Origin of the sequence: Microvirga sp. 2MCAF35, assembly GCF_052115545.1 — a bacterium.
Classification (GTDB): Bacteria; Pseudomonadota; Alphaproteobacteria; order Rhizobiales; family Beijerinckiaceae; genus Microvirga.
Genome location: NZ_JBFRGW010000030.1, coordinates 1 through 55,073 on the forward strand (window position 1 = coordinate 1; position 55,073 = coordinate 55,073).

At 61.9% G+C, this 55,073-nt stretch carries 47 protein-coding genes and 2 pseudogenes; 26 read left to right on the top strand and 23 right to left on the bottom strand.

What is annotated here, in order from left to right; genetic code table 11:
* From AB4097_RS15245 to AB4097_RS15255, 3 genes are all read left to right on the top strand, one after another.
* On the top strand, positions 1–504 hold a 504-nt coding region (locus tag AB4097_RS15245; RefSeq protein WP_442041000.1), incomplete at its 5' end, for a UDP binding domain-containing protein.
* Between the two features lie 97 nt (positions 505–601).
* Positions 602–838: an Lrp/AsnC ligand binding domain-containing protein gene (locus AB4097_RS15250; protein ID WP_009494007.1), complete on the top strand. Its 237-nt coding sequence runs from the start codon at positions 602–604 to the stop codon at positions 836–838.
* Between the two features lie 251 nt (positions 839–1,089).
* Entirely contained in the window at positions 1,090–1,755 is a 666-nt protein-coding gene (locus AB4097_RS15255; RefSeq protein WP_442041002.1) for a DUF924 family protein, read from the top strand.
* 108 nt (positions 1,756–1,863) lie between these two features.
* Here AB4097_RS15255 and AB4097_RS15260 read toward each other — a convergent pair whose 3' ends face one another.
* The 3 genes from AB4097_RS15260 to AB4097_RS15270 form a co-directional block, all read right to left on the bottom strand.
* On the bottom strand, positions 1,864–2,940 hold the full coding sequence (locus AB4097_RS15260) for a transglycosylase SLT domain-containing protein (RefSeq protein WP_442041004.1): 1,077 nt from the start codon (positions 2,938–2,940) through the stop codon (positions 1,864–1,866).
* 174 nt (positions 2,941–3,114) lie between these two features.
* Positions 3,115–3,561, bottom strand: coding sequence for a Crp/Fnr family transcriptional regulator (locus tag AB4097_RS15265; RefSeq protein ID WP_152712473.1), 447 nt, complete (start codon positions 3,559–3,561; stop codon positions 3,115–3,117).
* Positions 3,558–6,278: an ABC transporter transmembrane domain-containing protein gene (locus tag AB4097_RS15270; RefSeq protein WP_442041007.1), complete on the bottom strand. Its 2,721-nt coding sequence runs from the start codon at positions 6,276–6,278 to the stop codon at positions 3,558–3,560. Before AB4097_RS15270 ends, AB4097_RS15265 begins: the two co-directional genes overlap by 4 nt.
* A gap of 146 nt (positions 6,279–6,424) precedes the next feature.
* On the opposite strand from AB4097_RS15270, the gene AB4097_RS15275 reads away from it, so the two are divergent.
* The 9 genes from AB4097_RS15275 to AB4097_RS15315 all read left to right on the top strand — a co-directional run bounded on the left by AB4097_RS15275 (position 6,425) and on the right by AB4097_RS15315 (position 19,061).
* On the top strand, positions 6,425–7,708 hold the full coding sequence (locus AB4097_RS15275; protein ID WP_442041009.1) for a glycosyltransferase family protein: 1,284 nt from the start codon (positions 6,425–6,427) through the stop codon (positions 7,706–7,708).
* 8 nt (positions 7,709–7,716) lie between these two features.
* Complete coding sequence (locus tag AB4097_RS15280; RefSeq protein WP_442041011.1) at positions 7,717–8,988, top strand: glycosyltransferase family 4 protein; 1,272 nt, start codon at positions 7,717–7,719, stop codon at positions 8,986–8,988.
* Positions 8,985–10,103: a glycosyltransferase family 4 protein gene (locus tag AB4097_RS15285; RefSeq protein ID WP_442041013.1), complete on the top strand. Its 1,119-nt coding sequence runs from the start codon at positions 8,985–8,987 to the stop codon at positions 10,101–10,103. Before AB4097_RS15280 ends, AB4097_RS15285 begins: the two co-directional genes overlap by 4 nt.
* Positions 10,104–10,112: 9 nt before the next feature.
* Complete coding sequence (locus AB4097_RS15290; RefSeq protein WP_442041015.1) at positions 10,113–12,053, top strand: glycosyltransferase; 1,941 nt, start codon at positions 10,113–10,115, stop codon at positions 12,051–12,053.
* A 32-nt stretch (positions 12,054–12,085) separates the two neighbouring features.
* A complete protein-coding gene (locus tag AB4097_RS15295) occupies positions 12,086–13,951 on the top strand; it encodes an ABC transporter ATP-binding protein (RefSeq protein ID WP_442041017.1) in 1,866 nt (621 codons plus the stop codon).
* Positions 13,951–15,864, top strand: a complete 1,914-nt coding sequence (locus AB4097_RS15300) for an ABC transporter substrate-binding protein (RefSeq protein WP_442041019.1) — start codon at positions 13,951–13,953, stop codon at positions 15,862–15,864. Before AB4097_RS15295 ends, AB4097_RS15300 begins: the two co-directional genes overlap by 1 nt.
* Positions 15,861–16,880 carry an ABC transporter permease gene (locus AB4097_RS15305; protein ID WP_442041021.1) on the top strand — a complete coding sequence of 340 codons (1,020 nt, stop codon included), beginning with the start codon at positions 15,861–15,863 and terminating at the stop codon, positions 16,878–16,880. The genes AB4097_RS15300 and AB4097_RS15305 overlap by 4 nt, the downstream gene beginning before the upstream one ends.
* Positions 16,877–18,040, top strand: coding sequence for an ABC transporter permease (locus AB4097_RS15310; RefSeq protein WP_442041023.1), 1,164 nt, complete (start codon positions 16,877–16,879; stop codon positions 18,038–18,040). The genes AB4097_RS15305 and AB4097_RS15310 overlap by 4 nt, the downstream gene beginning before the upstream one ends.
* Before the next feature lie 73 nt (positions 18,041–18,113).
* On the top strand, positions 18,114–19,061 hold the full coding sequence (locus AB4097_RS15315; protein WP_442041025.1) for an acetamidase/formamidase family protein: 948 nt from the start codon (positions 18,114–18,116) through the stop codon (positions 19,059–19,061).
* Here AB4097_RS15315 and AB4097_RS15320 read toward each other — a convergent pair.
* The gene (locus tag AB4097_RS15320) at positions 19,058–20,311 is read right to left on the bottom strand and encodes a DUF763 domain-containing protein (RefSeq protein ID WP_442041027.1); all 1,254 of its coding nucleotides are present in this window, start codon (positions 20,309–20,311) and stop codon (positions 19,058–19,060) included. The two genes, AB4097_RS15315 and AB4097_RS15320, sit on opposite strands and share 4 nt — an antisense overlap.
* Before the next feature lie 166 nt (positions 20,312–20,477).
* Entirely contained in the window at positions 20,478–21,971 is a 1,494-nt protein-coding gene (locus tag AB4097_RS15325; RefSeq protein ID WP_442041029.1) for a DEAD/DEAH box helicase, read from the bottom strand.
* Positions 21,972–22,301: 330 nt separating this feature from the next.
* Between AB4097_RS15325 and AB4097_RS15330 the strand changes: the two genes are divergently transcribed.
* From AB4097_RS15330 to glpK, 4 genes are read left to right on the top strand one after another with little or no spacing between them, the layout of a single operon-like run.
* The gene (locus AB4097_RS15330; RefSeq protein WP_442041031.1) at positions 22,302–22,937 is read left to right on the top strand and encodes an HAD-IA family hydrolase; all 636 of its coding nucleotides are present in this window, start codon (positions 22,302–22,304) and stop codon (positions 22,935–22,937) included.
* A gap of 42 nt (positions 22,938–22,979) precedes the next feature.
* Positions 22,980–24,215, top strand: a complete 1,236-nt coding sequence (locus AB4097_RS15335) for an MFS transporter (RefSeq protein ID WP_442041033.1) — start codon at positions 22,980–22,982, stop codon at positions 24,213–24,215.
* A 54-nt stretch (positions 24,216–24,269) separates the two neighbouring features.
* Positions 24,270–25,790 (top strand): glycerol-3-phosphate dehydrogenase, encoded by a 1,521-nt coding sequence (locus tag AB4097_RS15340; protein ID WP_442041035.1) that lies wholly within the window; start codon positions 24,270–24,272, stop codon positions 25,788–25,790.
* Between the two features lie 14 nt (positions 25,791–25,804).
* Complete coding sequence (glpK, locus tag AB4097_RS15345; protein WP_442041037.1) at positions 25,805–27,301, top strand: glycerol kinase GlpK; 1,497 nt, start codon at positions 25,805–25,807, stop codon at positions 27,299–27,301.
* Between the two features lie 131 nt (positions 27,302–27,432).
* Here the strand turns inward: glpK and AB4097_RS15350 are convergent, their stop codons facing one another.
* Positions 27,433–27,858 (bottom strand): HIT family protein, encoded by a 426-nt coding sequence (locus tag AB4097_RS15350; protein ID WP_442041039.1) that lies wholly within the window; start codon positions 27,856–27,858, stop codon positions 27,433–27,435.
* A 414-nt stretch (positions 27,859–28,272) separates the two neighbouring features.
* Here AB4097_RS15350 and AB4097_RS15355 point away from each other — a divergent pair, with 414 nt between their 5' ends.
* The gene (locus AB4097_RS15355) at positions 28,273–28,464 is read left to right on the top strand and encodes a general stress protein (RefSeq protein ID WP_009494027.1); all 192 of its coding nucleotides are present in this window, start codon (positions 28,273–28,275) and stop codon (positions 28,462–28,464) included.
* Between the two features lie 83 nt (positions 28,465–28,547).
* On the opposite strand, the gene AB4097_RS15360 is transcribed toward AB4097_RS15355, so the two are convergent.
* The 6 genes from AB4097_RS15360 to AB4097_RS15385 all read right to left on the bottom strand — a co-directional run bounded on the left by AB4097_RS15360 (position 28,548) and on the right by AB4097_RS15385 (position 33,458).
* Complete coding sequence (locus AB4097_RS15360; RefSeq protein WP_442041042.1) at positions 28,548–29,450, bottom strand: DMT family transporter; 903 nt, start codon at positions 29,448–29,450, stop codon at positions 28,548–28,550.
* A gap of 140 nt (positions 29,451–29,590) precedes the next feature.
* Positions 29,591–30,139, bottom strand: coding sequence for a hypothetical protein (locus AB4097_RS15365; RefSeq protein WP_442041044.1), 549 nt, complete (start codon positions 30,137–30,139; stop codon positions 29,591–29,593).
* 11 nt (positions 30,140–30,150) lie between these two features.
* Entirely contained in the window at positions 30,151–30,387 is a 237-nt protein-coding gene (locus AB4097_RS15370; RefSeq protein WP_442041046.1) for a hypothetical protein, read from the bottom strand.
* A 292-nt stretch (positions 30,388–30,679) separates the two neighbouring features.
* Complete coding sequence (locus AB4097_RS15375) at positions 30,680–31,444, bottom strand: PRC-barrel domain-containing protein (RefSeq protein ID WP_442041048.1); 765 nt, start codon at positions 31,442–31,444, stop codon at positions 30,680–30,682.
* A gap of 389 nt (positions 31,445–31,833) precedes the next feature.
* Entirely contained in the window at positions 31,834–32,349 is a 516-nt protein-coding gene (locus AB4097_RS15380) for a hypothetical protein (RefSeq protein ID WP_442041050.1), read from the bottom strand.
* Positions 32,350–32,651: 302 nt separating this feature from the next.
* Positions 32,652–33,458, bottom strand: coding sequence for a response regulator (locus tag AB4097_RS15385; RefSeq protein ID WP_114947131.1), 807 nt, complete (start codon positions 33,456–33,458; stop codon positions 32,652–32,654).
* A gap of 183 nt (positions 33,459–33,641) precedes the next feature.
* On the opposite strand from AB4097_RS15385, the gene AB4097_RS15390 reads away from it, so the two are divergent.
* Together AB4097_RS15390 and AB4097_RS15395 are read left to right on the top strand one after the other, a co-directional pair.
* A complete protein-coding gene (locus tag AB4097_RS15390; RefSeq protein WP_442041052.1) occupies positions 33,642–33,866 on the top strand; it encodes a NepR family anti-sigma factor in 225 nt (74 codons plus the stop codon).
* The gene (locus AB4097_RS15395) at positions 33,863–34,408 is read left to right on the top strand and encodes a sigma-70 family RNA polymerase sigma factor (RefSeq protein ID WP_173948524.1); all 546 of its coding nucleotides are present in this window, start codon (positions 33,863–33,865) and stop codon (positions 34,406–34,408) included. The genes AB4097_RS15390 and AB4097_RS15395 overlap by 4 nt, the downstream gene beginning before the upstream one ends.
* A gap of 85 nt (positions 34,409–34,493) precedes the next feature.
* Here AB4097_RS15395 and AB4097_RS15400 read toward each other — a convergent pair whose 3' ends face one another.
* Positions 34,494–34,667 carry a DUF1328 domain-containing protein gene (locus tag AB4097_RS15400; protein WP_009494036.1) on the bottom strand — a complete coding sequence of 58 codons (174 nt, stop codon included), beginning with the start codon at positions 34,665–34,667 and terminating at the stop codon, positions 34,494–34,496.
* Positions 34,668–34,861: 194 nt separating this feature from the next.
* Between AB4097_RS15400 and AB4097_RS15405 the strand changes: the two genes are divergently transcribed.
* Entirely contained in the window at positions 34,862–35,065 is a 204-nt protein-coding gene (locus AB4097_RS15405) for a hypothetical protein (protein ID WP_442041055.1), read from the top strand.
* A gap of 56 nt (positions 35,066–35,121) precedes the next feature.
* On the opposite strand, the gene AB4097_RS15410 is transcribed toward AB4097_RS15405, so the two are convergent.
* Together AB4097_RS15410 and AB4097_RS15415 are read right to left on the bottom strand one after the other, a co-directional pair.
* Positions 35,122–35,982, bottom strand: a complete 861-nt coding sequence (locus AB4097_RS15410) for an SDR family oxidoreductase (RefSeq protein WP_442041057.1) — start codon at positions 35,980–35,982, stop codon at positions 35,122–35,124.
* A 132-nt stretch (positions 35,983–36,114) separates the two neighbouring features.
* The gene (locus tag AB4097_RS15415) at positions 36,115–37,446 is read right to left on the bottom strand and encodes a solute carrier family 23 protein (RefSeq protein WP_442041059.1); all 1,332 of its coding nucleotides are present in this window, start codon (positions 37,444–37,446) and stop codon (positions 36,115–36,117) included.
* Between the two features lie 162 nt (positions 37,447–37,608).
* Between AB4097_RS15415 and AB4097_RS15420 the strand changes: the two genes are divergently transcribed.
* Positions 37,609–38,628: an alpha/beta hydrolase gene (locus AB4097_RS15420; RefSeq protein ID WP_442041061.1), complete on the top strand. Its 1,020-nt coding sequence runs from the start codon at positions 37,609–37,611 to the stop codon at positions 38,626–38,628.
* A 9-nt stretch (positions 38,629–38,637) separates the two neighbouring features.
* Here the strand turns inward: AB4097_RS15420 and AB4097_RS15425 are convergent, their stop codons facing one another.
* Positions 38,638–39,585 (bottom strand): NAD(P)/FAD-dependent oxidoreductase, encoded by a 948-nt coding sequence (locus tag AB4097_RS15425; protein WP_442041063.1) that lies wholly within the window; start codon positions 39,583–39,585, stop codon positions 38,638–38,640.
* A 264-nt stretch (positions 39,586–39,849) separates the two neighbouring features.
* On the opposite strand from AB4097_RS15425, the gene AB4097_RS15430 reads away from it, so the two are divergent.
* Entirely contained in the window at positions 39,850–41,211 is a 1,362-nt protein-coding gene (locus AB4097_RS15430) for a nucleotide sugar dehydrogenase (RefSeq protein WP_442041065.1), read from the top strand.
* Positions 41,212–41,360: 149 nt separating this feature from the next.
* Here the strand turns inward: AB4097_RS15430 and rfbA are convergent, their stop codons facing one another.
* The 4 genes from rfbA to AB4097_RS15450 form a co-directional block, all read right to left on the bottom strand.
* Complete coding sequence (gene rfbA, locus AB4097_RS15435; RefSeq protein WP_442041067.1) at positions 41,361–42,230, bottom strand: glucose-1-phosphate thymidylyltransferase RfbA; 870 nt, start codon at positions 42,228–42,230, stop codon at positions 41,361–41,363.
* Between the two features lie 135 nt (positions 42,231–42,365).
* On the bottom strand, positions 42,366–42,923 hold the full coding sequence (gene rfbC, locus AB4097_RS15440) for a dTDP-4-dehydrorhamnose 3,5-epimerase (protein ID WP_442041069.1): 558 nt from the start codon (positions 42,921–42,923) through the stop codon (positions 42,366–42,368).
* A gap of 57 nt (positions 42,924–42,980) precedes the next feature.
* Positions 42,981–44,039, bottom strand: a complete 1,059-nt coding sequence (gene rfbB, locus AB4097_RS15445) for a dTDP-glucose 4,6-dehydratase (RefSeq protein ID WP_442041071.1) — start codon at positions 44,037–44,039, stop codon at positions 42,981–42,983.
* 395 nt (positions 44,040–44,434) lie between these two features.
* A complete protein-coding gene (locus AB4097_RS15450; RefSeq protein ID WP_442041073.1) occupies positions 44,435–45,856 on the bottom strand; it encodes a mannose-1-phosphate guanylyltransferase/mannose-6-phosphate isomerase in 1,422 nt (473 codons plus the stop codon).
* A 221-nt stretch (positions 45,857–46,077) separates the two neighbouring features.
* Here AB4097_RS15450 and AB4097_RS15455 point away from each other — a divergent pair, with 221 nt between their 5' ends.
* The gene (locus AB4097_RS15455) at positions 46,078–47,280 is read left to right on the top strand and encodes a glycosyltransferase family 4 protein (RefSeq protein ID WP_442041075.1); all 1,203 of its coding nucleotides are present in this window, start codon (positions 46,078–46,080) and stop codon (positions 47,278–47,280) included.
* Positions 47,281–47,314: 34 nt separating this feature from the next.
* On the opposite strand, the gene AB4097_RS15460 is transcribed toward AB4097_RS15455, so the two are convergent.
* Both AB4097_RS15460 and AB4097_RS15465 read right to left on the bottom strand, forming a co-directional pair.
* Positions 47,315–47,686, bottom strand: coding sequence for a hypothetical protein (locus AB4097_RS15460; protein ID WP_442041077.1), 372 nt, complete (start codon positions 47,684–47,686; stop codon positions 47,315–47,317).
* Positions 47,687–47,743: 57 nt separating this feature from the next.
* Positions 47,744–50,122, bottom strand: coding sequence for a glycosyltransferase (locus tag AB4097_RS15465; protein ID WP_442041079.1), 2,379 nt, complete (start codon positions 50,120–50,122; stop codon positions 47,744–47,746).
* A gap of 1,357 nt (positions 50,123–51,479) precedes the next feature.
* Between AB4097_RS15465 and AB4097_RS15470 the strand changes: the two genes are divergently transcribed.
* A complete protein-coding gene (locus AB4097_RS15470; protein ID WP_442041081.1) occupies positions 51,480–52,685 on the top strand; it encodes an FkbM family methyltransferase in 1,206 nt (401 codons plus the stop codon).
* Between the two features lie 339 nt (positions 52,686–53,024).
* On the top strand, positions 53,025–53,522 hold the full coding sequence (locus AB4097_RS15475; RefSeq protein ID WP_442041083.1) for a DapH/DapD/GlmU-related protein: 498 nt from the start codon (positions 53,025–53,027) through the stop codon (positions 53,520–53,522).
* Here the strand turns inward: AB4097_RS15475 and AB4097_RS15480 are convergent.
* Positions 53,489–54,293 (bottom strand): annotated as a pseudogene (locus AB4097_RS15480) (IS5 family transposase). The gene AB4097_RS15475 and the pseudogene AB4097_RS15480 sit on opposite strands and share 34 nt — an antisense overlap.
* A 152-nt stretch (positions 54,294–54,445) precedes the next feature.
* On the opposite strand from AB4097_RS15480, the pseudogene AB4097_RS15485 reads away from it, so the two are divergent.
* Positions 54,446–54,818, top strand: a pseudogene (locus AB4097_RS15485) (IS5 family transposase); the annotation flags it as partial.
* Between the last annotated feature and the right edge of the window lie 255 nt (positions 54,819–55,073).

Below are 55,073 nucleotides of genomic sequence, written 5' to 3' on the forward strand. Positions count from 1 at the left end.
ACGCTGGCCCTGATCAAGACCGCGCAGGATCACGCGGCGCCGATGCGCATCGTCGAGACCGTGGCGGCGGTCAACAGCCAGCGCAAGCGCGCCATGGGCCGCAAGGTGATCGCCGCCTGCGGCGGCTCGGTGCGCGGCAAGACGGTGGCGGTGCTCGGGCTGACCTTCAAGCCCAACACCGACGACATGCGCGATGCGCCCTCCATCGACGTGATCACCGCGCTGCAGGATGCCGGCGCCACGGTCAAAGCCTACGATCCGGAGGGCATGGCGGCCGCCCGGGCGGTGCTGAGCGACGTGACCTACGCCCGCGACGCCTATGACTGCGCCCGCGGGGCGGACGCGCTGGTGCTGGTGACCGAGTGGGACACGTTCCGGGCGCTCGACCTCGTGCGCCTGAAGGCCGCGCTCGCCGCCCCCGTGGTGGTCGACCTGCGCAACGTCTACCGCCCCGAGGAAATGCAACGCCACGGCTTCACCTATGTGAGCGTCGGACGGGGATGACGCTCCACAGGACCCGGCCGCGGAGGTTCTCACCGGCCCGATCCCATGCCATATCTCCCTGACATTCGAATTTCAGACGACGCCCTCGGAGCTTCCCATGCAGACCTTCTTCGTCGAGATCAAATGCAAGCTCGGCAAGACCTACGCCGTTGCGAACGCGCTTGCCGACCGGGAGATCGCATCCGAGATCTACTCGACGGCCGGCAATTACGACATCCTCGCCAAGTTCCATGTGGATGACGGGGTCGATATCGGCCATTTCATCGCGGAAAACGTGCAGGTGATCCCTGAGATCGCCGATACGCACACGATCATCACGTTCAAGGCGTTCTGAGCCCTACCGAACTTTTTAGAAGTCCGGCTCACGACTTGGCGCATCCCACAGCCCTCATCCTGAGGAGCCGCTGCCAGCGGCGTCTCGAAGGATCAGGGCGCCCCCGTGCACTCTTGATGATCCTTCGAGACGGTGCTTCGCACCTCCTCAGGATGAGGTCAGAGTTTGACGAACCCACCTTTCAGGTGCTCCCAAGCACAGCAACCGCAATCCAAGCCGGGATAACATCGAACACCTTCAGGGAGGAGCGGATGTCATCTCAGCAGGATTGGCGCAGAGTCTACGATTTCTGGTTCCCGGTCGACCTGTCGTGTTCCGACATCGGGGCACACTGGCAGATGATGGCCTGGTGGATGCGCGGCGGAGCCAATGCGGAGCTGCACCGGTTCGCCCCCCTGGTCCATGAGGCCAAGGCCGGCCGTCTCGACCACTGGCTTGACGCGCCGTTGGGACGGCTCTCCCTGATCATCGTCCTGGACCAGTTCCCACGCGGCCTGTTTGCCGGAACGCCGGAAGCCTATTCCTCCGATCCGGTTACCTTGAGGATCGCCGAGGAGGGCTTCGGCAACGGACATTACGATGCCCTCACAAGCCTCTACCAGAAATTCTTCTACTTCCTTCCCCTCGCCCATGCGGAAGGGCCGGATCATCTGGACCGGATGAAGCGTATCGTCGCCATCTCGGAACAGGCGATCGAGGACGCGCCGGACGACATCAAACCCGTGTGGCAGTTTTCCCTCAAGCAGGCCCGGGACAATCTCGCCATCATCTCCCGGTTCGGCCGCTTCCCGCACCGGAATCCGGTTCTCGGACGCGCCTCCACGCCGCAGGAGCTCAGCTATCTGGCCAAGGGCGACTTCGTCCACATGCGCTCGCTTCCGGCCTCGGCCTCGTCGGCGATCAGCGCGATCGGGTGACGTGGGGCCAGAGCATCGGACCCAAAAGTGGATTTGCACTTTTGGGTCCGATGCTCCACCACCTTGAAAATCGCATCGTTCGGGTCCGCACGATGCGCTAGGCAGCCCTTACTGAACGACCGCGTTCGCCTCGGATGTCCGTTCCTCGCTCTGCCGGGCCACCTCGGCGAGATAGGGGCCAATTCCCTCGTAGCGGTCGAGGCGGCGGACGATCTTCGAATCGATCTTGTTGTAAAGCTCGGCCACGCTCACCGGGCGGCGCTTGCGCCCCTTGCCATCCATGAACAGCCCGGCATTGGCCTTCGCCGCCTTGGGGAAGAGCTTCGAGGCTTTCATGTTCGGATCCTGGTCGAGGACCTCGAGGAAGCGGACGGCGCTGGAGGCTCCCAGGAAGTGCGCGAGATAGAGCTCCGCCTCGGCCAGCTCCCGCTCGCCCTGGGCCTGGAGGGCGCGCTCCACGTCCTTGATCAGCTCTCCGGCCATGAGAGCGGAGAAGTAGGGGTCCGTGCGCAGGTTCATGATCCAGCCCCGGTCCTTGTCGCTGACCGCCGGATCGCCGTCCACGGTCCTGATGGCCTCCGCCGCGGCGGTGAAGCCGTAATCGGCGGCATGCAGCTGCACGATTTCGAGCCAGGTGCGGTCGATGAACTGGAACAGGCCCTGGGCGGAAGAGGTCGGCGCCTTGGCCTCGGGCGAGAGGCTCGATTCCACGTCGGCCAGGGTCATCATGTAGACCGGATCGACGCCGGTCACATGGGCGGCCTTGAGGATGGAATGCACGAGCCAGCGGGGAACGTTGCGGCCATTGAAGGGGATCAGCTCATCCGGATCGCCTGCGGCCTCCTCCTGCATCTCGGGTTTCGCCGCGTGCGGCTTCCTGAAGGAGAATGCGCCGTCGAGAATGGCCTTGAAGAGGCTTGGGTCCTTCATCAGCTTCGGGGTGAAATCCATCGAAGCGGTGATGAGGGAGCCGGTGGTGACGGGCTGCGGGACCGAGGCAGCGACCGGTCTTGCCATAAGAGCGCTCGGCAGGGTGGCCACGGCCGCCGGTCCGGCGGCGAGGCCCTGAAGGCCCAGAATCAGGCCCGTGGTCAAGGTCAGGTTAAGGAAACGGCGACGTCCGGGCTTGCGCACATCCGCAACAGGCTGCGGAACCGCGCACAGCAGCGTTCTCGCGTTACTCATCATCCACTTATCCCGCAACAGCCCGACCTGACGGTGGGCCTTCCCTTGTGTCGTTCTGAGACAAGGGTTGACGGGTAGATGTGACGAGAATCGGTCAGCTTGACCATTCGAGGTAGGGTTTTGCTAACCTTAAGCAGGGTTTTCCCCGAAAAATCTCAGGGCCTGCCTGGAAATTCAGGATGAGGATTGTGCGACAAGCTGCGCATTGGTCCGCTCGAGGCGCTTCGCCAGCTCCCGCATGATCGCCAGGGACATCTGAGGAAACTGGGCAAGAAGCTCGAGAAAGACCCTCTTGTCGATTCGCAGGGCCGTCGTCGGCTCGGCCGCCATGATCGTGGCGGAGCGCGGCGTGTCCGAGAGAATGCCCATCTCGCCGACGAGAGCGTTGCTTCCCAGCTCGGCCACCTGGATGTCTCCGCCCGGCGTGTTGAGGAGAACGTTCGCCCGACCGTCCAGGATCACATAGGCGGCGTCGGACGGATCCCCTTGTGAGAAGAAGCGCTGCCCGCCGGAGAACTGAACCCGCTCGCTGGTGAAGGCGAGCAGCTTCAGACGGGCGGGATCCACGTCCCGAAACATCGGCACCTGCCGCAAGGACTGAACCTCTGTTTCAAGGGTCATGCCACCTCTCCTGCTACTCTCTGGGCGGCGTCCGGCTCGGGTCTGGCGGACCTGAGAACCGGAGCGGCCGTCTTTTCTGTGATGATTTGTCCGTCACGGAAGCGCAACTGAACATCGAAAGAGCCTGCCTGTCGATCATTTGGAAGGACCATGAACAGGCTTTGTTGATCGAGAAACTCCAGCAGCAACTCGAGCAGCTGCTGGCTGTGCGCCTCGTCGAAGGGCGCAAGCGCCCCGTCGATGACGAGAATGTCAGGGCGCTTCACGAGGCAGCGCACGAGATTGACGCTCGCGCGCTCCTGGGGTGACAGGAGCCGCCCCGCCGTGCCGACCTGATAATCGAGGCCGATCCGCTCGATGTCTTCCAGCAGGTCGAGTTCCCGAACCACCGTCGCGACGGCTTCCGTCACGCGCGCGCGGGCGTTGGCGACCTGGTAGCTGACGCGTCCGAACAGAAGGTTGTCCCTCACCGGTGCCGCGGCGCAGAACCGGTTGGGGTCGAGAAACTCCACGCCCTCCGATTCGGACTTCGCGAGAACCTCCCGAACGAGGCCGCGGGCCTCGACGATCCGGGCCATCATCCCGTCGTCCAGCAGACCGAGGCGGTGCCGGGCTTCGATATAGGCGAGCGGCAGGGCCAGAAGCCTCGTCCGCTCCTCGGGGCGCAGATTGTCCTCACCCCGCGCGTGCCGGCGCAGGATGGCTGCGAAGTCCGACAGCTCCTCGGCTCCGATGAAGGAAAACTGTTCGAACAGCGAATGACCGGGGGGCAGTCCCTCGAAGATTTCGGTCATGGTCTCGGCGATCTGCAGGCCCATGCGGACGAGATCGTCGGTCAGCCCGGCGCGATCGATGGCACTGCGGAACTGGCGATTTTCGGCCAGATTGCGCCCCTTGAACTCGTCAGAGATCGGTACCCCGAAGAGAAGATTCTCGGCAATGGTGGCCTGGCTGTTGTAGCGCTCCGGGTCGAAGGGCTCGACGAGGTCGTCCATGCCCCTAGACCGGAACGTTTCGCGCAGACGATGCCGGGCTTCGACGACGCGTTCGGCGAGAGCCACGTGGCGCTCAGGGTCGATTCGCCCCGCCAGGCCGAACAGGTAGATCGTGTCGCCCATGCCGATCCGGTCCAGCAGATCGAGGAGAATGCGGTCGAGATCGTTCTCGTCCCTCGCGCCGACCCGCTCGTAATCCACCCATTGGTCGGCAATGCTCTCGACGGGATTTCCCGTTCTGAGCGCCTCGGCGATCCGGTGATCCATCTCCCGCTTTTCCTCCTCGATCCTGCCCAACGGTTTCGAGCGAAGGCCATAGATCAGGTTCTCGCGGATGCTGCCGGGGAAGAGGATGGGATCGACGCCCGCATAGGCGATCCGGCGCCCGACCACGGGAACGGGGAGCTGCATCAGGTCGCGTTCGCCAAGTCGGACCTGACCGCTGAATTCCGAGGTGCGCCGGCCGATGATGCGCGCGAGCATGCCGGCCGCGGCGCCGCCGTTGGAGATCAGGGCGACGCTCGCGGGCAGATCGACCGCGAAGGCGCCACCCTCGATGATCATATCCCCGTGAATGCCGACGACGCGGATGTCCTCGGCCACCAGGGGGCCTGCCAGGGGCATGTCCTCGTCCGCCGCCTCGCGGGCATCGTGCAGGGGCAAGAGCCGCTCGTCGGCGAAATGCTGGGTGACCTGATCGTATTTCACCTGGACGTCGAGACGCTGCTGGTCCCAGTCGATCAATTCCTTCAAGGGCGGCGGCAGTTCCCGATACGCCCCGATCACGGCCACGAGCTGACCGATGTCGAGCGTGCCGCGCAGGGCGAAATAGCCGCCGACGGCGTAGAAGAAGAACGGCGTCAGCTGCGCCAGGAAGTTGTTGAGCGATTTGACGAAGAACTTCCGGTTATAGATCTTGAGCCGGACCGAGAAGAGGTTGAACAGCCGATGGCCGATCTCGGCTCGTTCCCAGTTGTAGGCGTTGTGGACGTGAACGACCTCGATGCCGTCCTGGACCTCCGCGATGCGCCCTGCCAACTGCCTTGATTCCAGCTGCCGTTGCTTTCCCAGGCGCAGCAGCTCCCGCCGCAACCGCGGAATGACCGTAAACTGCACGGCGATCACCGCCAGCGCGATCAGGCCGAGCCAGACGTTCTGGATCATGATGAAGACGAGCGCCGTGATGGCCTGCATCCCGAGGAAAATCGGCGTGATGAAGGCATCCCCGATGAAGCCGCCGATGGGTTCGACCTCATCCTTGATGATCGTTGCCGTCTCGGAGGACTTCACGTTGCGTAAGGCGTCCGGCGTGAACCGGAGCACCATGGAAAACAGGTCGAAGCGCATGCGCCGCAACATCCGCTCGCCGAGGATCCCCTTGGCGACGTTGATCCAGTACTTGAACGCCCCGTTGACGACCACGAAGAACAGGAACAGGGTCGAGAGGCCGAAGAGCAGGCCCAACCGGCCCACCTGAAAGCCTTGGAAGATCTCCAAGGTGCCGCCCCCCAGCCATTTCGGCCATTCATAGCTGAGATGGAGGAAAGGGGCCGTAGCATTGCCGTCCCTGAAGGCTTCGCCCTGGATGGCCTGGTTCACGATCTGGCGAGGCAGATCGAGAGACATGAAATAAAATGGCAGGGACGCGAGCACGACCGCGCAGACGATCAGCTGGTCGCGTCTTGAATGTGTCCAAATGTACCTAAAGAGGCTCTTTTCCATTGCCGTAAGGTCACCGCTTCTGTACGCCTGGATGAACCTCTTTCCGATCTCGGGCAACGCCTTATTTGATCGACAGGGACCTTAGAAGGTAGAGAGGGCGGATCGGTCGTCAATCGGCCCGGTCGCCTGACCGAGGGGGCAGCCGCATGGCAGACCTGGCAATGGATTTTGATCAGGACGCAGGTTCTGCATCGGCGCCGTCCGAGAACGGCCGTGGAACACGCGTCCTCATCTACAGCCACGACACCTTTGGCCTCGGCCATCTGCGCCGATCGAGGGCGCTTGCCAACGCCATCGTGCAGGACCGGCCGGACACCTCGATCGTCATCATCTCCGGCTCGCCCGTCATCGGCAATTTCGAGTTCGACAGCGGCGTCGACTACATCCGCATCCCGGGTGTCACGAAGCTGCCGGACGGGGATTACCGCAGCCTCAACCTCAATATCGAGCTGGACGAGGCCGTGGGCCTGCGTCAGGCCCTCATCCTTCAGGCGGCCAAGGCGTTCCGGCCGGACGTATTCATCGTCGACAAGGAGCCCACGGGGTTCCGCGGCGAGGTCGTGCCGGCCCTCGACTATCTCAAGGCCGCCGGCTGCCGCCTCGTCCTCGGTATTCGCGACGTGATGGACGAGCCTGCTCTTCTCGTGCCAGAGTGGGAGCGAAAAGGGGCCAAGGATGCCCTGATCCGCTACTACGACGAGATCTGGGTCTACGGCCTCAAGGACATCTATCAGCCTCTCAAGGCCCTGGCCCTGCCCGCCTACGTGGAAGAGCGCATCACCTATACCGGCTATCTGCGCCGGGACGTGCCGCCGACGCCGTCCCTGACCCGATATCCCAAGATCACGAAGCAGCCCTTCATCCTGGTGACCACGGGCGGCGGCGGCGACGGCGATGACCTGATCGACTGGGTGATCTCGGCCTATGAAGCCGATGCGACGCTCGAACAGCCCGCCCTCATCCTCTTCGGCCCCTTCATCGACCGGGACAAGCGCCGCTCCTTCGTGGAGCGCATCGCCCGGCAGCCGAAGCTCGACGTGATGTCCTTCGACAACAAGATCGAATGGCTCATGAAGAAGGCCGACGCCATCGTGGCCATGGGCGGGTACAACACCTTCTGCGAGGCCCTGTCCTTCGACAAGCGCACACTGATCGTTCCGCGAACGAAGCCCCGCCTCGAGCAATATATCCGCGCGGTCGAGGGCGAGCGGCTGGGCCTGGTGAGCATGCTGAGCGACTATAAGGAGCCCCGCACGCCCGAGCGCATGGCCGCCGCATTGCGTTCCCTTTCGGCACAGCCGCGCCCGTCCGAGGTGATCGTTCCCGGCCTTCTCGACGGCCTCGACAGGGTCCAGGATCGGCTGAAGGCGCTTACAACCACAGCCTCCAGGGCACCGTTTGCCATCGCGTATCATCAGGCGGCCGAGTAACCGACCACATGCTTCCCTCCAAGACAGCCCGACGCATCGCCATCGTGGTGAAAGGCTACCCGCGCCTCTCCGAAACCTTCATCGCCCAGGAAATCCTGGCCCTCGAGCAACGCGGTCTCGCGCTCGAGATCTGGTCCCTCCGACACCCGACCGAATGGGCCGTGCACCCCATGCACAAGGCGATCAAGGCGCGGGTCGCCTATCTGCCGGAATATCTTTACGAGGAGCCCTTGCGCGTCCTGCGCGGCGTCTTCTGGAGCCTGGGCCAGAAGGGCTTCGGGCCGACGATCCGGGCCTTCTGGCGCGATCTCAAGCGCGATTTCACCGCGAACCGGGTGCGCCGCCTCGGCCAGGCCTTCGTCATGGCGCGCGAGATGCCGGAGGACTTACGGCACCTGCATGTTCATTACCTGCACACGCCCGCATCCGTCGTGCGCTACGCCGCCTTGCTGACGGGGCGGAGCTGGACCTTCTCGGCCCACGCCAAGGACATCTGGACGACGCCCGACTGGGAAAAGCGCGAGAAGATGGCGGAAGCGCTCTGGGGTGTGACCTGCACGGCGCATGGGGCGGGAAACCTTCAGTCCCTGTCGCTGCCCGACAAGGTGTCGCTCGTCTATCACGGTCTCGATCTCTCCCGCTTTCCGGCGGCTCCCGAAAGCCGCATTGCGAGGGACGGCTCGAATCCGCTCGATCCGGTCAGGATCGTGTCCGTCGGGCGCGCCGTGGCGAAGAAGGGTTTCGGCGACCTGATCCAGGCGCTGGCCGCGTTGCCTCAGGACCTCCATTGGCGCTTCGCCCATGTGGGCGGCGGCGAACTGCTCAACAGCCTGAAGAAGCAGGTGCAGGAGGCCGGAATCGCCGACAGGGTGGCGTTTCTCGGCTCCAAGGCGCAGCCCGACATCGTCGCGCTCCTGCGCGAGGCGGACATCTTCGTCCTGCCCTCGAAAGAAGCGAAATCGGGCGACCGGGACGGCCTGCCCAACGTGATCATGGAAGCGGCCAGCCAGGGGCTCGCCATCGTGGCGACGGACTTTGCCGGCATCCCGGAATTCATCCGCAACGACGTGGAAGGCGAGCTCGTGCCGCCGGGCGATTGGGAGGCCTTGTCCAACGCGCTCAATCTCTTGGCCCGCGACCCGGCGCGCCGAGACGCGCTTGGAGCCGCCGCCTTCGCGCGCCTGCGGCGCGACTTCTCCATGGAGGGCGGGATCGATATTCTGGAGAACCGTCTCCGGGCCGTGACGGACAACGCCAGGAAAGAACCGGAGCGGGTGTGACGATCTCGAGGCCTGTTGCGTTCTATGCTCCGTTGAAGAGCCCGAACCATCCGCTGCCTTCGGGCGACCGCACCATGGCACGTCTGCTGATGAAAGCCCTCGGCCGGGCCGGCTATTCGCCTCGTCTCGCCAGCGAGGTGCGAACCCTCGACAAGACGGGCAACCGGCAATTCCAGGAAAGGCTCCGACAGGAATCGCTGAAGGAGGCCGAAAGCCTCGTCGCGCATTACAAGGCACGGCCCGAGGACAGGCGTCCCCGCCTGTGGTTCACCTATCATGTCTATTACAAGGCGCCTGACTGGATCGGCCCGCGCGTCGCCGAAGCACTCGGCATCCCCTACGTCATTGCGGAAGGATCGCGGGCGTCCAAGCGCGCACAAGGCCCCTGGGCGCTCGGACATGAAGGCGCGCAAGCGGCTCTCGACCGGGCCGACGTGATCTTCGGCATGACGGCCCACGATCGGGAAGCCCTGGAGGCTGCAAGGCCGGCTCATCAGATCCTGGTGGACCTGCCGCCGTTCCTGGATTTGGCGGAATGGCCCGTACCGGACGCTCGCCACGTGCGTGCGACCGAACCGCACCTTCTCACGGTGGCGATGATGCGGGAGGGCGACAAACTTGCCTCCTATCGCATTCTGGCTGCCGCCCTGGAACGCCTCCAGCACCTGCCCTGGACGCTCGATATCGTGGGAGACGGCGAGGCGCGGGAAGAAATCGCGCGGCTGTTCTCCCCCATGGCGCAACGGGTGCGGTTCCACGGACAGGTCGAGAGCAAGGCCGATCTGACGGTCCTCTATGAGGCGGCCGATATCTTCGTCTGGCCGGCTGTGAACGAGGCTTACGGCATGGTGCTTCTGGAGGCACAGGCCCTCGGCTGCGCGGTGGTTGCGGGCGCCTATGGCGGCGTTGCCAGCGTGGTGCGCGACGGCGAGACCGGACGGCTGACGCCACCGGGCGACATCGCGGCTTTCGCCGATGCGTTGAGCGATCTCCTTCAGGACCGAGAACGGCTCAAGGAGCTCGGCGCCAACGCATCCCGCTTCGTCGAACAGGAACGCGACCTCGATCATGCCGCGTTGCGCTTACGCAATGCGCTGCAAGGATTAACGAGGTAGAGTGTCGAAATGAGCTCACACGTTCTGATCGCCGTCACGCATCTTTTGGGAGCGGGCCACCTCACCAGGGCTGCTGCTCTGGCGCGGGCTTTCGCGAGAAAAGGGCATGCGACGACGCTCGTCTCGGGCGGCACCCCGGCGCGCCTGGCCGATCTGGAGAACGTCACCTTCGTTCAGCTCCCGCCCCTCCGGACCGCCGGCACGGATTTCAGGACGCTGCTCGACGAGGATTTCAGGCCCGTCGACGAAGCCTATCTCGACGGGCGCCGCATCCTTCTGCTCGATACGTTGAAGGCCGTTCGGCCCGACATTCTCATCACCGAGCTTTTTCCTTTCGGTCGCCGCATCCTGGCGGATGAATTCTCCGCCCTGCTCGATGCCGCGCGGCGCATGGATCCGCACCCGCTGGTTCTGTGCTCGATCCGGGACATCCTGGTGGCCTCCTCGAAGGCGTCGCGCATCGAGGAAACCCACGAGCGCGTGCTTCGTGATTACGACGCCGTTCTCGTCCACGGCGATCCCGAACTCGCACCGCTGGAAGCCTCATGGCCGGTGGACGAGAGGATCAGGCCGCTCATCCGTTACACCGGCTACGTGGACGAGAACGAGGCGCTTGTGCCGAGGACTCATCGGCAGGGAATCGTCGTCTCCGGCGGATCGAGCGCCGCGAGCCTGCCGCTCTACCGTGCGGCCCTTGAGGCCGCGAGGGACATCGCCGACCGGCCGTGGCGCATCCTCATCGGCAGGGGCGTGGCGGAAGCCGAGTTCCTTACCCTCCGGGAAAGCGCTCCGGCGCACGTCACCGTCGAGCGGGCAAGACCCGACTTCCGCACCCTGCTCTCCGGAGCGGAACTCTCCGTGAGCCAAGCCGGATACAACACGGCCGTCGATCTCCTGCGCTGCGGCGTGAAATCGGTTCTCGTCCCCTTCGAGGCCGGCAACGAAACGGAGCAGCGCCTGCGCGCCGAGCGCCTCGCGGCGCTCGGCCTTGCCGAGATCGTGCCGGAGGCGGAGCTTTCGCCGCGGAACCTCGCTGACGCCATTTGGCGTGGGTTGGCTCGTCCGCCCTCTCCGGCCCCGGCCATTTCCCTGAATGGCGCCATGCAGACCGTCGCCCTGGCCGAAAGCCTCTTGTCGTCCGGCCCTGCGATTCACCGGACCATCGACTGGTCGCCCCTGGATCTGGCACTGGACCGGGCCCGGGATCGGGGCTGCATCGTCCGTTTCTGGTGGCGCGACGACGATGCGGTAACCGATACGCCTCAGCTCAACCGGCTTCTCGGCCTGTCCCACCGCTACGATGCGGGGATCGGCCTCGCGGTCATTCCCGAAAGTATCGAAACCTCGCTCGCGAGACGCTTGGCGAATGAGCCGAAGGTCTTCGCTCTCGTTCATGGCTGGAGCCATACCGACCATGCATCGCCCGGCGAGAAGAAGGCGGAGTTCGGCGCTCACCGCCCCCTGGGATGCATGGCGGACGAAGCGAAACAGGCCCTGCATCTGGCGCGTGAGCACCTCGGATCGAGGCTCCTGCCGGTCTTCGTACCACCCTGGAACCGGATTTCCCAGGATCTCATCCCTCTCCTGCCAAGCTTGGGTTTTCGGGGCTTGTCCACCTTTACGGACCGGAAGACGGTCGAGCCTGTGCCGGACCTCGTTCAGGTCAACACCCATGTGGATCCCATCGACTGGCACGGGACCAGAAGTTTCGCCGATCCGGCCCTGATCGTGGCCGCTCTCGCCGGAGCGGTCGAACGGCGCGTCGCCGGCGATGCGGATCGCGAGGAGCCCATCGGGTTCCTGACCCATCATCTCGTTCATGACGACGTCATCTGGACGTTATGCGAAAGGCTTATCGCCCGCCTTGCCGCCCGGGGCATAGGTTTTTTGTGCCCCGATGCGTGTTTCGGCTTGGAAACAAGATCACAATTGAGATCAAATGGGGACTGATGCGTTATGCTCATAGTTCCTGGGAGGAGCATATGGAAGCGCCACTCCTGTCGGTTCACGAGCTGACAGTTGACTTCAACACCGATGCCGGAAACTTCCGCGCCGTCGACGGGCTGACACTCGACATTCCCAAAGGGAAGACAGTGGCCCTCGTTGGCGAGTCCGGATCCGGCAAATCGGTGACGGCGCAAGCGATCCTCCAGATCCTGTCGAAGAAGGCCCGTATCACCGGCGGCTCGATCGTGTTCAACGATCCCGCAACCGGCAGCTCCATCGACATCGCCGCTCTCCAACCCGAGAGCGATGCCATGCATGCCCTGCGCGGCGGTCGCATCGCCATGATCTTTCAGGAGCCGATGACGTCTCTGTCGCCGCTTCACACCATCGGCGACCAGATCTCCGAGGCGCTGATGATCCATGCCGACGTGGATCAGACCAAGGCAAACCAGCGGACCATGGAGGTTCTGGCCAGGGTCGGCTTCCCCGACCCGAAGCGGGCCTTGACGACCTACCCGTTCGAACTCTCCGGAGGTCTTCGCCAGCGCGCCATGATCGCCATGGCGCTCATCACACGCCCTGCCCTCCTGATCGCCGACGAGCCCACGACGGCGCTCGATGTGACCACGCAGGCGCAGATCCTGGATCTCATCAAGGAGCTTCAGGGCGAGACCGGCATGTCGGTGCTGCTCATCACGCACGACCTCGGCGTCGTCGCCAACGTGGCCGACGAGGTGGTGGTGATGTATCGCGGGAGGGTCATGGAGGCCGGCTCCCGAGAGAACATCTTCCGCAATGCGCAGCATCCCTATCTTCAGGCACTCATGCGCGCGGTTCCGCGCTTCGCCATGGCGGAGAACGAGCGCCTGACGCCGATCCGCGAAGTGACGAGTGCAACGCTCGCGTCGGCTGCAGCCCCGGAACGGCTCCAGCCGCAGGGGCCGATCCTGAAGGCCGAACATCTCACCAAATGCTTCACGCTCCGGTCGGGCTGGTTCTCCGGCAAGCTCCAGGAGATCCGCGCCGTCAGCGAGGTGGACCTGACCCTTCCTGCCGGCAAGACCCTGGGGCTCGTGGGCGAGTCCGGCTGCGGCAAGACCACCGTGTCCAAGATGATCATGCGTGCGCTCACGCCCAATTCGGGTCGGGTGCTGTTCGACGACGGTACGGGACCCAAGGACGTGCACAAGCTGGAAGGCGATGCACTGACCACCTATCGCCGCTCCGTACAGTTCATCTTCCAGGACCCGTTCTCCTCCCTCAACCCGCGCATGACGGTCTATGAGCTTCTGACGGAACCCCTGCGCATCCACAACATCGGCACCTCGGACGACCGCTATGCACGGGTGAAGCAGCTTCTCGACATGGTGGGGCTCGATCAGCGCGCGTTGAGGCGCTATCCGCATTCCTTCTCCGGCGGTCAGCGCCAGCGCCTCGGCATCGCCCGGGCACTCGCCCTCGAGCCGCGGGTGCTGCTCTGCGACGAGCCGGTTTCCGCACTGGACGTGTCCGTGCAGGCCCAGGTCCTCAACCTGCTCAAGGACCTGCAATCGGCCCTCGGCCTGTCCTATCTCTTCGTCTCCCACAATCTCGCGGTCGTGGACTACATCGCCGATACCATCGCGGTCATGTGCCGGGGCTACATCGTCGAGGAAGCGCCGAAATCCTCCCTGTTCCGCAACCCCGTTCATCCTTATACACAGGCCTTGCTTGCCGCCGTGCCGGATCCGGACATCGACCGGCCTCTGGATTTCGCCAAACTGCGGAGCGGCCGCTTCTCGCAGCCGTCGGAATGGCCCGAACCCTTCCGCATCAAGCCTGGCGAATTCGGCGTGATGAAAGAAATCGAACCTGGCCACAAGGTTCGCCTGGGGCACCTGACAGCCCGGGAGGCTGCGTGATGCTGCTCAAAGCCCGAACACAAAAGCTCGCCCTTGCCCTCGCGCTCGGATTGCTGGCGCTGCCAGCGATGGCGCAGGACTTCAAGGACGCGCCGTTCTTCGCCGAGCAGGTGAAGGACAAGAAGCTGCCGCCGCTGGCGGAGCGGCTTCCGAAAGATCCCATCGTGGTCAAGTCCACGGGCCAGTACGGCGGCGACATCGTGACCCTGGTGCCGCGGGCACGCGACATCCGCTACATCTCGACCTTCACCTATACCCGCCTCGTCGGCTACGACCAGGATCTGCAACTTCAGCCCGATCTCCTGGAAAAACTCGACGACGAGGACGACCGGGTTTTCACCTTCACCCTGCGGGCCGGCCATCGCTGGTCGGACGGCTCGCCCTTCACGGCGGAGGATTTCCGCTACTACTGGGAGGACGTGGCGCAGAACCAGGACCTCTCGCCGGCCGGGCCGCCGGAATTCATGATGGTGGACGGCAAGCCTCCGCGCTTCGAGGTTCTCGACGAACGGACGGTGCGATATACCTGGGACAAGCCCAATCCGCGTTTCCTGCCGCAACTGGCCGGGCCGCTCGATCCCGGCATTTACCGGGCATCCGCCTATCTCAAGCAATTCCACGCCAAATATGCCGACAAGGCCGCTCTCGACGAAAAGGCAAAGCAGCAGAAGCTGAAATCCTGGGCAGCCCTGCACAACCGCATGGACGACATGAAGGAGCAGACGAACCCGGCTCTGCCTACTCTCATGCCCTGGCGTGTGATGAATGCGGCTCCAGCGAACCGCTTCATCTTCGAGCGTAATCCCTATTACCACCGCGTCGACGGCCAGGGACTGCAGCTCCCTTACGTGGACCGGCTCATCATGGACGTCTCGGCCCCCGGCCTCTTCGCCGCCAAAGCCAATGCGGGCGAGGTCGACCTCCTGTTCCGGGGTCTCTCCATGAGCGACATCCCGGTGCTGAAGGAGGGCGAGAAGGCGAAAGGCTACAAGACCCTGCTCTGGCCCTATGCCCGGGGCACCGAGCTTGCGCTCTATCCCAATCTGAACACCGTGGATCCAGTCTGGCGCCAGCTGAACCGGGACGTCCGCTTCCGCCGCGCCCTGTCGCTCGGCATCGACCGCAAGACGCTGAACAATGCGCTGCTCTTCGGGCTCGGCACCGAGGGCAACAACACCATCGTGTCGGAAAGCCCGCTCTTCAAGGAGGAGCTGCGCACGATGAATGCCGGGTACGACCCGGCGGAGGCCTCGCGCCTCCTCGACGAGATCGGGCTGACGAAACGCAACGGAGCAGGCATCCGCCTGTTGCCTGACGGGCGTGAGCTGGAAATCATCGTCGAAACCGACGGCGAGAGCAGCCTCGTGGTCGATGGCCTGACCCTGATCGGCGAGTTCTGGCGCGAGATCGGCGTAAGGCTCTTCGTGAAGCCGCAGGATCGCACGGTGCTGCGTAACCGCTCCTATGCCGGGCTGACCGTGATGGTGGCCGCTCCGGGCCTCGACAATGCGGTCCCGACGGCGATCATGCCGCCGACCGAACTAGCCCCCATGCGCCAGGACAATTACACTTGGCCGAAATGGGGTCAGCACGTGGAGACCAAAGGCAAGAACGGCGAACAGGTGGACATCCCCGAAGCCCAGCGCCTGCTCGATCTCTATACGACCTGGATGGGCACCGGGAACCGGCAGGTGCAGCGGGACGCCTGGAGCGAGATGCTGCGCAACCATGCGGAGAATCAATGGGCCATTGGCACCATCTCCGGCGCGCTGCAGCCCATCGTCGTCCGCAATGGGCTCGAGGGCCTGCCTGCCAAGGAACTCTACAGCTGGGAGCCGACGGCCATGCTGGGCATCTATCGCCTGGATGAAATCCACTGGAACAAAGCCGCCGGCAAAGAGGCCCGTCGATGATCCGTTTCCTGTCACGTCGCGTCGTCACCATGGCGGTGACCTTGCTGATCATATCGGCCTTGGTCTTCTTCATCATCAAGCTGCCGCCGGGCGACTTTCTGACCAATCAGATCGCCGAACTGAGGGCGCAGGGCGAATCCGCCTCCATCGCCAAAGCCGAATTCCTCATCAGGCAGTACGGGCTCGATAAGCCCGCCTGGCAGCAATACCTCGTGTGGATCGGCGTCATGCCCGGGCCGAACGGCTTTTCCGGCCTGCTGCAGGGCGATTGGGGCTGGTCCTTCGAATACGACAAGCCGGTGGTGGAGGTGATCGGCGACGCCCTGTGGCTGACGCTTCTCGTCAATCTCGCCGTGGTGATCTTCATCCACGTCGTGTCGATCCCTATCGCGATCTATTCGGCGACGCGCCAATATTCCGTCGGCGATTATCTCGCCACCTTCATCGGCTATATCGGACTTGCGACCCCGAGCTTCCTGCTCGCGCTGATCCTGCTCTACTACATGAACCGCTGGTTCGGCATTTCCATCGGCGGGCTCTACGATGCGCAATATTCGGGCGAGCCCTGGACCTGGGACAAGACGCAGTCCCTGCTCTCGCATCTCGTGGTCCCGACCGTCGTGATCGGTCTCGGCGGCACGGCGGCCATGATCCGGCGCATGCGCGCCAACCTCCTCGATGAACTCGGCAAGCAATACTACGTGACCGCGAAGGCGAAGGGGCTCGAGCCCACCAAGGCCCTGTTGAAATATCCCTTCCGCATGTCGCTCAACCCGTTCATCGCCGATATCGGCAACCTGCTGCCGCATCTGGTCTCCGGGTCGGTTCTCGTATCCCTGGTCCTGAGCCTGCCGACTGTCGGTCCGATCCTGCTGAGCGCGCTGAAAAGTCAGGATCAGTTCCTCGCCGGCTTCATCCTCATGTTCGTCGCGGTGCTGACGGTCGTCGGAATGCTGATTTCCGATCTTCTGCTGGCTTGGCTCGATCCACGGATCCGGATGGGAGGCGGACGATGAATACGGCTCTCCCCTCCAGGCGCCACTACGTCGATCCGGCTCCTTTCGATCCCGGCAAGACCGAACCGGTCGGGGCGGAAAGCGAGAGCTTCTACCGCGCCTCGTCCTGGCAGCTGATGTGGTGGAAGTTCCGCCGCCACAAGGTCGCCGTGGCGGCCGCCTTCGTGCTGCTCGTCTTCTACGGTCTCGTCCCCTTCGTCGAGATCGTCGCGCCCTACAACCAGACCCAGCGTCACGGCGACTTCCTCTATGCGCCGCCGCAGGCCGTTCACCTGATGCATGAAGGCCGCTTCGTCGGGCCCTTCACCTATCCCTATTCCTACAGCTTCGACCTGGAGAACTTCCGACGCGTTTACACGCCGGATAGATCTAAACCGCAGCCGATCCGTTTCCTTTGCCGGGGCGATAGCTACCAGTTCTGGGGCATGTGGGAGATGAACTTCCACCTGGTCTGCCCTCCGGGAGACGGCACGATGTTCCTGCTCGGCACGGACCGGCTCGGGCGCGACCTGCTCTCGCGCATCATCTACGGTGCGCGGATCTCGCTCACCATCGGCATCGTCGGCATCGCCGTGTCGTTCGCGCTCGGCCTCTTCTTCGGCGGCCTTGCCGGCTATCTCGGCGGCTGGGTCGATCACGTGATCCAGCGCATGATCGAGATCCTGCGCTCCCTGCCGGAGCTGCCTCTCTGGCTCGCGCTCTCCGCCGCCCTCCCGGCGAACTGGAGCCCGATCCTGGTGTTCTTCGGCATCACGATCATCCTCGGACTGCTCGACTGGCCGGGGCTCGCGCGTGCCGTGCGCTCCAAATTGCTGTCGCTGCGCGAGGAGGATTTCGTGAAAGCCGCGGAGCTGATGGGCGCCTCCAAGCAGCGCATCATCGCGCGCCACCTCATCCCGAACTTCATGAGCCACCTGATCGCCTCGGCGACGCTCTCGATCCCGTCCATGATTCTTGGCGAGACTGCTCTCTCGTTCCTAGGGTTGGGGCTGCGTCCACCGGTGACGAGTTGGGGCGTGCTGCTGAACGAGGCGCAGAACCTTGCGGCCGTGCAGCTTCATCCCTGGCTGCTCTTCCCAATGGTGCCCGTGGTGATCGTCGTGCTCGCCTTCAACTTCATGGGCGATGGGCTGCGCGACGCGGCGGATCCTTACCATTAGCCGGAAGACGTGTTGTTCTTCACCCAGGGGAATGCGAGACATCCTGCATTGAGAGCGATGGCAGAGGTGTTTCGTGGCCGATTACCGGATTGATGCTTCCCCGGAGACCATTCACTGGGGCTATTTCGACGCGAATCTGAAGCCGCTGCTGACGATCGATTCCGGCGACACGGTCACGATCTCGACCGTGTCGGGCGGTCCGGAAGCGATGCCGAAGGAGCCCTTCGCGGTTCCGCAAGCGCTGACGGACATCCATGCGGCCCATAAGCCGAAACTGCCGGGCCACATCTGCACCGGCCCGGTCGCCGTCCGGGGGGCCAAGGCCGGTCAGGTCCTCGAAGTCCGCATCAGGGACATCGCGCTGCATTACGACTGGGGCTTCACCTATTCAGCCCCACAGAAAGGCGCCCTGCCGGACGATTTCGACGAGATGCACGCCATGACCATCCCGCTCGACCGCGAGCGGATGACCGGCCGGTTGCCATGGGGCCTCGAACTGCCCCTGAAGCCGTTCTTCGGCGTGATGGCGGTGGCGCCTCCCGCCGCGTGGGGCAGCTTGAGCACCCTGCCGCCGCGCCGAAACGGCGGCAATCTCGACAACAAAGAGCTTGTCGCGGGAACGACCCTCTACCTGCCGATCCATCACGACGGCGCCCTGTTCTCTGTCGGCGATGGGCATGGGGTTCAGGGCGATGGCGAGGTCTGCGTCACGGCCATCGAGACCGGCCTGATCGGCACCTTCGAGCTGCACCTGCGCGAGGATATGCACCTGACCTGGCCCATGGCCGAGACGCCGACGCATGTCATGACCATGGCATTCGATCCGGACCTCGACGATTGCGTCGTCATCGCGCTGCGCACCATGATTGATCTGATCGTCGCCCGCACGGGCATCACCAAGGCGGAGGCCTACGCCCTGTGCAGCCTCGCGGCCGACTTGCGCATCACCCAGGTGGTCAACGGCAACAAGGGCGTCCACGTGATGCTGGACAAGAGCCTGCTCCAGAAGGCGCAGCGCTAAACCGTCTTGCCGGGCGGTGGCTCGTCTCCGAAGACGGAGCGTCCGCCGTAGGAATGCGACCGGGCGCGCTCCTGCCTGATGTGCTCCTCCACATCGGGTCCCGTGGCATGACGCTCAAGCTGGCGGGCCTGATCGTCGAGGCGCTTGAGAGCGAACAGCTCTTCCTGCTGCCCGAGCTTCGCCTTCTGGACGGCCGATTTCAGCACGCGGATCGTCTCGTCGTAGACCCGTACCGGCACTGGGTAAGGATGCCGGTCCTTGCCGCCATGGGCGAAGGAAAAGCGGGCCGGGTCGCTGAAGCGGCAGGGCGTGCCGTGGACGACCTCCGCCACCATGGCGAGCGCCTGCACGGTTCGAGGGCCGACACCCGGTGTCATCAGCAGGTCGGGAAAGTCGGTCGGCCCCCGGTCGGCCGCCGCCGCGAGGGTCCCGTGCAGCCGCCGCAGCACCACGTCCTTTGCGCGAACATCGTGATGTTCCGGCATCACGAGATGCGGCAGCAGGGGCTGCGGGCTTGCCGCGGGGGCGCTATCCGCTTCGCGCTCTTCGAGAGCCAGGAACTTGCGGGCGATGTTGTCAGGTCCGAGGGTATCCAGGATCTTGATCTGAGCCCGCCGCGAAGCTTCCGCCCGCCGGTCGGTGAGGTTGACGATGGTGCCCTGCCCTTTTCCGTCGATAGCCGTGTGCGGCTCGTCGACGAAGCTCTCAAGATCCTCGGACAGCCAGTGATAGCGGCGGGCCTGCCGGCTTGCGTCGTTCATCCCCTGCTGGACAACGGCCCATTTGCCGTCGTCCGTGACGATGAAGCCGTGGAGGTAAAGGTCGAAGCCGTCCTGGATCGCCGCGCTGTCGACCTTCGCCACGAGCCGACTGGCATCCGCCAGGGCCGAACCATTGAAGCCGACGCGCTCGCCGATGGCGATCAGCTCATGCGGCGTCTGCCGCGAGTGCCGTCCTCGCCCGCCGCAGACATGGATCCCAAGCTCCTTCGACAGGGGCGTCAGCCCCCGCTTCAGGGCTCCGATGACACTGGTGGTGATGCCGGAGGAATGCCAGTCCATCCCCATCACGGCCCCGAATGACTGGAACCAGAACGGATGCGCAAGCCGGCGCAGCAGCTCGTCGCGCCCGTAATGATGCACGATCGCCTCGCTCACCACGCCGCCGAGGCGCGTCATCCGGTCGGCCAGCCACTTGGGGACATGGCCGCTATGGAGCGGCAGGTCGGCACTTCCGGCCCGTTTGGCCATCGAGAGATGTCTCCGTGGAGGTTGGAAAAAGGCGGCAGATCCTATGCCATGATGCTGCCCGTTGACGAGATCGCGCTTAAGCTCTCCTCCCCCTTGTGGGGAGGGAAATGCGCGTGTCTCCCAACGAAAAAAGGCGCCCGAAGGCGCCTTTTCCGAATGTCTTGCCTTAGCGGCGGCGGGGGCTCTTCTCGAGCCAAGCCACCTGAGCACCATCCCCACGGCGTCCGTCCTGACGGCCGGAGGCTGGCTTTCCCTGCGCGGGGCGCTGGCCTTGCGCAGGACGCTGTCCCTGGGCCGGGCGCGGGGCCTGTGCGGGCCTCTGCTGGTTTCCGCTCGGCTGGCCGCCCTGCGGTTGGGCGTTGCCGCCCGGCTTGCCGCCGCGACCGCGACGACGCTTGGGCCCTCGGTCGGCGTTCGGATCGGCGCTGCGCGGCTGGCCATGGCCCTGATGCCCACGGGCATGGGGAGCCGGACGTCCGCGTTGCGGCTCGCGGCGCTCCGACGTCTCGGAAACGGCAGAAGCGGCGGGCAGCCCCTCCGGCAGAGGCATGACCGGCACCTTCAGGCGGGTCAGCTTCTCGATATCCTTCAGGTACGCCTTCTCTTCGTCGTTGCAGAACGAGATGGCGAGGCCGGTCGCCCCGGCGCGGGCCGTGCGGCCGATGCGGTGGACATAGGATTCCGGCACGTTCGGCAGGTCGTAGTTGATGACGTGCGTCACGCCGTCGACGTCGATGCCGCGCGCAGCGATATCCGTCGCCACGAGCACGCGGCAGGAGCCGTCACGGAAGCCCGCCAGCGCACGTTCGCGCTGCGGCTGAGATTTGTTGCCGTGAATGGCGGCACCCGCGATGCCGGCCTTGTCGAGGCCACGCACCACCTTGTCCGCCCCGTGCTTGGTGCGGGTGAAGACGAGAACGCGGTCGATGGACGGATCGCGCAGGAGCGTCTCGAGCAGGACCTGCTTGCGGCCGGTCTGCACGAAGATCACGCTCTGCTCGACACGCTCGGCGGTCGTCGCCACAGGGGTGACGGCCACATGGGCCGGGTCGCGCAGGAAGGAATCGGCCAGCGTCGAGATCGTCTTCGGCATGGTGGCCGAGAAGAACAGGCTCTGGCGGTCCTTCGGCAGCAGGGTCACGATGCGCTTGAGCGCATGAATGAAGCCGAGATCGAGCATCTGGTCGGCCTCGTCGAGGACGAGGATCTCGATATCACGCAGCGACAGGGCCCTGCGGTCCACGAGGTCGATCAGACGGCCGGGCGTGGCGACGAGAATGTCGACGCCTTGGGCCAGCGCCTTCTCCTGGCGGGAGATGGTGACGCCGCCGAACACCACCTCCGTGGAAAGGCGCAGGTTGCGGCCATAAGCCTTGAAGCTGTCGGCGATCTGGCCGGACAGCTCGCGGGTCGGGCTGAGCACGAGGACGCGCGGGCTTTTCGGCTTGCGCGGCTTCGGGTTCGCGTTCAGGCGATGCAGGATCGGCAGCGCGAAGGCGGCCGTCTTGCCGGTGCCGGTCTGGGCGATGCCGCAGACGTCGCGGCCTTCCATGGCATAGGGAATGGTCTGGGCCTGGATCGGCGTGGGCTTCTCATAGCCTTCGGCAGACAGGGCCTTCAGGATCGGCTGGGCCAATCCGAAATCGGTGAAGAGTGTCAAAGTGGATCGTCTTTCGAACGGATGCGGTGAGCCGCAAAGCAGGTTCGGCTGAAAAGCAAAGGCGCTTCAGGGCTCTTGAGGCGAGAGCCCGCGTGATGGGGCCGTCGTATGGTTGAGCGATTGAAGAAGGGGACCGGGGTCTTCGCCGTTTCGCGAATATCCGTCACGCAGTCCCGCTCAAGCGTCTCGGTGATCGAGCGCCGTCGCCTGCTGTGCATATGGAGGTTTATGACCTGTCCGTCAACCGCAAGACCTGACATAAAGTTTCGAAACAGAACAACAATGCCAAAAAGTTTGACTTAGCGAATACGATCGGGGAAATGCGGGACCATGCAAGGTAAGGTCTTTCTGTTCGATATGGACGGCACCTTAATCGACTCCAATGCGATAATCGAAGAGATCTGGCACCGTTGGGCTGATAGGCATGGCCTCGACAGGCAAGCCGTGCTCGCCAAAGCCCACGGACGGCAGGCGTCCGAGACGGTTCGCCTCTTTGCGCCCGACTGCATCGACCGCGATGCGGAGACGGCTTGGGTCAACGAGCAGGCCGCCAAAAAGACAAAAGGGATCAAGGCCGCTCCGGGTGCCGAGGACTTTCTGGCCCAGCTTCGCTCGACCGAATGGGCCATCGTGACCTCTGCAAAGCGCTTCATCGCAGAACAATGGCTTGAAGCTGCAGGCTTGCCCCGGCCAGAAACCCTCATCGCGGCCGACGATGTCGAGCGGAGCAAACCTGATCCTGAAGGATACCGCTTGGCAGCACGACGACTTGGATGTGCTATCGATGAGGCCATCGTTTTCGAGGATGCCGAAGCGGGCCTGCGGGCCGGTCGAGATGCGGGGGCAAAAGTGGTTGGAATTGGCACCTCCCTCCATCTCTCTCATCTCGCCGATGCGTGGATTGCCGACTTCCGCAAGGTCAGGCTATCAAGGAAAGTGTTAGCCGGCTTCAGGATTCAGTACTGATCGTTCTGCTACCCAAAGAGCCCTTCGGCTGGAAGATTGATCATGTCCGCCCCCGCCCGCATGCCCTGGGCCTTCGTTTCCGCGCTCTCGCTGAACGTGCTGATCTCCTACGGCACGATCTTCTATGCCTTCGCTCTGTTCGTCGATCCGATGGGCCGGGAGCTCGGCTGGGGCAAGTCGGAAATGATGGCCGCCTATTCCCTGGCGTTGGGAACCTCGGCCTTCTGTGCCGTCCCGGTGGGACGGCTCATCGACCTCGGCTATGGCCGCACGGTGATGACGGGCGGCTCCCTGCTCGCCGGGATCCTCCTGCTGCTCTGGTCCTGGGTCGGGAGCTACGCCGCTTTCGTGCTGATCTGGATTGCCATGGGGATCACCATGAGCACGGTCTTCTACGAACCGGGTTTCGCCGTGCTGACCCGCAGGCTCGGCTTCATGGCCCGCCGGGGCATCACCTTCATGACCCTGGTGGGAGGCTTCGCCAGCACGGTCTTCATTCCCCTCACCCACGTGCTCATCGAGCATCTTGGCTGGCGGAGTGCCCTCCTGGTCCTGGCCGGCTTCAACATCTTCGTCTGCGCGGCCCTGCACGCGCTGATGATCCCGAGCGCGCCGCCCCGGACTCCGCCCCATGCCGGTGCCGGACCGGGCCACCCCGCTCCCGTGAATGCCCGGTGGGTTCTCCGGCGGGCGTCCTTCTGGTGCTTCGTCGCCTCATCCGTTCTGCAGGGCATCATCGCGGCAGGATTGCCGATCCATCTGATCCCGCTTCTCGTGGAGAAAGGCTTCACCCTTGAAATGGCGGTCGCGGCGTTCTCCCTCATCGGGCCGGCCCAGGTCGTCGGCCGCTTCGGCATGGCCTTCGGGGAGCGTGCCTTCGGCATGAGGGGGCTCGGCATCATCGTGCTGGCCTTGGGAGCCGTCGCCTTCGCCATCCTGCCCTTCACGCCGGCAGGCTTCTGGCTGGTCGTGGTCTTCGCCGTGCTGTTCGGGGCCTCGAACGGGATGATGACCATCGTCCGGGCCCTGCTCCCATCCGAGCTGTTCGGCCGCGAGAGCTACGGCACGGTCCAGGGCATGATCGCCATGCCGGTCCGCCTCACCACGGCGGCGGCTCCCTTCATCTTCGGGGCGCTCTGGGCCTGGTGGGGCGGCTATACGGCCGTCATCGCTCTCTGTTTAGGCATGTCGCTCCTTGCGCTGGGTTTCTTCGTGCTTGTGCTTGTGTTTCAAAGGGCTCATGAAAAGCCCGAAAATTCACTTGCCTTAGACGGCTAAAGAACTCATTTGCTGAGCTGCAGAATGGCTTGGTTTTGAAGAAAGACGGGTTTCGTGACGACAGTGACTGATCTTCTGATTGTGGGCGGCGGCATCAATGGCGCGGGCATCGCGCGCGACGCGGTGGGCCGGGGCCTCTCGGTCGTGCTCTGCGAGCAGGGCGATCTGGCCGGTTACACCTCCTCCGCCTCGACGAAGCTGATCCATGGCGGCCTGCGCTACCTGGAATATTACGAGTTCCGGCTGGTGCGCGAGGCGCTCTTCGAACGCGAGCGCCTGCTCAACTCCGCCCCCCACATCATCTGGCCCCTGCGCTTCATCCTGCCCCACGAGAAGGGCATCCGCCCGGCCTGGTTCGTGCGCCTCGGCCTGTTCATGTACGACCACCTCGCACCGCGCAAGAAGCTGCCTGGAACCGAGGGGATCAAGCTCACCCGGCACCCCGCCGGCCAAGCCCTGAAGCCCGGTTTCGACACCGCCTTCGTCTATTCCGACTGCTGGGTCGAGGACAGCCGCATGGTGGCCCTCAACGCCATCGACGCGTTCGAGAAGGGCGCCGACATCCGGGTCCGCACGAAGCTCGTCTCCGCCCGGCGGGACGGCGACACCTGGGTGGCGACCCTCCAGAACGTGACCACCGGCGAGACCCAAGACGTTCGCGCGAAGGTCATCGTCAATGCGGGCGGTCCTTTCGTCGCCGACGTCCTCAACGCCAAGCTCGGGCTCAACACCAGCAAGAACGTGCGTCTGGTGAAGGGCAGCCACATCGTGGTGCCGAAGCTTTTCGGCACCAAGGAAGCCTTCATCCTCCAGAACACGGACAAGCGCATCGTCTTCGCGATCCCCTATCAGGAGAAGTTCACCCTGATCGGCACGACGGACATCCCGGTCGAATCCGTTCCCGACAAGAAGGTCGAGATCAGCCAGGACGAGATCCAGTATCTCTGCAACGTCGTGAACCACTTCTTCAAGAAGCAGGTCACGCCCGCCGACGTGGTCTGGACTTATTCGGGCGTGCGCCCGCTCTTCGACGACGGTTCGAGCAATGCGTCCGCGGTGACCCGCGACTACGTGTTCGATCTCGACGCCCCCCAAGGCCGGGCGCCGGTCCTGTCGATCTTCGGCGGCAAGATCACCACCTTCCGCAAGCTCGCCGAGCATGCGCTCGAAGAGCTGAAGCCCTTCTTCCCGAACATGAAGCCCGCCTGGACGGAAGACGCCAAGATGCCGGGCGGCGACATGCCCGATGCGGATTTCGACCGCTTCTTCGCCACCGTACGCCAGCGCTGGCCCTTCCTGCCCGAGCAGCTTGCCCATCGCCTGGCCCGCGCCTATGGCACGCGGATGGAAGAGCTTCTCGGCCCGGCGAAGTCCATGGCCGATCTCGGCGATGATTTCGGCGCCGGGCTGACGGGCGCGGAGGTCGATTATCTGGTGCGCCGCGAATGGGCGCGCACGGCCGAGGACATCCTCTGGCGCCGCTCGAAGCTCGGGCTGCATGTGCCGGTTGACGCTGCGGCCAAGATCGATGCCTATTTGGCCAAGAAGAACGCCGCGTCCGTCGCAGCGCAATGACATTGGGGAAGGACATGGCTCAGTACGTCGGCGCCATCGACCAGGGCACGACCAGCTCGCGCTTCATCGTGTTCGACAAGGCCGGAGCGATCGTCTCCGTCGGGCAGAAGGAACACGAGCAGATCTATCCCGGACCCGGCCATGTGGAACACGATCCGCTCGAAATCTGGCGCAACACCCAGGAGGTGATCCAACAGGCCCTGGAGAAGAAGGGCCTGAGGCCCCAGGACCTCGCGGCCATCGGCATCACCAACCAGCGGGAAACCACGCTGATCTGGGACCGCCGCACCGGCAAGCCCCTCCACAACGCCCTCGTCTGGCAGGACACCCGCGTCGATTCCATCGTCGAGGAATTCGCCCGTGATGGCGGTCACGACCGCCTGCGCGACAAGACCGGCCTGCCGCTGGCGAGCTATTTCTCCGGGCTGAAGCTGCGCTGGCTGCTCGACAACGTGCCGGGAGCCCGGGACAAGGCTGCCGCCGGCGACGTGCTGTTCGGGAACATCGACACCTGGCTGGTCTGGAACCTGACGGGCGGCGTCAATGGCGGCTGCCACATCACCGATGTGACCAATGCCAGCCGCACCCAGCTCATGAACCTCAAGAGCCTCGACTGGGATGAGGAGATCCTGGGTCTCTTCGATATCCCGAAGGCCTGCCTGCCCCAGATCCGCTCGTCGAGCGAGGTCTATGGCGAGGCGACCGACGGCCTCGCGGGTGTTCCCATCGCGGGCATTCTCGGCGACCAGCAGGCGGCCCTCGTGGGACAGGCCTGCTTCCAGCAGGGCGAGGCCAAGAACACCTACGGCACCGGCTGCTTCATGCTCATGAACACCGGCGAGACCCCCTACCCTTCGAAATGCGGCCTGCTCACCACCGTGGGTTATCGCTTCGGCCAGGGAAAGACCGTCTACGCCCTGGAGGGCTCCATCGCCATTGCGGGCGCCCTCGTGCAATGGCTGCGCGACAATCTCGGCTTGATCCGGGAGAGCACCGAGATCGAGACCCTTGCCCGTGGCGTCGAGGACAATGGCGGCGTGACCATCGTGCCGGCCTTCTCGGGCCTCTACGCGCCGCACTGGAATTCCCATGCCCGCGGCCTGGTCGGCGGCCTGACCCGCTTCGCCAACAAGGGCCACATCGCCCGCGCGGCGCTCGAAGCCACAGCCTTCCAGACCCGCGAGGTGCTGGACGCCATGACCAAGGATACCGGAATTGCCGTCAAGGAGCTGCGCACGGACGGGGGCATGGTCGTGAACGAGCTCCTGATGCAGTTCCAGGCCGATATCCTGAACGTCCCCGTGGTCCGTCCCAGGGTGATCGAAACCACGGCTCTGGGCGCCGCCTACGCGGCCGGCTTGGCTACGGGCTTCTGGAGCGGAACGGACGAACTCGTGCAGAACTGGGCCGTCGACCGACGTTGGACGCCGAATATGGCCCCGTCCCGCCGCGAGCAGCTGAATGCCGTCTGGGACAAGGCCGTCGCCCGCTCCCTCGATTGGGTGGAGTGACCTCTCTCCACGTCATGGCCGGGCTCGTCCCGGCCATCCCGGTTCTGTAATACGCCGCGCTTCACCGAAGCGAGATCACCGGCACAAGGCAGGTGATGACGTAGAGCCGTAAGATCGCGATCCTAACCCCATCACGCCGCCGGTAGCGCCGCCCGGATCTTGGCCGCAAAGTCCGCCAGAATCTCGGGCTTTTCCATCTGGCCCGAATGGGGCTTCAGGGCCACGCCCTCGAAGCGGGGAAGCACATGGAAGTGGATGTGGAAGACCACCTGCCCGCCCGCGCTCTCGTTGAATTGCTGAATGGTCAAACCATCGGCCGAGAGCGCCGTCTTCGCGGCCTTGCCGACGATCTGGACCGCCTTGGCGAGCTCCGCCAGATCGTCGGGCTTCACATCGAGCAGATTGCGCGCCTTGGTCTTCGGGATCACCAGCACATGTCCGTCGCCCCGCGGCATCACGTCCATGAAGGCCAGGATGCGGTCCGTTTCATAGACCTTATGGCACGGAAGCTCCCCACGTAGGATCTTCGCGAACACGTTATTGTCGTCGTAGGTCATCCCGCCCTCTCCTCCTGATCACCGATTCCCTAGGGCGCCTGTCAAAGCGCCTGCGACACGCTTTTTATCGCGATAGCGATGGATAATCATCTCTCCCGAAAACCGGGTGCCCCATGCCTGTGAAGTGCTCGGCGGATTTCCTCAAGGATCAACTACATACCTTTTGCGGCTGATATATTCGCAAATAGAACGCATTCCGGCAGCGGGTATCAGGGTAAGTACCTGCGCGGTTCTTATTCCCAAGAACAAGTTGTTGCCACGTTTAGTTCACGAGAATTGCCAAGTCTAAGCCTAACAATTCATGAGAGCTGAATATTTTCTGAAAATTTTTGCAAAGGTTGGCCCTGACCAACCGGAACCATCGAATCCCCTTGCGGTTGAAGAAGCACGGACACCATTGATAAGGAGGCATAAATGGCAGGTGGTTCGACCTCGAAGCGTGGCTTCGCGTCGATGGATTCTGACCGGCAGCGCGAAATCGCCAGCAAAGGCGGCAAGAGCGTTCCCGCCGAGAAGCGTTCCTTCTCCCAGGACCGCGAACTCGCTTCGGAAGCCGGCCGCAAGGGCGGTCAGGCCTCGGGCAATACCCGCGGCAATCAGGAATAACTTATTTCTGATGCACATCGGTTTAGGGGCCGCTTGCCGGCCCCTTTACTTTTGGATTCTTCATTCGAGATCTTACGGCCGCCTTATCCCGAAAGATTTGTTTTCGTGGATTTGCGCTCCGATAAGGACAGTGCCGTTGCGCCCAGCATGATCCCCATTCCAACGGCTTCAGCCCAGCCGAACGGCTCGCCTGCATAGGCGACGCCCACCGCAACGGCGATCACCGGGCTGACGAAGGCATAAAGCCCCGCCTTAAACGCGCCCCAGTCGCGCACGAGAGCGAGGTAGATCCAGAAAGCGATCAGCGACCCGCCCAATACCAGAGTGGCAAGGCCAAAGATGGCTCTCGAATCGGCAAGCCCTGCGAAATGGGCCGGATCGGATCCTTCTATAATCACGGACACAGGCACGAGCGCCATGCCGCCTATCAGGCTCTGCCAGAAGGCGAGCACCAGGGGCGGCATGGACAGGGTCAACGGTCGGCTGATGATCGAGCCCCAGGCATAGGAAACGGTCCCGATGGCCACGGCGACGAGTCCGAGAGCAGACGCCGCGCCGTCCTGAGTCGAGCCCGTGCGGCCGGAGAACAGAAGGACGAGCCCCAGGATGCCGAGCCCGATCGCAGCAACCCGGCGCCCTGTGATCCGCTCCTGACCGTAGAGCCGCCCGATGATCACCAGGAAAATCGGCATCAACGACAGGTTCACGATGGCCGAAAGACCGCTCGGCGCCCGCGCGACGCCCCAGAACAGAAAACCGTAGCAACCCGTGGTGATGAGCAGTGAGGCGGCCGCAATGCGGCCGAACGGGCCGGGACGCAGCGACAGGCCCTGCGTCAGCGCGACCGCCAGGAAGCACGGCGCAGCCAGCAGAAAACGCATCGCGGCGAGAAAGATCGGAGGGACGACCTCCGAGGCCACCTTCATGGGCAGCCACGTCAATCCCCAGATGAGCGCCATCAGGGCAAAAGCAGCGACGCGGCTCACGCTGAAGGCCCGACAAGAGTCATTCCGTAGCCCTGGAGGATGGGTGAACACATTCCATATGGTGACAGCAGGAGAAACGACTGAACAGCCGTCCGAACTGGGATTTCACAGGGAAGGAATGCTTTTCGCCTCGGACGGGGCTAGCTTCGGAAGTTGAACTCAGCCTTGCCCAGCACCGCCTCGATCAGCACTTCCTCGGACGGGCCATAGCCCATCAAGGCCCTGAATTCGGACAGGCTCGGGCGCTCGAAGACGAGTGTTCCGAGATCCATCTGGCGGCCGATTTCTCCGGCAAGGGACACCATGAAATCGAGCGACACGACGTCCAGCAATGCAGCCGCCTCCCGGGTGACGTCCGACACGCCGTTGCGGGATGAACCGATCAGCGCCAGCAGGCAATACTCGTCCAAGCTCCCATGCCGGGAGCCGACGGGCCGGTGGCAAAACGGCCTGCCCCTTTGCCTGGTCAGGGCGAAGGCAAGCAACAAGGCATCGGACACGATGGCCTTGGCCGCCTCAGGCTGGGTAAAGGCCGTCAGCCCCCGTTCGGGCTCATCGAGAAGAGCCAGATCGTATTGATCCTCAAGCCTGCTCAGCGACCGGAACACGTCGATCACCGGAACCATGCTCGGATGGAGCAGGAAGGCGACCGACCTGGGAGCTGACGAAGAGGAGAATGCTTCAACCATCAATTCCAACCTCACATACGCGGACTGCTTGCCGTCGGCACGACATGGGGCCATGCGGGAACCAGCAGATGCCGCCGCAGCAGCAGAGGACATGTTACCTCATCCTGCGAGCATATCGGAATGATGCCGCTGAGCATGGAGGCCACCGAGGGCTTGTCCCGCGGAGAGGAACTCGATGTGAGCCGGGAAAACTCGTCCGGGAGTTCTTCCTGGCACAGCACCGCATCCAGTTCATTCGTGGCTGTCATTGGTGTTTCCTCCGCTTGGCGCTTGAAACGGCAACGTATGCGCCTATTCCCAGTTCCTTGTGCGGCAAGAAGTCCGGCTCGTTCGACGCTGCGGGGATTTGAAAATTTTCCGGAACCCGGTCGCTTCTGCCGTGTTCTTGATTCAACTGGTCCGAATGCCCCCTCGGACTGGCACCTTCAGGGCGCGGCTCATCCAGCTGCGCCTTTTGTTTTGGCGCCTGTGGCCTTCCCTAAAGGATACGGCGCCTGGGTTTCCCCAAGCGCCGCCTGTCTGCAGGAACCGCTCTTGTGCTTACTGCCGCGGAGCGGTCGTGTTACCGGTCGCGCCGTTCGCTCCGGCCGCGCCTGTGGTGCCGGTCGTCGGGCGGCTGGCATTGGTATTGCCCTTCTTGTCGAAGGTCGGAGCGGCCTGAAGTTCAGCCTTCGTCATCCGGAGAACGACGCGCTCGGGCTCGTTCTGGTCGCTCGAAGACGTGGCCGTATTGGTCGACGCAGCGGAACCCATGCCGGTCGAGGCCGTGTTGCCCGTCGCCGTCGAGCCGGTCGTATTCACGTTGCTGTTGCCGTTTCTGCTGCTGTCCAGGGCCTGAGCCTGCTGAGCGTTCATGAACTCGAGCGAGTTGAACGGAACGGCGACATTCTTCTCACCGATTCCGAGGAAGCCACCCACTCCGACGACCGCAGCCATGACCTGACCGTTGCGATCCAGGATCACGTCATTGACATCGCCGATGGATTCATTGTTGGCGCTGACGACTCGGGTGCCAATCAGGTCGGAGGCCATGAGCTGGTTGGATTGCATCTGAGTCATGAACTGGCCGGACGAGACGCTGTTCTGGCTCATAGTCGTCGAAGACTGCCCCGTGGACGATTGCCCCATAGTGGACGAACCGGCCGAGCCCGGCTGCATGGCCGGCGAGCCGGCGCCGGTGCTGCCGGAACCCGTGGCAGCCGGACGGTCGGTCGGAGCCGACGGGGACGGCGAGGTTTGCGCAAGGGCGGGTGCAGCCGCGAAAGCCGTCACGACAAGGCAAGCTGCCATATGCTTCTTCAGCATTGCGTTATTCTCCTGAGGTTCCATTGAAAATCGCGTTGTGCACCGAGGCGTGCTGGGATGTAACGCACGACAACAGTGGCCGTTCCCAATATTGCGGCCGATCAAGCTAATGTTATCGAGCGTCTATCTTTGAAAGATCAATATGAATACTTGTTAAGTTTTGAGGAACAACATCTTCAACTCTGCTCAGCATGGCATGGGCGACGCTCGAAATGCCGATACAGGCAACCAGTTTTAGGAGAAATTGTTCCGCAGAAATGAGGCACGCCGGGGAGGCCTGGACTTGCATTCGAACGGCGCCGCTCAGAGGATAAAACTCAACGATTGCCGAGCGCTGTCGAAGCCAGTCCAGGAAACCCTCTTAAGCCGGCGGATAATGGCCCGGTCTGTCAGGACAGCGATTGGTCGAGCAGCGCCAGGCAGAGGCTCGGCATGCGGTTGGCGCTCGCCTTGGCGAGAGGACTGACATCGCCCAGGCAACCGACCGGATTGCGACTCTTCGGTTTCTGCTCCTGCGGCGTTTCACTGCCTTCCCGATGACGGGCCGGGTGCTGCGCGACCGAGCCTTGCGCCTCGTCCTTCACGGTGACGACCGGAAGCTCCGTATCCCGGGCGAAGGTCGTGATCCCCGTCCGAGGATCTGACCTGTAGAGCACCTTCCCATCATGATCGCGCAGGATCACGGCGGCATTGGATACGCCGACGAGTTCCACGATCGAGACGGTGGTCGGCTGGCTTGCCGCAACAGGCGCGGCGATGCGATCGCCCTTCGCGAGAACGCCTCCTGAGAGCGCCAACGCCTCCGATTGAACCAGAGAGGGCATGTTGAACGACGCAGGGGCAAAACTTCCAGCCACGAAGAAAGCCCCAGCCAATCCGACCAAAGCCACAGGTGTGCGGAACATCCCTCTCTCCTGCTATTCCAGCTCAACAATTCGAAAAAATAACGCGACCATATCTTTGATGTTCCTGTCACCTTCCGTAGGAGTGAAGAATAAAAAGGAGGGAAAAAAGCTGGAACCTTTGTTTTCGATAGGGCGTTCTTTAAGCACCGGCCTCCTGGTCCTCCCCGCATTCCCCTTGTGCATTGGCCGGCACCTTAGACGGGCTTTTGAGCCCGTCTTTTTTTGCGTCCATTACATCGATCATAAAAGAAAAGCCCGGCCTAAGGCCGGGCTATTACTTGGTAATCCAGTGAGCCTTCGGATTAGGCCGTTGCTGCACGAGCCTCGCGACGCCTTGCGCTCTGCTGGAAGAACAGGGCCTGGCTGATGACCGCGGAGACGTTCGCGGGCTGGAACGGCTTGGCGATCAGGAAGGCCGGCTCGGGCCGCTCGCCGGTCAGGAAGCGCTCTGGATAGGCCGTGATGAAGATCACCGGAACCTCGAACGCCTTGAGAAGATCGTTGACCGCGTCCAGACCGGAACTGCCGTCCGCAAGCTGGATGTCCGCCAGAATCAGGCCCGGCTGCTTGGCCGAAGCGAGCTTGACGGCTTCGGTACGCGTGCGGGCGACGCCCGTAACATTGTGGCCGAGGCCTTCGACCAGCGCCTCGAGATCCATGGCGATGAGCGGCTCGTCCTCGATGATGAGGATGTCCGTGGCCATGTCGGCCGCCAGTTCCCGACCCGCCTCGTCGACGAGGTCACGAACGGTCTTCGTGTCTACATCGAGGATCTGGCCGACCTCTTCCTCTCCAAAGCCTTCAAGGCAGGACAGGAGGAAGGCCTGACGGGGAAGCGGCGTAATCTGCCCAAGACGGACTTCGGCCGGAAGGTCGCGCTGGATCTGCTCGCTGCGTCCATTGACCGACAGGGAATTCCAGATTCGCGTGAAGACCTGGAAGAGCTCGACCTTCACGTTCCCCGAAGGACCGATGGTCTCAGGCTCGCTGACGAGTGTTTCCAGGGTGGCGGCCACATAGGCGTCTCCAGCCATTTGGCTGCCTGTGAGAGCGCGTGCGTAGCGGCGAAGATATGGTAAGTGCTGGACGACAAGCTGCGCTGTCGACATTCGCTTCCCCTTAACTGTGCTTTTGACTCGTTGTACCGACGGTCCATTCAACGTGGCAAAGCTGCGAAAGTTCCATGGATGGAACCGGGTGCAGCAACCAGCGTTATTGCTCGAAAACTAATATATGGATATTGCCAAGGTTGGCCATCCCCCCGAAAGATATGGGGTGGCAAGGGGATGAAGATGACGGTTGATAAGGGGAACAAGCTTGCTCGGACTACTCTGGAGGCGTCCGTGAACGACAAGCTTGCAACCGATCCCAAGCTCGACAGCGGCAGCCAGAAGCGTATCGGCGATCAGCTCCGCGCCATGTACGACGAACTCATGCAGCAGCCCGTTCCTGACCGGTTCAGGGAATTGCTCGATCAACTGGACAAGAAGAACGGGGCGAAGGAAGGGTCTCAATGACCCCGGAGCCGGAACCGGAGTTACGAGAAGCTCTTCTCGCGGCGGTTCCCAGCCTTCGCGCCTTCGCCATCTCGCTGTCGGGTCAGGTCGACAGAGCCGACGACCTCGTCCAGGACACACTCCTCAGAGCCTTGGCCAATCTGCACCGATTCGAACCGGGAACGAACCTGAACGCCTGGCTCTTCACGATCCTGCGCAACCTGTTCCACTCCGAGTACCGCAAGCGGCGCCGCGAGGTGGAGGATCCGGACGGTTCCTATGCCGGGCGCCTGAAGGTGCAGCCAGAGCAGGGCTCCCACCTGGATTTCGAGGATTTCCGTAGCGCCCTTGCCAAGCTACCATCCGACCAGCGGGAGGCATTGCTCCTCGTTGGCGCTTCCGGCTTCTCCTATGAGGAAGCCGCGCATATCTGCGGCTGCGCGGTCGGCACCATCAAGAGCCGCGTGAACCGCGCCCGCTTTCGTCTCGCGTCTCTGCTGAACGTCGAGGACATCGAGGATCTCGGCCCCGACAGCATGACACGCGCGGCCCTGCAGGGCTGATCTCTCTCCTCTCATGCCGATGATCAAATGAAAACGCCGCCCTTGCGAGGCGGCGTTTACGATCATGCGTGCCTTAACGGCAGCATCACATGGGGCTTCGTCCACGCAGCAGGCCGATAACGGCCGAGATGGCGAAAAGGACGATCGCCACGAAGAAGATCAGCTTCGCGATCTCGACGGCCGTGCCGGCAATGCCGCCGAAGCCGAACAGAGCTGCGACCAGAGCGATAATCAGGAAAGTGACTGCCCAACCGAGCATGGTGTTACCTCGCTAAATGATGATCGACGTCAAGCCGATAATGTTCAAACAACGCCAAGCGCGACTGTAGGGTTCCACGCCGGAAAAATGATCCACCGCGTTCATGGGACGTTCAAAAGTAATTTTGCAGGCTTTTATTCGCATGGAACTCGCCTTACGCCCACACGTTTTCCAGATCACTTGGGAGATGGTCGATGACTCGTTCAGTTGCCCTTCGTGCATTTTGTATCTTTGCCGTTGTTACTGCCCTTGCAGCGATTACTGGAGCGGCTTCTCAGGTCGTAATCGCAGAAGTACTTTTCCTGATCGCCGGCTCGCTTTCAGCCCTCATGCTTTTTGTCGCATGGACCACACCTGTGCCCAGCCTCGTGCCGGTTCGTGTACGCCGCAGACGCTGAACGACTTCAATCGCAGTTACAGAAAAGGGCGGCTCCGCGAGCCGCCCTTTCTCGTTTCAAGCCTCCGTCGGATCGCCGCCGTTCGGATGCAGGACCGTGCCGGTGATGTAGGAGGAATCCTCGCACGCCAGGAACAGGTAGGACGGGGCCACCTCGTTCGGCTGCCCCGGCCGCTTCATCGGTGTATTGGCCCCGAACTGCTTCACCTTCTCGACCGGGAAGGTCGATGGGATAAGGGGTGTCCATATCGGTCCCGGCGCTACGCCGTTGACGCGGATCCCTTCACCCGCGAGCTTCTGCGCGAGGGAGCGCGTGAAGGCCACGATGGCTCCCTTGGTGGCGCTGTAGTCGAGAAGCTCGGAACTCCCGCGATAGGCCGTGACCGACGTGGTGTTGATGATTGTTGAGCCCTTCTTGAGGTGCGGCATGGCAGCCTGCACCATGTAGAAATAGCCGAAGATGTTCGTACGGAAGGTGCGGTCGATCTGTTCGGGCGTGATTTCGGCGATGTCCCTCTTCGGATGCTGCTCGGCGGCGTTGTTGACGAGCACGTCGAGCTTGCCGAAGCGCTGGACGAGCTGATCGACAGCGGAACGGCAGACATTCGGATCGCCGACATCGCCCGCGATGGTCAGGCAGGAGCGCCCTTCCCGTTCGATCAGGCGCTTCGTCTCCTGCGCGTCCTCGCCCTCGTCCAGATACAGGATGGCGATATCCGCGCCTTCCCGTGCGAAGAGAACGGCGGTGGCCCGCCCGATGCCGCTGTCGCCTCCGGTGATGAGAGCTACCTTCCCGTTCAAACGGCCGCTGCCGGGATAACGGGGCTCGTAATCCGGCCTGGGGTTCATCTCGGTCTCATGACCCGGCTGCTTGTCCTGGACCTGAGGAGGCATCGTCTGCTGCTGTTCGGAGCTCATGACATCATTCCGTGCAAGATGGGAAAGGGATGCGGAACTCCGCACGGCCGGGATCGAGACAGACCATGCAAGACGAAGCCCGCGTTGAGGCTCAACGCGGGCTCCAGAAGCGTGTTCCTGGTAAGGCTCGTGCTATTCGGCCGCTTGCGGCCGCTCAACCGTTCCGGGTGCCATCCGCAGGAAGTGATAGAGGATGATGGCCCCGAAGGTTGCCGTGCCGATGCCGTCCAGGGTGAAGCCGCCGAGATTCAGCTTGAAGTTGCCCGCGCCCAGGACCAGCGCGACCGCAACGGTGATCAGATTGCGCGGGTTCGAGAAGTCGACCCGGTTCTCGACCCAGATCCGGCCCGCGGTGGCCGCGATGAGCCCGAACACCACAATGGATAAACCGCCGAGCACGGGCCCTGGAATGGTGCCGATGAAGGCGCCGAACTTGGGCGAAAGTCCGAGAAGAAGGGCAAAGCCGGCCGCGATGACGAAGACCAGCGTCGAGTAGATGCGGGTCACGGCCATCACGCCCATGTTCTCCGCATAAGTGGTCATGCCCGTGCCGCCGGCGGAACCGGACAGCATGGTGGCCAGCCCGTCGCCCATGAAGGCACGACCCAGATAGGGATCGAGGTTGCGACCCGTCATGGCGCCGATGGCCTTGATGTGCCCGAGGTTCTCCGCCACGAGGATGATCGCCACGGGCGCGATGAGGCTGATGGCGCGGGCGTCGAAGACGGGGCTCTGGAAGGTCGGCAGGCCGAACCAGGCGGCCTGCCCGATCCTGGTAAAATCGATCGGCTGCCCGAGACCCAGCAGGTTGGCGCAGATGTAGTAGATCAGGTAGCCGGCGGCGCCTCCGATCAGCACCGGCAGGCGGCGCATCGTTCCCGGCGCATACACGGCGACGAACCCGACCGCCACGACGGTGGCGAGCGCGATCCAGCGGGCGAAATCGCTGCCGGCGGCATTATCCGGAGTGACGCCCGAGGCGCTGTTGATCGCGATGGGGGCGAGCACGAGGCCGATGGCGGCCACGATGGCGCCCGTGACCACCGGCGGCATCAACCGCTCGATCCAGCGGTGTCCCGCCATCTGCACCACGAGGCCGATCAGGAAGTAGAGCGCACCGGCCGCGATGATGCCGCCGAGCGCCAGGGGGAGATTCGGGTTGGGGCTCCCCACGCTCGCCCCCGTGGCCACGAGAACGGGACCGATGAACGCGAAGCTCGAACCGAGGTAGCTCGGTACCCGGCCGCCCACGACGACGAAGAAGATCAGCGTCGCCAGACCGGAGAACAGGATCGACACGTTGGGGTCGAAGCCCATCAGGATGGGCGCGAGCACGGTTGCGCCGAACATGGCCACCACGTGCTGCAGGCCCACGACGACCATCTGGCCGGTCGGCAGGCGCTCATCCGGCATGATGACGCCTTCGGTCTTCAGGCTCCATCGTGGCAGGAAACTGTCGGTCATGGATCATCCCCCAAGCTATGACTTATCGGGGCACCGTAGACCCAGGGTCACCGGAATGGCTAGGTGAGATAAGGACTTATTAACTGCCGCGAGAGCCCGGATTCTGGACAAGTGCCCTTTTGGCCGCCACATCATTCCCTTTGACGTTGGACGAGGGTGACCATGCGGAAGAACCATGATGTGCCAGCGGGCACGGTGCATAGCCTCTGGCTCGACAGCCGAAGCCTCAAAGGCAACCTCCTCGGGGACCCGAACCGCCGCAGGATCGACGTCTACGTGCCGGCGGGCCATGACGGCCGGGACCTGCCTCTGCTCGTCGATCTCGTCGGCTATACGGCGGGCGGCCCCGCCCATACCAACTGGAAGAACTACGGTGAGAACGTTCCCGAGCGCCTCGACCGCCTGATCGGCACGGGCGCCATGCCGCCGGTCGTCGTGGCCTTTCCCGATTGCTTCACGCGCCTGGGCGGCAACCAATACGTGGACAGCGCGGCGATGGGCCTGTGGGAGACCTTCCTCATCCGCGAGATGCTGCCCTTCGTCGAGGAACGCTTCGGTTGCGGCGGGGCCGGACGCCGGGGTGTATTCGGCAAGAGTTCGGGCGGCTACGGCGCCATGGTCCATGCCTTGCGACACGGCGGCTCGACCTGGTCGGCGGCGGCCTCCCACTCAGGCGATGTGGGTTTCGAATACCTTTACCACCTCGGCGAGTTCGCCGGGGCGCTGCGCCACCTCGCGGGCTACGACATGTCCATCGAGGTCTTCCTGCGCAAGTTCGAGGCCGGCCCCAAGGCGAAGGACAAGGACTGGCACGTCCTGATGGTGCTCGCCCAGGCGGCGAGTTTCGATCCTGACCCGAGCCAGTTCTACGGTGTCCGCCTGCCGGTGGACCTGCAGACCTGCGAGATCATCGAGGAGAGGTGGGCCAACTGGCTTCGCTGGGATCCGCTGCGCATGGTCGACCGGGCCGAACACCAGGAAAACCTGCGCAATTTGAAGGCCTTCTACATCGATTGCGGCGACATCGACCAATACAACATGGTCTACGGCTCGCGGATCATCCGCCGGAAGCTCGAAGCCGCCGGCATTCCCCACACCTATGAGGAATTCCACGACGACCATTCCTCAGTCGATTACCGCATGGATATCAGCCTGCCGCTTCTCGCGAAGGCGCTGACCTGAGAGGCACCGTCACGCCCCGCCCGGCTCGTCCTCGGTCGGCAATTCGCAGTGGTTGTGAATATGGGTCGCCGCGAGCGCCGCATGCCCCATGCCGACCACGATCTGGTCGAGGCCCCGGACGATGTCGCCGGCGGCATAGAGGCCCTTCACGGTCGTCTGGCAATGGCTGTCGACGATGAGGCTGCCTGATGGATCGTGCTCGGCGCCGAGCGAGATCGCGAGGTCGGAGCGGTATTTCAGTCCCAGCGCCGAATAGAGCACATCGAAGCGATGCTCCTTGCCACCCATATGAACGGCGGAGATCCGGTCGCCTTCCATGTCGAGGGATTCGACGGGAGTTTCGACGATCTTGACCTGGTGCTCCTCGAGCTTCGCCCGCTGTTCCGGGTTCAGCTCCAGGGTCTGCCCCAGCGTAAGCAGGGTCACGTCGGGGGAATAGGTGCGGGCGATGAAGACCGCCTCCCCTATTCCGTGGGCCCCGTAGGCGATGACGGCAATCTTGCGGCCTCGGGACTCGTACCCGTCGCAGATCGGGCAATAGCGAACGAGGCCCCGCTGGACGGCATTGGGTACATCCGGCAGGTCCGGCTCGATATCGATAGAACCAGTGGCCACCACCACGCGCCGGGCCGCGATCTGGCTCATGCCGCCATCGTCGCCCTCGACGACCGCAATGAAGCGGTCCGGCTGCTTGCGCAGTCCCGTGACCCGCCCGGTCTGGATGGCTGCCCCATATTGGTCGAGATTGGCGCGGGCCCGGGCCAGGATGTCCGGGCCGGAGATTCCTTCCGCGAAGACCGGGATGTTGTGGCTGGTCGGAATCCAGGCGGCCCGGGGCGTACCGGCGTCCACCACCAGGAAACGGCGCTTGAACCGCGCCAGGTACAGGGCCGTCGTCAGCCCCGCAGGCCCTCCTCCCACGATCAGGCAGTCCAGAATATCCCCGCTCGACCCCATCCCGGCACGATCCTCCCGCTGGTTTCACAGGAGGCACAACACCTGAGGGCGGGAAAAGATGCGGAGAGCTTCGCCGTTGCGGAGCCTGCACCTCGCCGTTGCGTGGACTAACATCCCGGGCGGTGCCACATATGGATTGAGAATCGTTCCTCCGGCCCCTTTTCCAGGATGCCGGGGGCAGATTTCCGGCATCTGTGCCTTACGCAAATTTACAAAGGCCACAACGCTTTCCGCATAGGGCGCGGGGTGGTGATCGGGACCCCAATGTCTACGGCATACACCAACAATTCCGAGCCCACGGTGGAACTATCGGGACTGCTTGCGGCAATCCGTGACCGCCGAGCCACTGTCGGGATCATCGGCCTCGGCTATGTGGGCCTTCCGCTCGCGCTCACGGCCGTTAAGGCCGGGTTCACGGTGCTGGGGTTCGACATCAATGAAACCCACGTCGCACAGCTCAACCGGCGAGAGAGCTATATCGGGCATATTCCATCCGGTCAGGTGGCCGAGGCCGTGGAGCAGGGACGCCTGGAGGCGACTGCCGACTTTGACCGCTTGGGCGAGCCCGATGCCATCCTGATCTGTGTTCCGACGCCCCTGACGAAGCATCGCGAGCCCGACCTTTCCTATGTGGAGGCCTCGGCCAGGATGATTGCGCGGCGGTTGCGCAAGGGACAGCTGATCGTCCTTGAATCCACCACCTATCCGGGCACCACCGAAGAGGTGCTCAAGCCCATCCTCGAGGCCACAGGCCTGAAATGCGGCACGGACTTCTTCCTGGCTTTCTCGCCCGAGCGGGAGGATCCCGGCAATCCGGATTTCTCAACCTCGACCATCCCGAAGGTGATCGGCGGCGATGGATCGGACGCGTTAGCGCTCGCCGACGCCTTGTACAGCCAGCTCGTCGTCACGACGGTTCCGGTCTCCTCGGCGGCTACAGCGGAGGCGGTGAAGCTGACCGAGAACATCTTCCGGGCCGTCAACATCGCGCTCGTGAACGAACTCAAGGTCGTCTACGCGGCCATGGGAATCGACGTGTGGGAGGTCATCGACGCGGCCAAGACCAAGCCCTTCGGCTTCATGCCGTTCTACCCGGGTCCTGGGCTCGGCGGCCACTGCATTCCGATCGACCCGTTCTATCTCACCTGGAAGGCCCGCGAGTTCGACATCACCACCCGGTTCATCGAACTGGCTGGCGAGATCAACACGCGTATGCCTTATTACGTGGTCGACCGATTAGCCGAGGCGGTCGACAGGACCGGCAAGGCCTTCTCCGGGTCGCGGATCCTGATCGTGGGCATCGCCTACAAGAAGAACGTCGGCGATATGCGGGAAAGCCCATCGCTGAAGCTCATAGAGCTGATCGAAGCCCGCGGCGCCCGGACGGAATATTTCGATCCGTACGTTCCTGTGATCCCTATGACCCGTGAGCATGCAGGGCTGGCGGGCCGGCGCTCCGTCGAGCTGAATGCGGCGACCCTCGCGGATTATGACGCGGTGCTCGTCGCAACCGATCACGACAATGTCGATTACCGGCTCATCGCCGAGAGCGGGACGCTCATCGTCGACACACGCAATGCGCTTCTAAGGGCTGGGCTTCACGGCAGCCATATCGTCAAGGCCTAGAGGCTTCGCTGGTCTTTGGCCTTGCGCATCGTGCGGACCCAGAGGGCCGCGTCAGCGAAAAGTCGATCCGGTTTTCCGCCCCGAACCATGCGCCAGCCAAGAGAGGAAGCATCGGACCCAAAAGTGGACCCACTTTTGGGTCCGATGCTTTAGATCTGATCGGCGACGCGCGCGAGATACTGGCCGTAGCTGCTCTTCGACAGCTCCTTTGCCAGCTGTAGCAGTTGATCCCGGTTGATCCACCCGAGGTTGAAGGCGATTTCCTCCGGGCAGGCAATGCGAAAGCCCTGACGCTTTTCGAGCGCCCGGACGAACTCCGCGGCCTCCACGAGAGAGTCCGGCGTTCCGGTGTCCAGCCAAGCGAAGCCACGGCCCATGCGCTGCACGTGAAGCTGCCCCCGCTCAAGATAGGTGCGATTGACATCTGTGATCTCGAGCTCGCCTCTCGCCGAAGGTTTGAGCTTCGAAGCAATGTCGACGACCTGCGCGTCGTAGAAATAAAGACCCGTGACCGCCCAGCTGGATTTCGGCTTCGCAGGCTTCTCCTCGATGGAGATCGCCCGGCCCGTGCCGTCGAACTCGACGACGCCGTACCGTTCCGGATCGGTCACGTGATACGCGAAGACCGATGCGCCCGTGCTCTGGCGTCTGGCTGCTTGCATGAGATCTGCGAGGCCATGACCATAATAGACATTGTCGCCGAGGATCAGGACCGACGGACCTCCGGCTACGAACTCCGCGCCGATGATGTAAGCCTGCGCCAGCCCCTCCGGCTTGGGCTGCTCCGCATAGGATAGATTGATCCCCCAGCGATCCCCATTCCCCAGCAGCTGCTTGAACTTCGGCAAGTCGTCGGGGGTTGAAATGATGAGGATGTCCCTCACGCCCGCCAGCATCAGCGTGGTGAGGGGATAATAGATCATCGGCTTGTCGTAGATCGGCAGAAGCTGCTTCGACGTGACATAGGTCATCGGATGCAAGCGGGTACCGGACCCGCCGGCGAGAATGATGCCCTTCATTATTATATCTCCTGTGCCAGCGCCTCGTCGCGAAGGTTCCCAACGCACGGCTTGAGGGACTCTTGCTGCAAGGGAAGAAAGAAAGCTCTAGACATCCGGCTTTCCTTGGCGACAACGATCCGCATTCCTTCACCCTTACGAAAAATATGCGGGAAGTTCGTTCAGGCGTGGATGCCGAGTGTCCTTGTCGGACAGGATTGCCTGGGACGGTTCCACCGGCCATTCGATCCCGAGGTCAGGGTCATTCCAGGCAACCCCATGATCGTGGGCTGCGGAGTAATGAGCCGTCACCTTGTAAGCCACTTCGGTATCGGGCTCGAGCGTGCAGAACCCGTGAGCGAAGCCGACGGGCACCAGAAGCTGCAACCTGTTCTCTCCACTCAGCTCAACGGCCACATGCTGGCCGAACGTAGGAGACGAGCGCCTGAGATCAACCGCGACATCAAGGATGCGTCCGCGGGCAACGCGGACGAGCTTGGCCTGAGCGAAGGGAGCGCTCTGAAAGTGCAATCCCCTGATGATGCCCACATCCGTCGACAGGGAGAAATTGTCCTGAACGAACTCGTCATGGATACCGGCCGCGGCAAAGGCCTTCCGGTTGTAGGTTTCCGTGAAAAACCCACGTGGATCAGCGAAAACCCTCGTCCGGATAATCTTCACGTCTGGCAGGGCTGTTGGCTCGACTTCTATCACGACAAATGCTCACGTTGATGACGGTCAGGCTTGGAATATCACTGATGGCAACGATGCCTAAGCGACAACGCCGAGCCGCTCGCCCCGGTAGACGCCCGAGCGCACCCGCTCCCACCAATCCCGATTGGCCAGATACCACTCCACCGTCTTGCGAAGGCCGGATTCGAAAGTCTCCTCAGGGCGCCAGCCGAGATCACGCTCGATCTTGGAGGCATCGATGGCATAGCGCAGGTCGTGGCCCGGCCGGTCGGTGACGTAAGTTATGAGGCGCTCACGCGGGCCGATGGTAGCGTTCGGCATCAACTCGTCGACGAGGGCGCAGATGGCATGAACCACATCGATGTTCCGGCGTTCGTTGTGACCGCCGATCGTGTAGGTCTCTCCGGGACGCCCCTGCTCTGCCGCCAGGATGAGCGCCCTCGCGTGATCGTCCACGTAGAGCCAGTCGCGCACGTTGTCGCCCTTGCCGTAGACGGGCAGCGGCTTGCCTTCCAGGGCATTGAGGATGATCAGTGGGATCAGCTTCTCGGGGAAATGGTAGGGACCGTAATTGTTGGAGCAATTCGTCACGATCACCGGCAGGCCGTATGTGTGATGCCAGGCCCGCACGAAATGGTCGGAGGCAGCCTTCGAGGCCGAATAGGGCGAACTGGGCTGATAGGGATACTCCTCATGGAAGAATCCGTCCTCGCCCAGCGAACCGAACACCTCGTCGGTGGAGATGTGATGGAAGCGAAAGGCCGCCTGACGCTCAGGCGACAGGCCACGCCAGTATTCCAGAGCGACCTGGAGCAGGGAGTACGTGCCGACGACGTTCGTCTGCAGGAACTCCCCCGGCCCGTCGATAGAGCGATCGACATGGCTTTCCGCCGCCAGATGCATGATCACATCAGGGGCAAAAGCCTGGACGACCGAGCGCATCCGCTCGGCATCGGCGACATCCACACGCTCGAACGAATAGCGAGGGCTGTTGGCGACAGGTTTAAGGGAATCGAGGTTTCCGGCGTAAGTAAGCTTGTCGACCACGAGCACCTGATGGGACGTGTCGCGGATGAGGGTGCGGACAACGGCCGAGCCAATGAACCCCGCCCCTCCGGTCACGAGAAATCGCTTCATGATACCCCTTGATTGCTTGTCAACCACCGAACGACCGGGAGAGGTGTCCAGCTCCGGAAAATCAGCCGCTTATCACATGCCGCAGCCGTTTCTTCAATGCATTGCCTTACGAGACCTGTCCGCCCCCGCCTTATCTGCCGGCGGCCTGATCACTAGCCTTTGCAATTACGCCGCGTCACAATGGAAAACTGAAAAGAATTAGGGATATTCTGACAGCATCACTTGCATGGCGGCTCGATGACCGCTTAGCCAGCGGCCAAGCTGTCCTCGGCCTGTTTGCGTTTCAGGGACGGATCGGGTTTGTTCGTCCCCGCGCCCTTCAAAAGGGACAGCCCCACAGGCAGAATGCTTTCCCCATCTCGGAGGCGGCTGGTTTTGCCGGTCGGGCCGGAGGCTCAACGGCCGTAGATGTCCTCGACCCGCACGATATCGTCCTCGCCCGTATAGCTGCCCACCTGCACCTCGATCACTTCGAGAGGGATGCGACCCGGGTTGGTGAGGCGGTGGATCGCCCCGATAGGGATATAAACCGACTCGTTCTCGTGCAGGACGACCACATCCTGGTTGACCGTGACCTCGGCCGTTCCGCGAACCACGACCCAATGCTCCGCCCGGTGATAATGCTTTTGCAGGGAAAGACGCCCACCCGGCTTGACCATGATGCGCTTGACCTGGAAGCGGGATCCCTGATCGATCCGCTGGTACCATCCCCAGGGACGGTACATCCGCAGATGCTCGCTGGCTTCGGGGCGCTGCTTCGCCCGCATCGTCACCACCAGTTCCTTCACCAGCTCCGACCGGCTGCGCGAGGTCACCAGCACCGCATCGGGCTTGGCGACCACGACCACGTCCTCGAGGCCGACGACGGTGGTCAGGATGTCGTCGCTGTGGACGAGGCTGTTGCGGGACTCGACGACCTCGACGTTGCCGCGCAGGGCGTTCCCAGCCTCATCCCGGGGCGAGGCTTCCCACAGCGCTCCCCAGGAACCGATATCCGACCAGGAGAACGAAACCGGCAGCACGCCGGCCCGGCTGGTCTGTTCCATGACCGCATAGTCGATGGAGGTTTTCGGGGCGAGCTTGAACGCGTCCTCCTGAAGACGAATGAAGTCGAGGTCGGTTGCGGCATGTTCAAGAGCATCGCGGGCCGCTGCCAGAATGGCCGGCTGGAACTTTTCCAGCTCCTCGATCATCACGTCGGCACGAAACAGGAAGTTGCCGCTGTTCCAGAGAAACCCCTGGCTGATGTAATCTTGGGCCGTCGCCGCATTCGGCTTCTCGACGAAGCGCTCGACCTGATAGGCGCCCGTACCTTTGATCGGCTTTCCAGGCTTGATGTACCCATAGCTGGTAGCCGGGTGCTGAGGCACCACCCCGAGGGTCATGATATAGCCCTGGCGGGCGGGCTCCACCCCTGCCTGGCAGGCTGCCGCGAAAGCCGCGGGGTCGTCGATGACGTGATCGGCCGCAATGACCAGGACGATCGTTTCAGGAGCATGACGGGCCGCATGACATGCCGCAACGGCAATTGCGGCAGCGGAGTCCCGCTGGATCGGCTCCAGGATGATATCCGCCTCAGCGCCGATCTGAGCCAGCTGCTCGGCGACGATGAAGCGAACATCATTGCTCGAAATGACGGCCGGGCGAAGGAATACATTGGGCTCGGTCACGCGCTGGACGGCGGTCTGGAACGTCGAATTGGCCCCCAGAAGATCGATGAACTGCTTGGGCATGCTGTCCCGAGAGGCTGGCCACAGACGGGTTCCCGAGCCGCCGCACATGATTACCGGCAATATCTGGTTGCTACCCTCGCCCATAGCCCATCCCTCTTCTATCGCATACGGCGTCGTAACCAGCAGGCGCACCGACGTCAACTCATGAGATACGACGTTGCGATAACAGGCTGCAGCTGCCATATCGAACCGGCCGCGTTCAATCGATCTCTTTTCCGCCCGAGCCCGCGGCACCGCACTTTGACCGGGCTCGGATGGAGAAGCGATACTCTGCTCAATCCGAGTGTATTTGGCCCTAAGGTTCAATGACTTTTAAGACGAAGCCCGCCAAACTCCCTGTTCATCAGACTAATCCGAGCGTGGTGCTCCACTACTGGGGACGGCGTGGAGGCGGCTCGGATGTAACACGTCTTCTGGCGCGGCATTTGAGCCAGGCGGCAGAGCCCATCGAAGTCACTCTGTCTCTTGCGCGTCAGAACAGCGACATGGCGGCTTTCGAGGCAATTGGCCTGCCGATCGAGACATTCGATCGCCCAGGCCTGTCCACTCTCTGGCGGGACACATGGCTCCTCCCGAGGCGGCTCCGGCGTCATGCGGACAAGCTTGCGGAGCTGAGCCCTGCGGCGGTGATCGTGACCATGAATGCGCCTTTCACCTGGCCCTTCACTCGTCTGTTGCAGAAGCGAGGCCTTAAGGTCATCTATGTCGCCCACGATGCGGAACCCCATCCGGGCGACTACGCCGCAACGTGGCAGCGACTAACCCAGGATATGCTGATCAAGAGCGCCGACGAGGTCGTGACCTTGTCGAGCAGCGTCGTCGAAAAGGTCGCGAAGCGGATTCCCGGTTCGGGGAGGAAGACAACCGTCATCCCTCTTGAGACAATTTACCCGACACATCGCCCCAGCACCCGGCGCACGCGGCTGTCGCACGAACCTGTCCGACTTCTCTTCTACGGGCGCCTGCTGCCGTACAAGGGTCTAACCCTCCTCGCCCAGGCCCTGAAGCCATTCCGGCAGAACCCGATGTGGCGCCTCACGGTAGCAGGCTCAGGCCCTCTTGAAGCAGACGTTAAGAAAGCCTTTGCCGACTGGCCGCAGGTCGATCTTCGGCTCGGCTGGGTCAGCCACGAAGAAACGGCCGAGCTTTTCTCGACCCACGATTTGTTGCTTTGCCCTTATGTCGAGGCCAGCCAGTCGGGCGTGATCGCTCAGGCCATGTCCTGGGGGCTGCCGAGCCTCGTCATGCCGACCGGCGCGCTCCCGGAGCAGATTGGATTTGGGCGTGCCGGCCTGGTTGCGGATGCAATGGACCCCGACAGTTATAGTAAAAGTCTAAACAATGTTCTATCGCGACCTGAATGTGTGGCGGTTCTTTCGCAAGGCGCAGCGCTGCTTCTCGCAGAACGACAAGCAAGTCAGCTTTGGATCGAATTAATCAAGACAGCAAATATCGACAGACGCATCGCTAAGCCACAGCCTGACAGTTCGGCTCCTCGTAGGCCATGAGCCTCATGCGAAGATCACCTACTGCAGATCGAATTTATCGTTTGGGGCTACCAGCTAAAAATCTCTGGACCGTATATCCGATAAAACGGTAGCCACGCGTGAGTCGCCATGAACGAGACGCCAGAAGCTCATTGAGGAGTTGCTCTTTCATTCGCAGGTGGTCGATTTCCGAGTCAGACACACCCTCATCCATAGCATCATATCTCTCACCTAGGCGGCGATTGAGTTCAAAAATCTGCTGTTGTTGGCGTTCGACCGATGACTGAAGGCGATTCACTTCGAAGCGTAAATCGTCATTCTCAAGGCGAAGCTTCTCGTTCTCTGTCATAAGGTCGTCTGCATTCGTCGCATTGTAGCGTCGAGCACCTGCCGTGGAGAGAGTTTCTGCTGGTTCCTTCGTAGACATTTGTACTTACCTCAAGAGCATTCACAAGGATCATTTTCGCAAGCATTTAAGCTTGTTCTAAAGCAGACCGAGTTGCACCAGACGCTGCCGCTGGAGCGCACCTACTCGTTCAACATCATAGTTTTCCTTGAGATATTGCCTGGCATAAGCAGCTTTCTTCTGAGCCTCTTCCAGGTTGTTCACGATGCTACGCATCTGCCAAGCAGCATGGCCGATGTCCGGGTCCGCCCATACCTGATTTTGCCAGAACGGATACTGCCCATTCTGAAGAGGAACAAGGCGGAAATCAACGGGATATCCTGTGCGCGGGGTCACGAGCTCCGTTGTCGCCGAGTAATCGGTCGCGATCACGGGCTTCCCCAAAGCCATCGCTTCGGCCACTAGGAGCCCCAGACCTTCGCTGCGATGCAGCGAAATCACGGCATCGGATGCATTGATGAGGCCCAGCGTTTCATGTCGACTGAGTGTCTTGTCAATCAGGATGATATCTGGATCGTCGCCGAGTTCTTTGCGCAATGCCCGAAATTCCGCATTGGCCAGAGAGCCATTGATCGATTTCAGAACCAATGCAACATCCGAGCGCTGGTAGCGCCGACGGAAAGCTTCCTTGAACGCTTGAACTGCCGCACGCGGATTCTTCCGCCCGACGAAGGAGAGGAAGTCGAACGAGAAAAAGAAGATGAACTTATCTTCAGGCAAGGCGAAATAACTACGCGGCAGCGGATCGAAAGCCGGCAATGTGAGCGAGATTGGCATTCGGATGACGGGCTTGATGAGCTTCTTCACCAGCGACGCTTGGATGAATCGTGTCGGCGCCCATATCTCATCGACCGCTTCAAGAGCACCAATCCATGCGTCGGGAAAAGTGGACAGCTCCCAAAACGGAATGGCAATGCGATACGCTTCGTTGCGCGCGGCAGGCTGTATGCTTTCCCTAACGAGCGAAAGCTGATCCGCATTGATATTGAAAATCTGCACCCTACCGTCAATGGTGTCGGACAGCAGTGAAGAGCATCGCTCCTCGTTCCGCGGCGAGGCGACATTCAGGGCAACATCGTATCCCCGCACCCTTACGTTAGCAGTCGCCAGGGCCTCAAGGGTCAGCCGACCTGCCTCCCCCACGCCACTTGCGGTGCGCAAGTATCCCACCACGCTGACGTCTGGCCTCGTATCACGATGATTGTCGCGAACGAGATGATCGAGCGGACGTGCTGTCCGCCGACCCGGGCGCTCTACCACTGGCTCGATCAGGCGAGGGTCGAGCCCGAGTTCGGTACCATGGTTGATGTACCAAACAACAAACTTCTCCACCTCCGACGGGCTCTGGATATTGAAAGTCGTACGAAGGTACGACTCCGATTCCCAGAGATAACGCATGAAGTTGCTGACGCAGAAAAGCTTTGTGTTCCCACTCGCATGGGGCGATGGCAGATGGAGATATTCTTCGTAATTTTCGAAGGGATCCCCTACCCATGTCGGATGCATCTCGCGGAACATGCGCCGTACAATGTCGGGTATAGGCACACCAGACGCGAACTTGCCATAAGCATAGGCGCCATTGGGGATAGTCCCATACCCGTTCTCCAGCAGTTTCCTGCCGTAGTGTTCGAGAATATTGAGCAGAGGGGGCGACTGCTCGCTGCGGAACAATGGGGTATGCTTTGACAGGATATTAGGGGTTTTGGGGTTGAATCCGCTGAAATGGAAAAAGCCGAGCGGATCGCCGTCGACTGTCCAGCTACTCTCATTCTGGTCGAGGTGTCGCTGCGTCAAGTTCCAGTAGGCTATATTGGTCGTCGGGCTGCGCAGAATTGCGACTTTTGAAACGAAGCCGGGAACTAAGTCCATGAACTTCTGATCGACGAAAATTCCCGCGCTTTGGTCATTGATGCACTGGTAGCGCAGACGTCGCGACCACCACCTGATTACCCGCTCCGTTTCCTCACTCCGGCCAGCCCCAAGGAAGCCGAGATTATAAACTCCCGCCCTCATGATGGTTATGTCATCCGGCGGGGCATCTCCTTCGCTCGGCATTGTAAGGTGAGGAGTAAAAACGAAACTCGCCCCGCCATCCAAAGCATCCAAGACCGCATCAAGCCGACTGAAGACTTCGATATCTGGATCGAAATAGATCACCTGATCGTAGCCGCGTTCAAAAAGATAGCGGAACATATACGGCTTAACGGCCGTATTGAACTCCATGACATCGTACCGAAAAGCGAATGATTTAAAATCTGGAATGTCCAGCTTATGGCTCGGCACGACACTGCATTTGTCAGGATAAGACATCACCTGAGGAATGTACTCATCTGCCAAACAGACAAAAGCGTCAAAATCAGGATGATACTTGTTCGCAGATTCAACCAATACTTTAGCGTGAGGTATGTAATTATTTGAGCAAATTGTGAAGAATGCACGTTTAACTTGAGAGGACATGGCTTTTTCTACATGAGTTGGCACCGGAGAGCGATACCTTAAGCAGACCTCTCCTTCATACTGCAATAACTGTCGTCACGCTCGTGGTCAAGGCAGGATACTTTAGGATTATAAGCTTGTAGCACGTCCAAAGCCCGCCCTTCATTCTCAACTTGTCGATGGCACCTCACGGGAACTGACCGTCAGACGAGATGCCATGCTGCACGAAAATCGGGACTTGGAAATGTCTGCTGAATCAACACGACCAAAGACAATGGCCGAGCGACACAGTACCGTTTAACTTGAGATTCCTCCTGTGGCGCTTACGCGGCATTATCGGCCGTGGGAGAGGCTCCTCGACGACACATAGCTCAATCTTTGAAAATCAGAAGCTGCCCCCCCCTAAAGGCGACCAATCCCGTAGCAAAAGCCATCAAGTTAAATTTCACATAGCGTAAGCGTTCTGGATCAGTTAAAGCAGCATTTCTAATGTTATAACGGATATACGGCTATGCGTGACCACTCAAGCGATTTAACCCAAGCGTTCAGGAACATACAAGCTCAAGACCATGCGGTCTTTAATATGACCTATTTCCCATATGTACTAAGACTTGGACGGGCTGTTTCCTATGCGATTGCAAGCTACCTTCTGCTGTGGCTCCAGCCCCACTATAGTTTCAACTTCGCGGCATTTGCTCTATCGATCTTCTTTCTCTCCCTTGGGAGGCGCGTTCTCCCTATCGCAGAGGTCGCGATGCTAATGATCCTTGCTGCGGTTTTCATGCCCACCCGCACTTTGGATGCCGTTCTGGGGCTCCTTTAGAGCCTGGCCGGAATTACTATGAGCGCCGCAGCCGACTCTAGGTTTCAATGCCCCAAGGATAGCCCTACGCCGCGATCCCGATGCGCAACCTGGCTGTAGGTAAGGAGCGTCGGAGCCTCTTATGCACAAGCCTAAGCCGAAGCGGCGCCTGCTTTTGTGTCGTGCAATGTAAACCAGCCGCTCTCACTGGAACCGGTAGGCAGGCCCATTACCTTGCTCCAAATGCGCAGCGACGGTTTGCGATCTTTGCCGTATCCGATGCAATGCCTCAAAGGCAGCCAGCTCGATACCGTCCAAGGAAGAGCTAGAGCCGCCCGGATGCGTAGCTCTAGCACACGGCTCGAGAATGGGTTATCTAGTACCAAATTATCAACCATAAAAAGGGCGCCCAAGTTCAGATTCTGATTTGCCGCTGCCTTCAGGAATGACAGTGGAGATAACGTGACGACAACGTTCTGCGCCCAGGATTCCGAAGGATTTAACAGTAGTTATGGAGAGATGCTGCGAGGCAATCTCTTGGGCAAAATATAAGTAGATATGGAGACCTCAAAGCGTATGGACAAGCACAGCATGCAATCGTCGGTCAGTGATATTTTGAGATCACGCATTGAGATGACGGTGAGCTGTCGGGACAGTGACCCTATTCCAAAAGTTCCAAATGCTGGCTCGATCGTGCATGAAAACGGTCGCAGAGTTCAGATCATGCATAATGGCGTACGCGTTAAGGCAGGCGGGTATTATGGGGACTGGCAGGCCGAGATTATTGAGCGACTGAAGGGCCATCACGAGCCGCAGGAAGAGTTAGTCTTTTATGAAATCCTAAAGCGCGTTCCGCCTACAGCTACAATGCTTGAACTTGGCGGCTTCTGGTCGTTTTACTCGTTATGGTTCTTGAATGAGGCCGCCGAATCGAGAAGATCGATTGTGGTGGAACCGGACCCCCAAAATATGGACGTCGGCAAAACCAACGCCGACATTAATGGCCGCCGAATTGAGTTCGTACAAGCATCGGTAGGCGAAGTCTCGACCGAACCCCAACTCTTCGGAGCTGAAGCTTCCGGACCGATCCTCGTGCCTCAGATCTGCGTACCTGACCTGCTTGCCGATCGGGGCATCGAGCACCTCGATATTCTTCATTGCGATACTCAGGGGGCAGAAACTGCAGTTATCCGCTCCTGTGAAACCTTGCTTCGAGAGAAAAAAATTCGATTTGTTTTCATTTCGACCCATGCGCATCAAATCAGCGGAGACCCCCTAACGCATCAACGCTGCCTTGCAATGTTGCAGGATTTTGGAGGACGCATCCTTGCCGAGCATGACGTGCATGAAAGCTTCAGTGGAGACGGCCTGATTGCTGCGTACTTTGGGACGGAGCCAATTGACTGGCCCAAGCTGAATCTGACTTACAATCGTTATTCGACCAGCCTTTTTCCCAATCCACTTTATGACTTGCAGGAAACACAAACCCAACTGCAAGAGGCCCATGCTCGATTTCAAGCACTTGAGGCCTCGAGCCAGCAGCATGAGCAACTGCTCTCGCAGAAGATCCTTGAACGTGATGAGCGCATCAACTTTCTTGAGATGGAAGTTACAGCCCTTCGGGACCGGCTCACCGCGATGGAGATCGATGCGGACGAAGCTAAGTCAGCACGCATTGACGCGGCAGCAAGAATTGACGCCCTGCTGGCATCTACATCTTGGAGGATCACAGCCCCCTTGCGTGCATTTGCGATAGCATTAAGACGCTTTAGATCTCTATGAGATCTACATCCGTTGGCATTCCTCTTGTTTTGTCCTCACAAGAACCCTAGTCGTTTTAACCATCATGCGTCGACCCGGGGAGAGTTTCCGAAAACCAGCAACTTTAGGATTCTTTTAGGATTCCGGATCAAATCTGGGACGATTTGGTCACGGCATGATGGATGCATCGTGGGTATAGGGCGAGCTATCATCTCTGATAGACTGTTGAAATACAGGGCTTGCGGTTGCCACCGCCGATCTGCGCATACGCTCTAGGAACTTTACCGCCTGGATCATGGGAGAGTTCAAGATGTCCGCCTTCATGTTTGAGGGTGATGCGGCGAAAGCATTGAGGCAGTGATGGCATTCGATAGGCTCAAGAAACGACTTCACGCGTTGGTCGAAACCATTGTCGAGCAGCGCCTTGATCGCTTGCGCGGGGAGATAAAGTGCGAGGCTTTCGTGAAAGATCTCGCGCAAGCCTTAGCGAACACCCCGACAGTTTGGGGAGATTCAACAAGGGTTTCGGTTGGGTCGAACGTGCATTTGGTCAATGCCCTTCTCAACGTCTCTTCAGGGCGGATAACCATCGGCAATAACACGTTCTTCGGCCATAATGTCTGCCTCCTGACGGGCACACACCCGCTTGACAAGACAGGAGCAGAGCGCCAGAGCCACCCCCTAGAGGGCCGGGATATCGTGATTGGTGAGGGCGTGTGGATAGCGTCCAATGCCATTGTGTTAGGCCCTTGTAGGATTGGTGACAATGCTGTTGTCGCGGCCGGCTCTGTCGTGACCAACGCTGAAATCGAAGCCGGCAGTGTCTACGCAGGCGTACCAGCCCGCCGGAAGCGGTAATTCGGCTGGGCAGCGGAGTCATCACTGCGGATCCAGATGCGAGCTGAGATCCGCTTGATGGCAGCCAGGAAGTCCTCCGGGTTTTTGTCGTATCGTGTGGCGATGCGACGGAACTGTTTGAGCTTGTTGAAGAAGCGCTCGACCAGATTACGGTAGCGATACAGGAAGGGGCTGAAGACAAACGAGCCCTTGCGGTTGCTCTTGGGCGGAATGTTGGCCCAGACGTCTTGCTCTTGGGCCTGATTGCGAATGGCGTTGCTGTCGTAAGCCTTGTCGGCCTGCAGGGCCGCGCCTGGCTTCAAGATGGCCAACAGCTCCTCGGCGGCGGTGCCGTCATGGGCCTGGCCAGGCGTGAGAGCAATGCGGATCGGGCGGCCTTCGGCATCCACCAGAGCGTGGATCTTGGTGGTCAGGCCGCCACGGGAACGTCCCATGCCACCATCTCGATCCCCTTTTTACCCGTCGCGCCATGCTGGTGAACGCGCGCACAGGAGCTGTCGATCATGACCAGATCACCGTCGTAAGCCACGGAGACGGCATTCAGGATGCGGTCCCATATACCGGCCTCGCGCCAGCGCACGAAGCGATGGTGGCACGTGGTGAGAGGCCTATATCGCACGGGATGTCGCGCCAGGGCGAGCCGGTGCGGAGGCGCCAGAGGATGCCGTTGAGCACCCGCCGATCATTCACCAGCGGCACGCCACGTGGCTTGTTGGGCAGCAGCGGCTCGATCGCCTTCCACTGGCAGTCAGTCAGTTCATGACGACGCATCAGACCCTCCCAGACAAGGGAGCTGAATCATCAACTCGCTGCAAATGAAAGATCTTTCATGAGTTCACAACCTAGATAGGGGGCCCACCCAAACAACTGACATCATTGGCTGATTCCATCTCTCATTGGGTCTTGCGAGGTGGGAGACGATCTTGCGCGATCTGTTCTGGCTCTCTGACGAGGCCTGGGGCGTCCTGGAGCCACATCTGCCGCACAACCAGCCGGGAAAGCCGCGCGTGGATGATCGGCGGGTGATCAGCGGCATTCTCCACATCCTGAAGACGGGTGGACGCTGGCGCGATGTGCCACCCGCATATGGACCGGCAAAAACCATCTACAACCGCTATACCAGGTGGGCGCGACGCGGCGTCTGGCAGCGCATCTTCGCCAAGGTCGCCGCAGCCGGCCCGATCCCTGAGGAGCTTGCGCTCGACAGCTCAAACGTCAAAGCCCACCGCTCGGCATCAGGCGGAAAAGGGGGAACTCGCGCAAGCGGTCGGCGTCTCGCGCGGCGGCCGAACAACGAAAATCCCTTGTCTGGCCGATGGTCGTGTCCGGATCCTTGCCGTCGCGCTGACGCCGGGCAACATGGCCGACATCACGATGGCGGTGCCGATCCTGGAGTGGCCTGCTGGCCAGCCCCCGCGAGGTGGTCCGGGGTTAATGTTAGTGCATGATGGGTCGTGGGGCTACGGTGGGTGTGGCCTGCGGAGCTGGTCTGGGTTGCGCAGCCGGCCATAGCACTACCTCGGGTGCGGGTGGCTTGTAGCCGAGCGATGA

Bases quoted from the DNA above. Each gene is read 5' to 3' on its own strand.
- AB4097_RS15395 (WP_173948524.1), top strand. From the start codon at position 33,863: ATGACCCCGGAGCCGGAACCGGAGTTACGAGAAGCTCTTCTCGCGGCG.
- AB4097_RS15250 (WP_009494007.1), top strand. From the start codon at position 602: ATGCAGACCTTCTTCGTCGAGATCAAATGCAAGCTCGGCAAGACCTAC.
- AB4097_RS15420 (WP_442041061.1), top strand. From the start codon at position 37,609: ATGCGGAAGAACCATGATGTGCCAGCGGGCACGGTGCATAGCCTCTGG.
- AB4097_RS15400 (WP_009494036.1), bottom strand. From the start codon at position 34,667: ATGCTCGGTTGGGCAGTCACTTTCCTGATTATCGCTCTGGTCGCAGCT.
- AB4097_RS15265 (WP_152712473.1), bottom strand. From the start codon at position 3,561: ATGACCCTTGAAACAGAGGTTCAGTCCTTGCGGCAGGTGCCGATGTTT.
- AB4097_RS15470 (WP_442041081.1), top strand. From the start codon at position 51,480: ATGGACAAGCACAGCATGCAATCGTCGGTCAGTGATATTTTGAGATCA.
- AB4097_RS15310 (WP_442041023.1), top strand. From the start codon at position 16,877: ATGAATACGGCTCTCCCCTCCAGGCGCCACTACGTCGATCCGGCTCCT.
- AB4097_RS15255 (WP_442041002.1), top strand. From the start codon at position 1,090: ATGTCATCTCAGCAGGATTGGCGCAGAGTCTACGATTTCTGGTTCCCG.
- AB4097_RS15405 (WP_442041055.1), top strand. From the start codon at position 34,862: ATGACTCGTTCAGTTGCCCTTCGTGCATTTTGTATCTTTGCCGTTGTT.
- AB4097_RS15335 (WP_442041033.1), top strand. From the start codon at position 22,980: ATGTCCGCCCCCGCCCGCATGCCCTGGGCCTTCGTTTCCGCGCTCTCG.
- AB4097_RS15390 (WP_442041052.1), top strand. From the start codon at position 33,642: ATGACGGTTGATAAGGGGAACAAGCTTGCTCGGACTACTCTGGAGGCG.
- AB4097_RS15370 (WP_442041046.1), bottom strand. From the start codon at position 30,387: ATGACAGCCACGAATGAACTGGATGCGGTGCTGTGCCAGGAAGAACTC.
- AB4097_RS15260 (WP_442041004.1), bottom strand. From the start codon at position 2,940: ATGAGTAACGCGAGAACGCTGCTGTGCGCGGTTCCGCAGCCTGTTGCG.
- AB4097_RS15275 (WP_442041009.1), top strand. From the start codon at position 6,425: ATGGCAGACCTGGCAATGGATTTTGATCAGGACGCAGGTTCTGCATCG.
- AB4097_RS15290 (WP_442041015.1), top strand. From the start codon at position 10,113: ATGAGCTCACACGTTCTGATCGCCGTCACGCATCTTTTGGGAGCGGGC.
- rfbA (WP_442041067.1), bottom strand. From the start codon at position 42,230: ATGAAGGGCATCATTCTCGCCGGCGGGTCCGGTACCCGCTTGCATCCG.
- AB4097_RS15295 (WP_442041017.1), top strand. From the start codon at position 12,086: ATGGAAGCGCCACTCCTGTCGGTTCACGAGCTGACAGTTGACTTCAAC.
- AB4097_RS15455 (WP_442041075.1), top strand. From the start codon at position 46,078: ATGACTTTTAAGACGAAGCCCGCCAAACTCCCTGTTCATCAGACTAAT.
- rfbB (WP_442041071.1), bottom strand. From the start codon at position 44,039: ATGAAGCGATTTCTCGTGACCGGAGGGGCGGGGTTCATTGGCTCGGCC.
- AB4097_RS15425 (WP_442041063.1), bottom strand. From the start codon at position 39,585: ATGGGGTCGAGCGGGGATATTCTGGACTGCCTGATCGTGGGAGGAGGG.
- AB4097_RS15355 (WP_009494027.1), top strand. From the start codon at position 28,273: ATGGCAGGTGGTTCGACCTCGAAGCGTGGCTTCGCGTCGATGGATTCT.
- AB4097_RS15305 (WP_442041021.1), top strand. From the start codon at position 15,861: ATGATCCGTTTCCTGTCACGTCGCGTCGTCACCATGGCGGTGACCTTG.
- AB4097_RS15430 (WP_442041065.1), top strand. From the start codon at position 39,850: ATGTCTACGGCATACACCAACAATTCCGAGCCCACGGTGGAACTATCG.
- AB4097_RS15320 (WP_442041027.1), bottom strand. From the start codon at position 20,311: ATGGCCAAACGGGCCGGAAGTGCCGACCTGCCGCTCCATAGCGGCCAT.
- AB4097_RS15415 (WP_442041059.1), bottom strand. From the start codon at position 37,446: ATGACCGACAGTTTCCTGCCACGATGGAGCCTGAAGACCGAAGGCGTC.
- AB4097_RS15465 (WP_442041079.1), bottom strand. From the start codon at position 50,122: ATGTCCTCTCAAGTTAAACGTGCATTCTTCACAATTTGCTCAAATAAT.
- AB4097_RS15460 (WP_442041077.1), bottom strand. From the start codon at position 47,686: ATGTCTACGAAGGAACCAGCAGAAACTCTCTCCACGGCAGGTGCTCGA.
- AB4097_RS15375 (WP_442041048.1), bottom strand. From the start codon at position 31,444: ATGCTGAAGAAGCATATGGCAGCTTGCCTTGTCGTGACGGCTTTCGCG.
- AB4097_RS15330 (WP_442041031.1), top strand. From the start codon at position 22,302: ATGCAAGGTAAGGTCTTTCTGTTCGATATGGACGGCACCTTAATCGAC.
- AB4097_RS15410 (WP_442041057.1), bottom strand. From the start codon at position 35,982: ATGAGCTCCGAACAGCAGCAGACGATGCCTCCTCAGGTCCAGGACAAG.
- glpK (WP_442041037.1), top strand. From the start codon at position 25,805: ATGGCTCAGTACGTCGGCGCCATCGACCAGGGCACGACCAGCTCGCGC.
- AB4097_RS15365 (WP_442041044.1), bottom strand. From the start codon at position 30,139: ATGGTTGAAGCATTCTCCTCTTCGTCAGCTCCCAGGTCGGTCGCCTTC.
- AB4097_RS15270 (WP_442041007.1), bottom strand. From the start codon at position 6,278: ATGGAAAAGAGCCTCTTTAGGTACATTTGGACACATTCAAGACGCGAC.
- AB4097_RS15450 (WP_442041073.1), bottom strand. From the start codon at position 45,856: ATGGGCGAGGGTAGCAACCAGATATTGCCGGTAATCATGTGCGGCGGC.
- AB4097_RS15300 (WP_442041019.1), top strand. From the start codon at position 13,951: ATGCTGCTCAAAGCCCGAACACAAAAGCTCGCCCTTGCCCTCGCGCTC.
- AB4097_RS15475 (WP_442041083.1), top strand. From the start codon at position 53,025: ATGGCATTCGATAGGCTCAAGAAACGACTTCACGCGTTGGTCGAAACC.
- AB4097_RS15380 (WP_442041050.1), bottom strand. From the start codon at position 32,349: ATGTTCCGCACACCTGTGGCTTTGGTCGGATTGGCTGGGGCTTTCTTC.
- AB4097_RS15385 (WP_114947131.1), bottom strand. From the start codon at position 33,458: ATGTCGACAGCGCAGCTTGTCGTCCAGCACTTACCATATCTTCGCCGC.
- AB4097_RS15280 (WP_442041011.1), top strand. From the start codon at position 7,717: ATGCTTCCCTCCAAGACAGCCCGACGCATCGCCATCGTGGTGAAAGGC.
- AB4097_RS15350 (WP_442041039.1), bottom strand. From the start codon at position 27,858: ATGACCTACGACGACAATAACGTGTTCGCGAAGATCCTACGTGGGGAG.